At 45.6% G+C, this 57671-nt stretch carries 55 protein-coding genes (1 of these 55 running past the window's edge); 31 read left to right on the top strand and 24 right to left on the bottom strand.

Annotation, left to right across the window (positions count from 1 at the left end):
* The first annotated feature begins 44 nt into the window (after positions 1 to 44).
* The gene (locus ACO0K1_RS01590) at positions 45 to 665 is read left to right on the top strand and encodes a TetR/AcrR family transcriptional regulator (protein ID WP_423022063.1); all 621 of its coding nucleotides are present in this window, start codon (positions 45 to 47) and stop codon (positions 663 to 665) included.
* A gap of 107 nt (positions 666 to 772) precedes the next feature.
* Here the strand turns inward: ACO0K1_RS01590 and ACO0K1_RS01585 are convergent, their stop codons facing one another.
* On the bottom strand, positions 773 to 1411 hold the full coding sequence (locus tag ACO0K1_RS01585) for an NAD(P)-dependent oxidoreductase (RefSeq protein ID WP_423022062.1): 639 nt from the start codon (positions 1409 to 1411) through the stop codon (positions 773 to 775).
* Positions 1412 to 1616: 205 nt separating this feature from the next.
* Between ACO0K1_RS01585 and ACO0K1_RS01580 the strand changes: the two genes are divergently transcribed.
* From ACO0K1_RS01580 to ACO0K1_RS01570, 3 genes are all read left to right on the top strand, one after another.
* Positions 1617 to 2522: a LysR family transcriptional regulator gene (locus ACO0K1_RS01580; protein WP_423022061.1), complete on the top strand. Its 906-nt coding sequence runs from the start codon at positions 1617 to 1619 to the stop codon at positions 2520 to 2522.
* 548 nt (positions 2523 to 3070) lie between these two features.
* Positions 3071 to 3259, top strand: a complete 189-nt coding sequence (locus tag ACO0K1_RS01575; protein WP_423022060.1) for a hypothetical protein — start codon at positions 3071 to 3073, stop codon at positions 3257 to 3259.
* Positions 3246 to 3605, top strand: coding sequence for a hypothetical protein (locus tag ACO0K1_RS01570; protein WP_423022059.1), 360 nt, complete (start codon positions 3246 to 3248; stop codon positions 3603 to 3605). Before ACO0K1_RS01575 ends, ACO0K1_RS01570 begins: the two co-directional genes overlap by 14 nt.
* Positions 3606 to 3794: 189 nt before the next feature.
* On the opposite strand, the gene ACO0K1_RS01565 is transcribed toward ACO0K1_RS01570, so the two are convergent.
* The gene (locus tag ACO0K1_RS01565; protein WP_423022058.1) at positions 3795 to 4532 is read right to left on the bottom strand and encodes a tetratricopeptide repeat protein; all 738 of its coding nucleotides are present in this window, start codon (positions 4530 to 4532) and stop codon (positions 3795 to 3797) included.
* Between the two features lie 285 nt (positions 4533 to 4817).
* Between ACO0K1_RS01565 and ACO0K1_RS01560 the strand changes: the two genes are divergently transcribed.
* Positions 4818 to 6437 (top strand): mechanosensitive ion channel family protein, encoded by a 1620-nt coding sequence (locus ACO0K1_RS01560; RefSeq protein WP_423022057.1) that lies wholly within the window; start codon positions 4818 to 4820, stop codon positions 6435 to 6437.
* Between the two features lie 69 nt (positions 6438 to 6506).
* Here ACO0K1_RS01560 and ACO0K1_RS01555 read toward each other — a convergent pair whose 3' ends face one another.
* The 5 genes from ACO0K1_RS01555 to argF all read right to left on the bottom strand — a co-directional run bounded on the left by ACO0K1_RS01555 (position 6507) and on the right by argF (position 10641).
* Complete coding sequence (locus tag ACO0K1_RS01555; RefSeq protein WP_423022056.1) at positions 6507 to 7175, bottom strand: DUF4272 domain-containing protein; 669 nt, start codon at positions 7173 to 7175, stop codon at positions 6507 to 6509.
* A gap of 84 nt (positions 7176 to 7259) precedes the next feature.
* Complete coding sequence (locus ACO0K1_RS01550; RefSeq protein ID WP_423022055.1) at positions 7260 to 7646, bottom strand: hypothetical protein; 387 nt, start codon at positions 7644 to 7646, stop codon at positions 7260 to 7262.
* Between the two features lie 310 nt (positions 7647 to 7956).
* Positions 7957 to 8271 (bottom strand): pyrimidine/purine nucleoside phosphorylase, encoded by a 315-nt coding sequence (locus tag ACO0K1_RS01545; RefSeq protein WP_423022054.1) that lies wholly within the window; start codon positions 8269 to 8271, stop codon positions 7957 to 7959.
* 123 nt (positions 8272 to 8394) lie between these two features.
* Complete coding sequence (locus ACO0K1_RS01540) at positions 8395 to 9627, bottom strand: argininosuccinate synthase (RefSeq protein WP_423022053.1); 1233 nt, start codon at positions 9625 to 9627, stop codon at positions 8395 to 8397.
* A 99-nt stretch (positions 9628 to 9726) separates the two neighbouring features.
* Positions 9727 to 10641 carry an ornithine carbamoyltransferase gene (argF, locus tag ACO0K1_RS01535; protein ID WP_423022052.1) on the bottom strand — a complete coding sequence of 305 codons (915 nt, stop codon included), beginning with the start codon at positions 10639 to 10641 and terminating at the stop codon, positions 9727 to 9729.
* A 417-nt stretch (positions 10642 to 11058) separates the two neighbouring features.
* Here argF and ACO0K1_RS01530 point away from each other — a divergent pair, with 417 nt between their 5' ends.
* From ACO0K1_RS01530 to ACO0K1_RS01515, 4 genes are all read left to right on the top strand, one after another.
* A complete protein-coding gene (locus ACO0K1_RS01530; RefSeq protein WP_423022051.1) occupies positions 11059 to 11718 on the top strand; it encodes an SGNH/GDSL hydrolase family protein in 660 nt (219 codons plus the stop codon).
* Positions 11719 to 11908: 190 nt separating this feature from the next.
* On the top strand, positions 11909 to 12565 hold the full coding sequence (locus ACO0K1_RS01525; protein WP_422993531.1) for a cell division protein FtsQ: 657 nt from the start codon (positions 11909 to 11911) through the stop codon (positions 12563 to 12565).
* A gap of 20 nt (positions 12566 to 12585) precedes the next feature.
* Positions 12586 to 13983, top strand: a complete 1398-nt coding sequence (locus tag ACO0K1_RS01520) for an MBOAT family O-acyltransferase (protein WP_423022050.1) — start codon at positions 12586 to 12588, stop codon at positions 13981 to 13983.
* A 9-nt stretch (positions 13984 to 13992) separates the two neighbouring features.
* Positions 13993 to 15138 (top strand): alginate O-acetyltransferase AlgX-related protein, encoded by a 1146-nt coding sequence (locus tag ACO0K1_RS01515; RefSeq protein WP_423022049.1) that lies wholly within the window; start codon positions 13993 to 13995, stop codon positions 15136 to 15138.
* A 98-nt stretch (positions 15139 to 15236) separates the two neighbouring features.
* Here ACO0K1_RS01515 and rsgA read toward each other — a convergent pair whose 3' ends face one another.
* From rsgA to ACO0K1_RS01500, 3 genes are read right to left on the bottom strand one after another with little or no spacing between them, the layout of a single operon-like run.
* The gene (rsgA, locus tag ACO0K1_RS01510; protein ID WP_423022048.1) at positions 15237 to 16151 is read right to left on the bottom strand and encodes a ribosome small subunit-dependent GTPase A; all 915 of its coding nucleotides are present in this window, start codon (positions 16149 to 16151) and stop codon (positions 15237 to 15239) included.
* A complete protein-coding gene (locus ACO0K1_RS01505) occupies positions 16151 to 16501 on the bottom strand; it encodes a 4a-hydroxytetrahydrobiopterin dehydratase (protein ID WP_423022047.1) in 351 nt (116 codons plus the stop codon). Before ACO0K1_RS01505 ends, rsgA begins: the two co-directional genes overlap by 1 nt.
* A 47-nt stretch (positions 16502 to 16548) precedes the next feature.
* The gene (locus tag ACO0K1_RS01500) at positions 16549 to 17760 is read right to left on the bottom strand and encodes a M48 family metallopeptidase (RefSeq protein ID WP_423022046.1); all 1212 of its coding nucleotides are present in this window, start codon (positions 17758 to 17760) and stop codon (positions 16549 to 16551) included.
* Positions 17761 to 17914: 154 nt separating this feature from the next.
* On the opposite strand from ACO0K1_RS01500, the gene orn reads away from it, so the two are divergent.
* The gene (orn, locus tag ACO0K1_RS01495) at positions 17915 to 18502 is read left to right on the top strand and encodes an oligoribonuclease (RefSeq protein ID WP_423022045.1); all 588 of its coding nucleotides are present in this window, start codon (positions 17915 to 17917) and stop codon (positions 18500 to 18502) included.
* A gap of 233 nt (positions 18503 to 18735) precedes the next feature.
* Here orn and ACO0K1_RS01490 read toward each other — a convergent pair whose 3' ends face one another.
* Entirely contained in the window at positions 18736 to 19092 is a 357-nt protein-coding gene (locus tag ACO0K1_RS01490) for an FKBP-type peptidyl-prolyl cis-trans isomerase (RefSeq protein WP_423022044.1), read from the bottom strand.
* Between the two features lie 239 nt (positions 19093 to 19331).
* On the opposite strand from ACO0K1_RS01490, the gene ACO0K1_RS01485 reads away from it, so the two are divergent.
* From ACO0K1_RS01485 to ACO0K1_RS01460, 6 genes are all read left to right on the top strand, one after another.
* Positions 19332 to 20315, top strand: a complete 984-nt coding sequence (locus ACO0K1_RS01485) for a cytochrome D1 domain-containing protein (RefSeq protein ID WP_423022043.1) — start codon at positions 19332 to 19334, stop codon at positions 20313 to 20315.
* Positions 20316 to 20373: 58 nt separating this feature from the next.
* The gene (locus ACO0K1_RS01480; RefSeq protein WP_423022042.1) at positions 20374 to 21186 is read left to right on the top strand and encodes a polysaccharide deacetylase family protein; all 813 of its coding nucleotides are present in this window, start codon (positions 20374 to 20376) and stop codon (positions 21184 to 21186) included.
* Between the two features lie 82 nt (positions 21187 to 21268).
* On the top strand, positions 21269 to 22264 hold the full coding sequence (locus ACO0K1_RS01475; RefSeq protein WP_423022041.1) for a sterol desaturase family protein: 996 nt from the start codon (positions 21269 to 21271) through the stop codon (positions 22262 to 22264).
* Positions 22264 to 23073: an EI24 domain-containing protein gene (locus ACO0K1_RS01470; protein ID WP_423022040.1), complete on the top strand. Its 810-nt coding sequence runs from the start codon at positions 22264 to 22266 to the stop codon at positions 23071 to 23073. The genes ACO0K1_RS01475 and ACO0K1_RS01470 overlap by 1 nt, the downstream gene beginning before the upstream one ends.
* Positions 23074 to 23099: 26 nt before the next feature.
* The gene (locus ACO0K1_RS01465; RefSeq protein ID WP_423022039.1) at positions 23100 to 23894 is read left to right on the top strand and encodes a competence/damage-inducible protein A; all 795 of its coding nucleotides are present in this window, start codon (positions 23100 to 23102) and stop codon (positions 23892 to 23894) included.
* Between the two features lie 33 nt (positions 23895 to 23927).
* Complete coding sequence (locus tag ACO0K1_RS01460) at positions 23928 to 25265, top strand: TAXI family TRAP transporter solute-binding subunit (RefSeq protein WP_423022038.1); 1338 nt, start codon at positions 23928 to 23930, stop codon at positions 25263 to 25265.
* A gap of 184 nt (positions 25266 to 25449) precedes the next feature.
* On the opposite strand, the gene ACO0K1_RS01455 is transcribed toward ACO0K1_RS01460, so the two are convergent.
* A complete protein-coding gene (locus ACO0K1_RS01455) occupies positions 25450 to 26547 on the bottom strand; it encodes a threonine aldolase family protein (RefSeq protein WP_423022037.1) in 1098 nt (365 codons plus the stop codon).
* A 118-nt stretch (positions 26548 to 26665) separates the two neighbouring features.
* Between ACO0K1_RS01455 and ACO0K1_RS01450 the strand changes: the two genes are divergently transcribed.
* The 5 genes from ACO0K1_RS01450 to ACO0K1_RS01430 all read left to right on the top strand — a co-directional run bounded on the left by ACO0K1_RS01450 (position 26666) and on the right by ACO0K1_RS01430 (position 32044).
* On the top strand, positions 26666 to 28372 hold the full coding sequence (locus ACO0K1_RS01450; RefSeq protein ID WP_423022036.1) for a M14 family zinc carboxypeptidase: 1707 nt from the start codon (positions 26666 to 26668) through the stop codon (positions 28370 to 28372).
* 109 nt (positions 28373 to 28481) lie between these two features.
* Positions 28482 to 28697, top strand: a complete 216-nt coding sequence (locus ACO0K1_RS01445; protein WP_423022035.1) for a hypothetical protein — start codon at positions 28482 to 28484, stop codon at positions 28695 to 28697.
* Between the two features lie 80 nt (positions 28698 to 28777).
* Positions 28778 to 30475 (top strand): tetratricopeptide repeat-containing diguanylate cyclase, encoded by a 1698-nt coding sequence (locus tag ACO0K1_RS01440; protein WP_423022034.1) that lies wholly within the window; start codon positions 28778 to 28780, stop codon positions 30473 to 30475.
* 22 nt (positions 30476 to 30497) lie between these two features.
* Positions 30498 to 31325, top strand: a complete 828-nt coding sequence (locus ACO0K1_RS01435; RefSeq protein WP_423022033.1) for an SAM-dependent methyltransferase — start codon at positions 30498 to 30500, stop codon at positions 31323 to 31325.
* Between the two features lie 311 nt (positions 31326 to 31636).
* Complete coding sequence (locus ACO0K1_RS01430; RefSeq protein ID WP_423022032.1) at positions 31637 to 32044, top strand: hypothetical protein; 408 nt, start codon at positions 31637 to 31639, stop codon at positions 32042 to 32044.
* A gap of 71 nt (positions 32045 to 32115) precedes the next feature.
* Here the strand turns inward: ACO0K1_RS01430 and ACO0K1_RS01425 are convergent, their stop codons facing one another.
* The 4 genes from ACO0K1_RS01425 to hutC form a co-directional block, all read right to left on the bottom strand.
* On the bottom strand, positions 32116 to 32325 hold the full coding sequence (locus ACO0K1_RS01425; protein ID WP_423022075.1) for a DUF3820 family protein: 210 nt from the start codon (positions 32323 to 32325) through the stop codon (positions 32116 to 32118).
* 18 nt (positions 32326 to 32343) lie between these two features.
* Positions 32344 to 33039, bottom strand: a complete 696-nt coding sequence (locus tag ACO0K1_RS01420) for a DUF2242 domain-containing protein (protein ID WP_423022031.1) — start codon at positions 33037 to 33039, stop codon at positions 32344 to 32346.
* Between the two features lie 52 nt (positions 33040 to 33091).
* Positions 33092 to 33289 carry a hypothetical protein gene (locus ACO0K1_RS01415; RefSeq protein ID WP_423022030.1) on the bottom strand — a complete coding sequence of 66 codons (198 nt, stop codon included), beginning with the start codon at positions 33287 to 33289 and terminating at the stop codon, positions 33092 to 33094.
* Positions 33290 to 33424: 135 nt separating this feature from the next.
* A complete protein-coding gene (gene hutC, locus ACO0K1_RS01410) occupies positions 33425 to 34138 on the bottom strand; it encodes a histidine utilization repressor (RefSeq protein WP_423022074.1) in 714 nt (237 codons plus the stop codon).
* A gap of 222 nt (positions 34139 to 34360) precedes the next feature.
* Between hutC and hutU the strand changes: the two genes are divergently transcribed.
* From hutU to ACO0K1_RS01375, 7 genes are all read left to right on the top strand, one after another.
* Positions 34361 to 36064: a urocanate hydratase gene (hutU, locus tag ACO0K1_RS01405; RefSeq protein WP_423022029.1), complete on the top strand. Its 1704-nt coding sequence runs from the start codon at positions 34361 to 34363 to the stop codon at positions 36062 to 36064.
* Between the two features lie 82 nt (positions 36065 to 36146).
* The gene (gene hutH, locus ACO0K1_RS01400) at positions 36147 to 37688 is read left to right on the top strand and encodes a histidine ammonia-lyase (protein ID WP_423022028.1); all 1542 of its coding nucleotides are present in this window, start codon (positions 36147 to 36149) and stop codon (positions 37686 to 37688) included.
* 86 nt (positions 37689 to 37774) lie between these two features.
* Positions 37775 to 38386, top strand: coding sequence for a HutD family protein (locus ACO0K1_RS01395; protein WP_423022027.1), 612 nt, complete (start codon positions 37775 to 37777; stop codon positions 38384 to 38386).
* Positions 38386 to 39603, top strand: a complete 1218-nt coding sequence (gene hutI, locus ACO0K1_RS01390) for an imidazolonepropionase (RefSeq protein WP_423022026.1) — start codon at positions 38386 to 38388, stop codon at positions 39601 to 39603. Before ACO0K1_RS01395 ends, hutI begins: the two co-directional genes overlap by 1 nt.
* Positions 39604 to 39738: 135 nt before the next feature.
* Complete coding sequence (locus tag ACO0K1_RS01385; protein WP_423022025.1) at positions 39739 to 43500, top strand: DUF748 domain-containing protein; 3762 nt, start codon at positions 39739 to 39741, stop codon at positions 43498 to 43500.
* A 258-nt stretch (positions 43501 to 43758) separates the two neighbouring features.
* The gene (locus tag ACO0K1_RS01380; protein WP_423022024.1) at positions 43759 to 44151 is read left to right on the top strand and encodes a response regulator; all 393 of its coding nucleotides are present in this window, start codon (positions 43759 to 43761) and stop codon (positions 44149 to 44151) included.
* Complete coding sequence (locus ACO0K1_RS01375) at positions 44152 to 45804, top strand: diguanylate cyclase (protein ID WP_423022023.1); 1653 nt, start codon at positions 44152 to 44154, stop codon at positions 45802 to 45804.
* 109 nt (positions 45805 to 45913) lie between these two features.
* On the opposite strand, the gene parC is transcribed toward ACO0K1_RS01375, so the two are convergent.
* Both parC and ACO0K1_RS01365 read right to left on the bottom strand, forming a co-directional pair.
* The gene (parC, locus tag ACO0K1_RS01370; RefSeq protein WP_423022022.1) at positions 45914 to 48229 is read right to left on the bottom strand and encodes a DNA topoisomerase IV subunit A; all 2316 of its coding nucleotides are present in this window, start codon (positions 48227 to 48229) and stop codon (positions 45914 to 45916) included.
* Positions 48230 to 48382: 153 nt separating this feature from the next.
* Complete coding sequence (locus tag ACO0K1_RS01365) at positions 48383 to 50374, bottom strand: DNA topoisomerase IV subunit B (protein WP_423022021.1); 1992 nt, start codon at positions 50372 to 50374, stop codon at positions 48383 to 48385.
* Positions 50375 to 50507: 133 nt separating this feature from the next.
* Here ACO0K1_RS01365 and ACO0K1_RS01360 point away from each other — a divergent pair, with 133 nt between their 5' ends.
* Complete coding sequence (locus tag ACO0K1_RS01360; protein ID WP_423022020.1) at positions 50508 to 51338, top strand: response regulator; 831 nt, start codon at positions 50508 to 50510, stop codon at positions 51336 to 51338.
* Positions 51339 to 51441: 103 nt separating this feature from the next.
* Here the strand turns inward: ACO0K1_RS01360 and ACO0K1_RS01355 are convergent, their stop codons facing one another.
* The gene (locus tag ACO0K1_RS01355) at positions 51442 to 52611 is read right to left on the bottom strand and encodes a vWA domain-containing protein (protein ID WP_423022019.1); all 1170 of its coding nucleotides are present in this window, start codon (positions 52609 to 52611) and stop codon (positions 51442 to 51444) included.
* A 70-nt stretch (positions 52612 to 52681) separates the two neighbouring features.
* On the bottom strand, positions 52682 to 53275 hold the full coding sequence (locus tag ACO0K1_RS01350; protein ID WP_423022018.1) for a GNAT family N-acetyltransferase: 594 nt from the start codon (positions 53273 to 53275) through the stop codon (positions 52682 to 52684).
* Positions 53276 to 53596: 321 nt separating this feature from the next.
* Here ACO0K1_RS01350 and rpsT point away from each other — a divergent pair, with 321 nt between their 5' ends.
* Positions 53597 to 53860 carry a 30S ribosomal protein S20 gene (gene rpsT / locus ACO0K1_RS01345; protein WP_186883248.1) on the top strand — a complete coding sequence of 88 codons (264 nt, stop codon included), beginning with the start codon at positions 53597 to 53599 and terminating at the stop codon, positions 53858 to 53860.
* A 284-nt stretch (positions 53861 to 54144) separates the two neighbouring features.
* Here the strand turns inward: rpsT and ACO0K1_RS01340 are convergent, their stop codons facing one another.
* From ACO0K1_RS01340 to ACO0K1_RS01330, 3 genes are all read right to left on the bottom strand, one after another.
* On the bottom strand, positions 54145 to 54600 hold the full coding sequence (locus ACO0K1_RS01340; protein WP_423022017.1) for a DUF192 domain-containing protein: 456 nt from the start codon (positions 54598 to 54600) through the stop codon (positions 54145 to 54147).
* 97 nt (positions 54601 to 54697) lie between these two features.
* Positions 54698 to 54907, bottom strand: a complete 210-nt coding sequence (locus ACO0K1_RS01335) for a hypothetical protein (RefSeq protein WP_423022016.1) — start codon at positions 54905 to 54907, stop codon at positions 54698 to 54700.
* Positions 54908 to 55115: 208 nt separating this feature from the next.
* Positions 55116 to 55670: a pseudouridine synthase gene (locus ACO0K1_RS01330; RefSeq protein ID WP_423022015.1), complete on the bottom strand. Its 555-nt coding sequence runs from the start codon at positions 55668 to 55670 to the stop codon at positions 55116 to 55118.
* 263 nt (positions 55671 to 55933) lie between these two features.
* On the opposite strand from ACO0K1_RS01330, the gene icd reads away from it, so the two are divergent.
* Positions 55934 to 57187 (top strand): NADP-dependent isocitrate dehydrogenase, encoded by a 1254-nt coding sequence (gene icd, locus ACO0K1_RS01325; RefSeq protein WP_423022014.1) that lies wholly within the window; start codon positions 55934 to 55936, stop codon positions 57185 to 57187.
* Positions 57188 to 57316: 129 nt separating this feature from the next.
* Here icd and ACO0K1_RS01320 read toward each other — a convergent pair whose 3' ends face one another.
* Positions 57317 to 57671, bottom strand: the 3' portion of a protein-coding gene (locus ACO0K1_RS01320) for a response regulator transcription factor (RefSeq protein WP_423022013.1). Its footprint extends 287 nt past the window's final position; the window shows 355 of its 642 coding nt (coding positions 288-642); the start codon falls outside the window, past its right edge; the stop codon is at positions 57317 to 57319.

Genomic DNA, 57671 nt, shown 5'->3' with positions numbered 1-57671 from the left:
TAAAATATTTCCATTATGACTCTTTTACATATTGGCAAACCACAATGAACCAGCCGCAACGCCAGACCGATCGCAAACGAGAAGCGATATTGCAAGCTGCAATAGAAGAATTCCGTCAGCATGGTTTTGATGCGACTAGTATGGATAAAATAGCGGCGACAGCGGCGGTGTCTAAGCGTACTGTTTATAATCATTTTGCTAGTAAAGACGAATTGTTTTCAGCGATTTTGCTCCAGCTCTGGCAGAGTGCGGCGACGCATGAGGCTTTAACGTATGCGCCCGAAGTTCGTCTGCAGCAGCAATTAGAAGACTTTTTGTACCGCAAGATGGTCATGTTGTCCGATCCCAATTTTCTTGATTTATCACGAGTAGCCGTAGCAGCCACAATCCATACGCCAGACCGCGCGCGTGACATGGTGGAAAAACTAGGCAAAAATGAACCCACTATCGTTACCTGGATCAAAGCCGCCCAAAACGACGGTAAATTGATTGCTGCCGATCCCCTCTTAATGGCCGATATGCTTGTGGGACAGCTAAAAGCGATGGCGTTTTGGCCGCAAGTTGCGATGGGGCAGCCTATCCTGAATCAACAACAGCAACTTGCGCTGATTCAAACCGCCACACGCATGTTTTTGGGCTATTACGGCACGCCATCGACTTTGTAAAACCGCGCATTCCTGAAACTGTCTTTGCGACCTAAGGTATGGCGTGTGTCAGAAGATTTTACCTCCCTAAGGATCGTGCGGACGATTTTGAGTCAGCGTTTGAGCGATCAATAACCCACGGTAAATCGTTGCCGGGTATGCGCCGGTTGTTCTAATTCATTGATCATTGCAACTGCATAATCTTCGACTGAAATGTGGCTCTTGCCGTCAGCGGCAATCAATAGTTGGTCTTTTCCCAGCCGGAATTGATTGGTGCGTTGGCCTGGTGCGATCCAGGCAGATGGGCTTAACATTGTCCAATCTACGTTGGTTTCTTCACGCAATAAATTCAGGGCTTGACGTGCGCCTTCTGCGGATGCTCGATAGGCTTCTGGAAAGTCTGGCGTATCAATGACTTGTAAGCCGGGAGCCACTTCTAAGGAACCTGCGCCGCCGACAACCAACAGACGCTTGGCTTTTGCTTCCTTAGCAGCCTGAATAATATTCTTGATTCCAGACACGTAATAAGCAAGTACATCACCATTTGCGTGACCGCTAAATGCAGTAATGACAGCGTCAAACCCCTGTAATTGTGCACTCAGTTGTGCCAGATTTTGGACATCTGTTGCTAGTACTTTTAATTGTGTCGAGGCCGTGATTTTTTCTGGACGCGAGACGAGGGCAGTAACTTGATGGTGGCGTGATAAGGCTTCATTTAAGATTGCTGAACCAATAAAACCAGATGCGCCGATTAATGCGATATTCATAAAATTCTCCTTTGAGTGGCTGAATCCCGGGATTCATTGAGACGAAGTTTGACATCAAAGATTGACTAAATAAACGATAAAATTAATAATTCATTGTTCTTAAATTCTTATCAATTGACATGTGCTGAACATGTCGAATATGTTGACTATGTTGACTATGCAGTTGATTGTATGAATGCGGCGTTGATGCTGCGAATGGAAAACTATGTTTAATCCTGATCAAATCGATTTAAATGCGTTGAGTATATTTGAGGCGGTCGTAGATGCCGGGAGTTTTACTGCGGCAGCCAATAAGCTTGATGTGGCAAAGGCGAAGATCAGTATCAATATCAGCCGCCTCGAGCAACAACTGTCTTGTACTTTATTCACCAGGACTACACGCAAAATCGTGCTGACAGAGGCTGGACGACTCTTGCATGAGCAGTGCCAGCCTTTACTTTATGGGCTGCGTGAAGCGTTGACTCAAGCAGGTAGTGAACAGGTAAGTCTCGGCGAGTTAACTGGCGTGTTACGTTTATCTGCAACCGTTAATCAGGCAACACAATCATTGGCGCAGGCGGTTGCTCAATTTGCGGTATTGCATCCACGCTTGCGGATTGATTTACGCACAGGTGATCGTATTAGTGATTTGGTTGCCGATGGGATTGATCTATCTTTCCGTATGGGATGGCTACGTGATTCATCGCAGCGTGCGATCAAGCTGGGCGAGTTTAAACAAGTGATGGTTGCTGCCCCCGCGTATTTAAAAAAGCATGGTAAGCCCACGCAATTACAGGACTTGCGAACTCACGAATGGGTCGCCCTATCTTTGCTACCGACACCTCTGACTTGGAAGTTGACAAATATCGATGGACACGTTGAAACAATCCATATGAAATCGCGAATTCAGGTTGATGCACCGAATGCCTTATTGTCGTTGATATTGCATGGTGCTGGTGTTTCAGTCATGGATGAGAGAACAGTACAAGGCGTCATTGATAGTGGTGCATTGGTTCGTTTATTTCCTGAATGGAGTTTGCCAGTTGGAGGTATCTATGCCGTATTGCCACCTGGCCGTTTAGTGCCAGTGAAAGTAAGAGCATTCATCGATTTTTATCGCGATTTTATTTAAATTTTAATCAAATTCTGTGGAAATTCTATGTGCCAAAAAAATCACGGATTTTATTTTTCAGATTAGTTTTATGCGTGTACGTCATTTGAAGCACATAAAAAAAAAGATCTAAAAAAAGATCTAAAAAAAGATCAAAAACATTACCGTAAATGCTCGGCATGAGAAAGATTTCTTTTTGTGTTGACATCGCAAATTCAGGGCGCTTACAATTCGCGCATCTCATTTTATAGGGGTTTTATTGTGGACTGTAGTAGTTGTAGTTATCAAATCAATGGATGGGTAAGCCCGCACATTGACGCACACTCCCGATAGACATCTCTCTACTGTAGCGTGCGCAATGCAAGCTGTAGTGTCCCGACGAATCTCTCCGTCAAGTAGTACGCCCATCCATTCCCTAACTGTCAAAATTAGTTCGATTCATCGCGTCTGCGCCATGCCGTGTTGCAAACGTTGATGGTCGACGGTTTTGACCACATCGTTCCTGAAATCTCGACACGCGTGTAGGGCGTTTGCCTGCGTGTAAAGATTTTTTTACGGAGGAAAATGCAATGGAATGGCATTTACTTATCAATCACTTTGCTTATGTTTTTACATGCAGTCACGCTGGCAATGACTTTATGGCATTAACCGATTTATTAAAAAAAATTTGTCTGGCATTCTCTTCGCCAGTGGCCTTCAACAATCACTTGATGCATCGTTCTTATCCAAAAAGAGGAGGTCAGCATGATGCTCTTTGATTTAGTCTCATTTGTTTTTCATCAAATTTCTATCCCCACCAATTCGCCACGCGAGCGATTGGATGTGAAAAATAGTATGCAACGTTATCAAATTCGTGCTGCTTGTCGCTATGATGATATGCTGTACGTTGAATCACTGATACGACAATCACTTAGTTCAATATGCTGCACGATTGAAAAGTTAGACATTCCCACGCTGAAAGTCCAGGAAATGGGCATTTTTCACATTGAAGTGCGTTGTTCAGAAAATGCTCGTCAGCATCTGGTGCAAATGGTGGGCAGGCTTGGTCTCGAAGGCGGTGTGCGCAGCATTCGATGGAACGCTGTTGTTGAGCCGACCATTTAGTCGTTTTGATAAAAAGGTGATCCCAATCGCGGGTGTCAATTGGGTTCACCTTCTTTCAAGTTTTCTATTTTTTGAGTATGTAAAACGAGTTTTTATATGACGTCGCTGGTTGCACGCGTAGCAATCTGGACATTGTCGAATCTGTCTATCAATTTAATTCAAGCTAAAGTTCGTGACTCGACAAAGAAACTACTTGTCAGTTTTTTCCTGATTTTGTTCCGCCTCTTGCTTCCAATCATCCGCTAACGCAACGGCTTGGTCGATTTGTTCTTTATTCATTTTGAGTGCCACGTATTGGCGATAAATAGGTGCGTCGTCAAAGTCACCGGCAATCGTGAGCCATTTGTAGGCTTCGATCAGATTGACTGGCATTCCTTTGCCTTTAAAATTCATTAATCCAAGCTGATACTGGGCGCTGGCGTTGTTCTGATCTGCCGCACTGGCAAACAACTCCATTGCTTTTCGGTAATTAAGCGGCACGCCATTACCCGTGACGTACAGCACACCAAGACTATATTTCGCATCGGCGTAGCCTTGGGTAGCCGCTTTGTCAAACCATGAAACGGCAATCCGGTAATCCGGTACTAAACCGGCTTTACCTTTTGCATACATACGAGCAAGATTGACTTCACCACGGACGTCGCCCTGCGCGGCAGATTTTTCAAATAAACTTAAGGCAGTGTGTTCATTCTCTTCAACGCCTTCGCCTTTAAGATACATGAGTCCAAGACTGGTTTGTGCATCAGCATCACCATTATCAGCCGCAGCTTGGTAGGCTCCTGCCGCAGATTCATAATCGTTGTCAGCATACTTGCTGGCGGCATCTTCATTATCTTCAGCGCGGGCAAAATGCAGCGCTGCCCCCACCATCGTTAGCAAGGTCAGAGTTGAGAGGATAACTGGAGGTTTGAATGTGCGGGATTTCATAGAATGCTCCAAGAGCAGGACATCATTTAGTTTATTGTAGTCAATATTTTTCAAATATAGAAGGGTAGTTTACCTTTATTTTCGTTGGCATTGATTAACTTGCATGATATTTTTATTGAAACATTTTTTCAATCAAAACACCGTTGCATCCATCGATCTTGAAGCCTTAAAACTAAGTGTGTTGCCAATTGTTTTTTTCTTTATGCTTGTTGACCGTTCTATTTTAGATCGTTGATACTATGTTTCGAGACGCGACACGCCTTCAATGCACATGAAAAGAGAAAAATGAAATTATTCAAGTCAGTTTATGTATTCAGCTGTTTATTGATGCTGCTGTTGTTCGGAATGTCACAGGCGACAGAAGTTAAAGCACCCCCCGGCAATGAAAAAGCCGAGGAGGCGACGCTGGTTCTATTCAACCGGAATATCGTGGTACTCCGAAGCACCGTGTTGGGAATGGCCCCTAGCGAACGCGTGAAGCGTGCTCAAGCTCGAATCGATCAACAGCTTGAAGGTGTGGGAGGGCATCAGGCGACAGCGATTAGCGCTGCGCCAGGTATGTTGATTCAGATTGATGGCGCAGGCAGTTTTTATATTGCCCCTGAAGATATCGACCCATTTGAACAGGAGACATTGGCAGGCGTAGCTGAGCAGGCGGTGAGTGCCTTAAATCATTCCTTACAAGAAATTCAAGAAAGCCATAATGTGAGAGCCATTTTGCGTGCGGTAGCCTACGCTGGCCTCGCCACCCTGGTGTATGGCGGTCTGATTTGGTTATTGCTTAAATTGCGTCGGATCGCGATTCGCAAATTATTGAGTTTTGCGCATGAAAAAATGGCTGGACTGAATCATGTAGGCATTTTATTGATACGTCGTGAACGTATTCATTGGTTGATGCGTAAGGGATTTCAGTTGCTGACGTGGTTCATTGTCTTATTGCTGAGTTATCAATGGTTGGGTGTCATGATGTCGCAATTCCCGTTCACGCGGCCATGGAGTGAGCATTTGAATGGGTATTTGTTTGGCCTGATCGTCATGCTAGGTAGCTCTATTCTCAAAGCAATTCCTGATTTGTTTGTGGCCTGCGTGATTTTTATGCTGGCGAAACTGGTGGCCAAGGGGATGCACCATTTCTTTGACTTGGTGCAAAATCGTTCGATTGAAATTGCATGGCTCGACGCCGATCTGGTGGGGCCAACTCGCCGGATTGCAGCGATAGCTCTTTGGCTGTTTGCCTTGGCGATGGCTTATCCGTATTTACCCGGATCAGGGACGGAGGCATTTAAGGGCGTGTCAGTGCTGGTTGGCTTGATGCTCTCAATGGGGGCGTCCAGTCTTGTGGGACAGGCTGCGAGTGGCTTGATACTCACTTATTCACGTGTTTATCGCAAAGGTGAATTTATCCGAATTGGCGAACATGAAGGTACAATTACCGAATTAGGCATGTTTTCAACCAGGATACGCAACGGCATGGGTGTCGAGCTGACCTTGCCTAATTCCTATGTGCTCAGTAACGTCACTAAAAACTACTCTCGCGTGGTTTCTGGTGATGGTTTTGTAGTGGATACCAAGGTAACCATCGGCTACGATACACCTTGGCGCCAGGTACAGGCAATGTTGATTGAAGCAGCTCGCAGAACACCGGGCGTCTTAACGGAGCCAGCACCTAAAGTATTCCAAACAGCTTTGTCAGATTTCTATCCTGAATATTTATTAATTTGTCAGGCAATTCCGAGTGAACCACGCCCTCGGGCAGAAGTGATTAATTTGCTTCACGCCAATATCCAAGACGTTTTCAATGAATATGGCGTTCAAATCATGTCGCCACATTATTTGAGTGACCCTGAAAATGAAAAAATTGTCGGTCAAAATGACTGGTATAAAAAACCGGCTTCACCACCTTGAACTTAAAAAATGCGTATCAGGCCGGTTTTAGGTGATGGCACATGCAGTCATAGTTAAGCCGGTTTTTTCTTAACCGGCAGTTTCTGTACTGACTTTGTCCCAGTCATCTTCATCATCGAATCGAATCAGCCAGTTTACCGCTTTGTGCCATTCGTGAACGGCGTCAGCATTGAGTCTGCCCGGTGTTGGTTTGGCGGTGATGTGGGCGTGGCGCACCGCCCAATGCAAGCGATACAACAAATCAGCCCAATCAAGAATCTCAGATTTGGATCGTAGCTTGATGCGATCGCTGATCTGCGCAAGTGGGGGAGGCAGCTCAGCAATCAGCGTATCGATGTCCGACGGTGATCGTTGACCATCCGGCATGCCAATATTTTTTTGCAAACTGCTTGCCCACATCAAAAAACTCAATGCCTCACCACTGTAACTGCGTAAATCCAGAGGGCGTGCATCATCTTGGGCTGGCGTACTGAAAATGGTATTTAGTTCGTTTGCTGAAAAGCATGTCCGTAATTGATTGATGTTTATTACATCGCGGATCAGTGCTTTTTGTGTTTCGTCGGACATGACGAAGTCTCGGATGAGTCTCAATGCCGTTATACGTTCAGCAAGCTCATTGGGGCTACGCAAACTAATTTCGTCTTCGCTCTCAATGAGGGACAATTGCAGGTTAATGCGAATACCACGTTTGTGTAGCACCAGTTCTGATAATTCTTTGCGCAGTTCTGGGGATTTCATAATCAGCCGGAAGAAAAAAGGTCAGAGATTGTACCAGTGCTGACCGCTTACTTGTCGCAAGTTTTCTTCCGCTGCTCGATGTACCTAGTTGTGGGCAAGTTCTTCTTGATTGATGGTTTTACCTGTTTTACGGCGGGTAAAAAGCATCACAATGCCCACTAAAAACAACAGTGGCAAACATAAAGGCGCGACTGCCAAGGCCAATGTTACAGCCAGAATGGCGAAGATTAAAATCAATAGGGCTGACACGCCTGCCAGTATGGCGCTGGTGAATACAAACGCAAGCATACATGCTAAGCCCGCGATGAGAAAACCGATTACGGTTGCACCGAAGCCAGCGACGCCTACGATCTCTTGATCGCCAATATACACAGTTGGTGGCGAGTAAAAATAACTGATGCTCGTTGCAACAATCGAAATCAAAACCAATATTGCCAGCAAAATCGATACATTACGTGCTCTTGTTTTCATGATAATTTCTCCCTTGGACGATGTTCACTTGTTGTTGATGTGTGTATCGTATGCCTGCGCTCCGGCGCTAGCAATCTGCATGCGACAGGCGGTAAAAATGTCGGGATGAAAGGTGAAAACTGGGGGAGGAACTCAGCTACAACGTGGAATCCGCAAAAACTGACTTGTTATCAAAATAAGAGAAACGCGTATCCCCTGAATGCAAATGCAATGATTGGCTTGGATTAAAAGGTTCTGAGACAGGGCGAGTGATCAAAAGGAGAGCAATCGCCTCTGTTCTCCTTTTTAGATGAAAATTATGGTCAATAAATTAAACGAAATGACAGACGTAATCTAAGGTTTCCACTGTTTCTATTTCGAAACTCGAATTGGCTGGAATACTGAACTGCTGGCCGCCTTCATAGGTATTCCAGTTGATTTCGCCCTTGAGTCGAATTTGACATTTACCTGCGTTTAGTTCCATGACTTCAGCCGCTGCAGTATTGAACACCAGGCTGGAAGGGAAAATAACACCGATCGTTTTTTTACTACCGTCCGCAAACAAGACGGTGTGCGAAACGCATTTGCCATCAAAATAGATATTCGCTTTTTTGATAACGCTGACTTGATCAAATTGAGAATTCATCGTGTACTTTTACTTTAAAGAGTGAAAATTAAAATTCGGGACAATAATAAAAAAAGCCTGCAAATTACAAACACGCAGGCTTAAGAATATGCAGGAATATGGCTTTGTATTTACCGATCCGTTTTATTGTCCGCGTTTAGCGCGGGCATTCGCTGCAATGCGCATACGTAATGCGTTGAGCTTGATGAACCCACCGGCGTCGGCTTGGTTGTAAGCGCCACCGTCTTCATCAAAGGTTGCAATGTTCATGTCGAACAAGGAATCTGTTTTGGAATCACGAGAAACAGTGATGACGTTGCCCTTGTACAATTTCAGGCGTACCCAGCCGTTGACTGTTTGCTGGGTATGATCAATCAAGGTTTGCAGAGCCAGACGCTCTGGTGCCCACCAGTAACCGTTGTAGATCAGACTTGCGTAACGTGGCATCAGATCATCTTTCAGATGCGCTACTTCACGATCTAAGGTGATGGATTCGATGGCGCGATGCGCGCGCAGCATGATGGTGCCACCTGGTGTTTCATAGCAACCACGTGATTTCATACCCACATAGCGGTTTTCAACCAGATCGAGACGGCCAATACCATGCTTGCCGCCAAGGCGGTTCAATTCGGTCAATACGGTTGCTGGTGACATACGCACGCCGTTCAGTGCCACGATATCACCGTGTTCAAATTCAACGTCCAGATATTCGGCAGCGTCTGGTGCTTGTTCCGGGCTGCAAGTCCAACGCCACATGCTTTCTTCGGCCTCAGCACTTGGGTTTTCGAGATGACGACCTTCGAAGCTGATGTGCAATAAGTTGGCATCCATGGAATACGGAGCGCCACCATTTTTGTGTTTTTGATCGATTTCTATTCCTGCGTCTTCGGCATATTTCATTAATTTTTCACGCGACAGCAAATCCCATTCGCGCCATGGTGCGATGATCTTGACGCCTGGCATCAACGCGTAGGCACCGAGTTCAAAACGAACCTGGTCATTACCTTTGCCTGTCGCGCCGTGGGAGATGGCATCGGCGCCAGTCTCTTTGGCGATTTCGATCAAGCGTTTAGCGATTAATGGTCGCGCAATGGAGGTGCCGAGCAGGTATTCACCTTCATAAATCGTGTTGGCACGGAACATTGGGAAGACGAAGTCGCGTACGAATTCTTCACGCACGTCGTCAATGTAGATATTTTCTGGCTTGATACCAAATTTAATGGCTTTTGCGCGCGCTGGTTCTAATTCTTCACCTTGACCAAGATCCGCAGTGAACGTGACGATTTCGCACTGATAATTGTCTTGCAGCCATTTCAGAATGACGGAGGTGTCCAGACCGCCGGAATAGGCGAGGACGACTTTTTTAATATCGCTCATGATGTACTTTCGAAATAAATGCTATCAATCAAACTAAGGTATTTTTTGGTGTTTTATGCAATTCAAGCCGGTTCAAACAAGCTTGAAAAAAACAAAAAGTTAGCGAATTTCGCCAACGACCAGATATTCTAATAATGCTTTTTGTACGTGCAGACGATTTTCAGCCTCATCCCACACGACAGATTGCGGCCCATCAATCACGCCAGCTGAGACTTCCTCTCCACGATGCGCTGGCAGACAGTGCATGAATAAGGCGTCAGAATTAGCGCGTGCCATTTTCTCTTCATCGACGATCCAACCATCAAATGCTTTCAAACGCGCTTGATTTTCATCCTCATAACCCATGCTGGTCCACACGTCGGTATTGACCAGGTCAACGCCTTCGCAGGCGTCCGATGGATTTTCGAAAACGGTGTATTGCGAGGCATCCGCAGAGACTAGCGACATACCCATGTCGTAGCCCTTAGGGGTTGAAATATGCAAATGGAAATTGAATACTTGAGCCGCTTGCAGCCACGAATACAACATATTGTTGGCATCACCAACCCATGCCACTTTTTTGCCGGCAATTGAGCCACGATGCTCGATGTAGGTGAATACATCCGCCAGCACTTGGCAAGGATGATGTTGATTTGTTAAGCCATTGATGACCGGAACGCGAGAATTCGCTGCAAAACGTTCAATCATTTCTTGCTCGAACGTGCGGATCATGATGATATCGCACATACGAGACATCACTTGTCCCGCATCTTCGACGGGCTCACCGCGGCCAAGTTGACTATCGCGGGTGTTGAGATAAATCGCTGCGCCACCGAGCTGATGCATGCCTGCTTCAAAAGACAAGCGGGTACGAGTGGAGTTTTTTTCAAAAACCATCACCAGTGTTCTATCCAATAGAGGATGATAGGTCTGATAAGCTTTGAACCGTTGCTTAATGATGCGGGCACGCTGCATCACATATTCGAACTCAGTGAGCGTGAAATCGGAGAATTGCAGGAAGTGTTTGATAGCCATAAATAAAAACGGGCAGCCTATAAGCTCGCCGCCGCTGATCGTAACTGCTTAATTATAAGGGATTAAAATCACTTTCCCATATTTAATTCTGGGAATCAGCGATTTGAACGGTATTTCGCTTTGTTTGATGAAAAAAAACGCGGCGAAGTGACAAATGTAACACAAGGCATTTACCATAGCCTGTTTTGTTAATTATCGTCAATTAGTAAAAAAACGTAATTCTGCTTGATATTCTTGTTATTTTGTCAGTGTTTTCTTGCTCTATCGTATTTATAATGCCGATACCAAACTGACAAAATCAATCCAATTTGGTCGTGTGTCAAACCATGAAACACGAAGTAAAGACGATAATCAAAACAATATTTAAAACAATATTTAAAACAATATTTTTATAACTTTTTCGATTACATACACAATATGAGCGCACTCTTAGCCGGACTGACCGTCCTGATTATCGGCGATAGCCACATGTCTACACCAGATTATCTGATCACGACTTTGCATGACGATCTGATGAACAAAGGGGCGGTCGTTTATTCGTTTGGTGCTTGCGGCGTTGCTGCCGGTGAATGGATGGTAAAAACGCAGTCTTCTTGCGGCGGCGCTGAGCGCATCAAAGATGGCCCGGTAGAAGTAAAAAGTGGTCAGGATGCGATGACTCGTCCATTCAATGAGTTAGTTAAGACGTATAAACCAAATTTGGTTGTGGTGGTGAATGCTGACACGATGGCGTCCTACAACCAACCTGAATTGCAAAAGAACTGGATCTGGCAACAAGTTTCACGCTTGACTAAAGGGATTAAAAAGAACGAAGTCAGCTGTGTATGGGTTGGTCCGGCCTGGGGAACTGAGGGTGGTAAATTTGGTAAAACCTATGCACGTGCTAAAGAGATGTCTGGTTACCTGTCTGAAATCGTCGCACCTTGCACCTATGTTGACTCGCTGAGTTTTTCTCAACCTGGTGAATGGGGCACGATCGACGGTCAACATTTTGATGGTGCTGGTTACAAATCATGGGGTTCCGCGATTGGTAACTTTATTTCTTCCCCAACAGTGTTGAAAACAATTAAGCATTAATATCTGAATGACGCATCGGCTCTGATCCAGAGCTGATGCGTTTTAATTTTAATAGCCGTTCGACGCCTGAATTTATCGTTCACTTCATCGTTGTTTGCCTGGCATTAAGTAAAAAAATCTGGCCGTCATGCTGATCTGATGTGATAGCGACGACCGTGACGAAAACTACTCCAATTACTGATTCGAAAAAATGAAAAAACTGATACTGACCTGTATTGCGACTATGTGTTCAATGGCTGCTTATGCGGATAATCCTTTGTATGAAACGGGTCCAGGGCAGGATTCTTCTTTCGTCCGTTTTTTAAACGCTAGCGGCGATAAAGCGACGGTAGTAAATGGATCAGCTAAAGTAAATTTAGACGCTAAAACAGAAGGGCGTGTTTCACGTTTCTATCCTGTAAAAGCAGGTGAAAAATTAACAGCAACGGTGCAAGTTGGCGCAGTCAAAACGTCCGTCGAAGTTACGGCGAAACCTGGTGAATTCGTTACCGTTGCGATCGTGAATAAAGGCGCAGCATTGGAAAGTATGTTGGTACGCGAAACACCGACCGATTTCAATGCCATGCGTGCATCCATTTCTTTGATGAATGTCGATGCGAGTTGTGCTGCCGCTGGCCTGACTGGTGGCGCCAAAAATGCCATGATATTTGAAGCGGTTAAACCTGCGACCACAACGCGCCGCCTGGTCAATCCCGTAAGTCTGACTGTGCAGGCTAATTGCGGCGGCGAGGCGGCAGGTGCTGCGGTCGATATGTCGCAATTGCAGGCGGGAGAGCGTTACAGCGTGATTGTTATTCCTGCTAAAAAAGGTCGCCAAGCGTTCTTTGTACGCGATTCCACTTCCTAATCTGAGTCAGCGTATTTACCATGGTATTTGCATCTTTAGAGTTTCTGACGCTCTTTTTACCGCTTTTTTTTGCGTTTTATCTGATCACACCGCAGCGATTTCGTAACCATACCTTACTGATCGGTAGCTGGTTATTTTATGCTTGGTGGACGCCGAAATTTTTGCTGCTGATCATTGCCTTGACTATCCTGGCATGGGGCGCGGCGATATTGATTGATAAAGCACATGACGAGCGTTTAAAAACTCGCCTGATGGTGGCGACCATCGTATTAAATCTGGCATCGCTGGTTTGGTATAAGTACACCAATATGGTCATTGCCTCTCTCAATACGATATTGACCGGACATGATTTGCCCGAGATACCATGGGTCAAGCTGATGTTACCAATTGGCTTGTCGTTCACAGTGTTGCATGCGATTTCTTATGTCGTCGATGTCCGTCGTAAAACGGTACCGGCGCAATACAGCATCGTTTCTTTTAGTGCATACATGGCGATGTTCCCGCATTTGATTGCAGGACCTATCGTACGTTATAAAATCATCGACAAAGAACTACGCGAACGCGTCTTTTCTTTAGACAAATTCAGCATGGGGGTGCGACGTTTTATGATCGGCTTTTCTATGAAAGTGCTGATCGCTGATACGCTGGTACCGGTGGTGACTTTGGTTTTTGGATTGAAGAATCCGAGTTTCCAGGATGCATGGGTCGGTTGCATTGCCTACACTTTTCAGCTTTACTTTGATTTTGCTGGTTATAGTGCGATGGCGATTGGTTTGGGGCTGATGCTAGGGTTTGATTTTGCAGAGAACTTTAATCATCCTTATCTTGCCGTGTCGATTCAGGATTTCTGGCGTCGTTGGCATATGACTTTATCATCTTGGTTGCGCGACTATTTGTATATTAGTCTGGGTGGTAATCGTCATGGGGCGGGCCGTACCTATGTGAATCTGATGTTAACCATGGCGATTGGTGGCCTGTGGCATGGTGGCGATAACTGGAATTATCTGATCTGGGGTTTTATCCAGGGCGCTGCTTTGTGTTGTGATCGTGCGTTCACACAGCGTGGATTGTCGATGCCCAATTATGCTTCGCGCACCTTGACCATGTTGACGGTCATGTTTGCCTGGACGGTATTCCGTGCGTCTGGTTTTGATCATGCGCTGGATATGTGGGCTGGTCAGTTAGGTTTGCACGGCATGGCGATGGCGGACGAAGTAATTTTGGCTTTACGACCAAGTATTTTACTCACCTTTGCGATTGGCCTGATCTGCGTAATTTATCCAGCAACGCCTATCGGTAAACGTGGCGGATTAGGCATCATGAGCTGGAGCATGGTGTGGCCAGTCATCGCATTCGCGTATGCGATTGTCGTGCTGGCAGGACAAAAAGCCATTCCGTTTTTATACTTTCAGTTTTAAGGAAAAAAAATGAGCGAATCTTTTTCCTTTGATGCCAAAAAAGCGGGTGCGTGGCGCTATGTTCCGGCCGTATCCTTTGCTGCCATCATGCTGACCGGTCTGGTTGTCAGTGTTTCTTCTTTAATGAATGTGTCGCAAAAAACATGGCAAGAGATGGCACCTGTACAACGTATTGTGCAAGGTGAGTCGACTCGTCGCTTCACCACGCAGTTAAATGAGCATTTTTTGTGGAGTAAGCCATTCGCCAAAATTCAGCGTGCAGTAGATTGGAACATTGCACGTGATACGGGCGCCGCGGTCAGTGTCGGATGCACAGATTGGTTTTTTCTGAATGACGAGTTGAACACCTTTGATGGTGGTTCGCAAAATGCGAACGCACGCGCTTATATGGTGGAGCAAGTTGCACATCTGCTCAAACAACGTGGCGTGAGTCTGATGGTTGCAGTTGTACCTGACAAAACCCGCATAGAGCAAGAACATCTGTGTGGGGTTCATCGACCAGCAGCATTTGCACAGCGCGCCGAAATGTGGATCAATACCCTTAGAAAGAATCAGGTTGAAGTCATCGACCTGCGCGAAGCACTGGAGTCAGTCAAAACAGAGCGTTATTACCGTACCGATTCACATTGGAATGAAACCGGTGCTGATGCCGCAGCACTGGCGATCGCGCGTCGATTGCAAGATTTACAGTTGGCAGATAAAACCGATTTAAAACCAGCACCTGGTGCGATTAAAACCGTTACCGAAGAACGCCCTGGTGATTTGTTCCGAGTTTCAAATCTGGAAGGCGTGCCGCTATGGTTGCGTCCACCAGTTGAAAAAGTCGCCAGCAGCACCGTGGCACCAGTCGCTAACAAGAGCGATGATTTGTTTGGCGATGGTGGTTTGCCGTCGATCGCCTTGGTTGGAACCTCATTTAGCCTGCGCGGTAATTTTGTGCCGTTTATGAGCCAACATCTGGGCGTACCAGTCGCTAATCTGGCAAAAGACGGCGGCGACTTTGACGGCGCGGCGATGACTTATTTGCAAAGTAAAGCGTTTCAGCAGGAACCACCTAAAGTTGTGATTTGGGAAGTGCCAGAACGTATGCTGCAAAAACCGTTTAAAGAGACTGAACGGCAATGGTTGGAGAAGTTGAAACAGGGACAGCTTTGAAGCATATCGACGCTTTCTGAGAGGTTCTGTAGGGCGGGTGTAGACCGCCAGCCAACGCAATGGCAGGAGAGGCATCCACCCTACGAGTCTCTACGACATCAATGCGGCTTGTATCCCATTGTCTGTTGAGATTCATGCACCAACTGTTCAAACATCTGGTGCCGCATCGGCGAGATTGCGCCGCTTTTTACAGCCTCTAAAATCGCACAATTTGGTTCGGCATGATGGTGGCAATTATAGAATTTGCAGTTTCCCAGATACGGCAAAAATTCTGGAAATGCGCGTTCCAGCATGCCCTCGCTTAAGTGATGCAAACCAAATTCCTGAAAGCCGGGTGAATCAATTACATACGAATTCTCGTCCATGTGATACAGACGCGTAAATGTGGTTGTATGTTTTCCGGTGTCTAATGCCGCAGAGATCTCGCGTGTTGCGATTTCTGCGTCGGGTATCAGCAAATTGATCAGAGAAGATTTACCCATCCCCGATTGACCAATCAGAATAGTGCTTTGGCCTTGCATTAGTTTGGTCAGGAGCGAGCGGGTGCCTTCCGGATCGCCTTTAGCTGAAACCTCATGCACCGGATAGCCCAGTTTGGCGTACAAACCAACGCGCTGACGGGCTTTTTCCAGCGATTCAGTCACGTCGACTTTGTTCAGAATTAAATGCGGCTTAATGCCTGACGATTCAGCAGCTACTAAGGCACGTGATACCAGATCATCGGTAAAGCTAGGTTCGGTGGCGACCACAATCAAGAGTTGCGTCAAGTTTGCCGCCAGCATTTTAGATTTATACTGGTCAGAGCGGTACAGCAAAGTTTTGCGGTCGGTGATCGCTTCGATGACGCCTTGATTTTTGGACGTGAGGGCAAACTCCACAATATCACCAACGGAGACATCGCTTTTTTTTCCGCGTGTGACGCAATGTAGTTTTTGCTGGCTGCCGTCAATCTCGGCCTGAATCAGATAATGACGGCCATGCGCAGCAATGACCAGACCTTGCAGGCGCGCCATCAGGAAAAGCTTTGCTCAAAAACGGCATCAATTTTAGCCGCGCAGATAAAGTCATTGACTGAAATGCCGCCTTTGCCGTCATTTACCGTATGTGTATCGAATTTGATCACGCAACGGTTATAGGTAACCACTAATTCAGGGTGATGATCTTCAGCGTGAATGACGTAGGCAATCGCGTTGATAAACGACAGCGTTTCGTAATAGTTTTTGAAGTTGTATGTTTTAACGATGCGTGGGCCATCTTGCTCCCAACCTGGTGTCGCTCCGAAATAGGCCGCCAGCTTGGAATCAGCCAGGCCAGTTTCTGTATGCTGAGACTTAATCGCAAGTAAATCTGTGGTCTTAATCATGGTGTCTTCCTTTATTTGCTTATTTCTTATTTATTTTAAAACTCGTTTCAGGCTGTCAGCAATTTGCTGATACGAACGCTCGCTGGTGGGTGAGAATCGTAAAATGCTGAGTGCAGCGGGTCTGGCGTCAATGTCGATGCATTCTCTTCATACAGTTTGACCAGCGCTGCAACCAGGTCATTTGCATTGGTGTGTTGGGCAGCAAATGCATCGGCTTCAAATTCGTGTTTACGGGAACTGATCGAGGTCAGTGGCGAAAACAAAAAGGTAAAGACAGGCAAACTCAGCATAAACAAGATCAGTGCCATCGCATCATTTTTTGCCAGTAACATAGGATCAACACCCAGTCCAGTATAAAACCAGACTTGCTGCTTCAGATAACCAAGCAATGCTAAAAATGCCAGCGACACACCAAAAATCACCACCATGCGTTTGACGATGTGTTTGAGCTTAAAGTGCCCCAGTTCATGCGCCAGTACAGCTTCGATTTCTTCTGGTGCCAGGCGGGCAATCAGCGTATCAAAAAATACAATGCGCTTCGCTGCGCCAAAACCTGAAAAATAGGCATTGCCATGCGCGCTACGCTTGGAGCCATCCATCACAAACAAGCCTTTGGAGGCAAACCCCACGCGTTGCATCAAACCCTCAATGCGGCTACGCAGACTGTCGTCTTCTAATGGTGTAAATTTATTAAAAATCGGTGCAATCACACTAGGGTAAATCAACATCATCAACAGTTGAAAACCACTCCAGACTACCCAAGCGTACAGCCACCATAGCGCACCGGATTTATCCATCAGAGTCAATACCACCCAGATCAAAGGCAAACCAATCACGGCTCCCAAGGCGGTGCTTTTCAGCATATCACCGAAAAACAGGGCAGGAGTCATCTTATTAAAGCCAAACTTTTGTTCCAGCACAAATTGTGAGTAATACGAGAATGGCAAATCCAGTAATCCGCTGACAACAGCAAATGCCGCCAACAAGCCAATTTGATACAGCATACCTGGGCCAGTCAGATTGAGTACCAGCACCGACAAGAGTTGCAGTCCACCAAACAAAGTAAAACCCATCAGCACCACAGCGTTAAAAAGCAGCGAAACCAAGCCGAATTTAGTCTTGGCGATGCTGTAATCAGCCGCCTTCTGATGCGCTTCCAGGGGGATTTTAGACGCGAATTCTGGCGGTACGGCAGATCTATGTAAGTGTATGTGACGAATCTGGCGCGAGCCCAGCCAGAACTGCACAATAAGGGTCATCAGCAGAAAGCCGATGAAGAAAACCGAAAAGGTAGTTGAGTTCCACCAGTCAAACCATTGGGCGAACGTTTTAAAGTCACAGTGGAAGAAAACCGAAAAAGTAACTGAATTCATGGGAAAATATGGCATTCGTAAAAAAAGCTAAGGAAGAATTATGTCACAAGCTACCGACATTCAAGCAAACACTAACACTACAATCCGCCCAAATGAGATGAATTTGATCTGGGTTGACATGGAAATGACCGGTTTAGAGCCAGATAATGACAAAATCATTGAAGTGGCGGTCGTGGTCACAGACTCACAATTGAATGTATTGGCAGAAGGTCCGGTGTTTGTTATCCATCAATCTGACGAAACGCTGGATAAAATGGATGCCTGGAACAAAGGCACCCACGGTCGTTCCGGTTTAATCGATAAAGTGAAGGCATCCACAGTCACTGAAGCGGAAGCTGAGCAAGCACTGATAGAGTTTTTAAAACCTTACGTGCCAGCCGGTAAATCACCAATGTGCGGAAATACCATCGGTCAGGACCGCCGTTTCATGGTACGCGGCATGCCAAAACTGGAAGCGTATTTCCATTATCGCAATCTCGACGTATCGACGCTCAAAGAGCTTTGCCGCCGCTGGAAGCCGGAACTGTTGGCGGGTTTCAAAAAGCAGCAAAAGCACACTGCCTTGGCTGATATTATTGAATCGATCGAAGAATTAAAATACTACCGTCAGCATTTTATTAAAGAATAAGGTAAATTTTTTGTGTTCACAATTCAACGAACCCTTTTCCCGTGAACGGAAGTCATATGATGGGACAGGGATGAGGAGAGTTGAGGCGTCCTATATCAGATTGTAAAAAAGCGCCGACATCGGCGCTTTTTTACTGGTAGGGAGTATTTAAATTCATGCTCTTGTGAAGCTTATTTCATCAAGGCATTGAGAAAAAACTGAAGGATACTCCCCTGTATCAGCTTAAAACCTAATTAAACGCCTAACAATTCAACTTCAAAAATCAATGTGGCATTTGGTGGAATAACGCCGCCTGCGCCACGTGGGCCGTAGCCTAAGCTTGACGGAATCGTCAGGATGCGTGTGCCGCCGATTTTCATGCCTTGAACGCCTTCATCCCAGCCTTTGATCACATGACCAGCGCCCAATGGGAAAGAAAACGGGTCATTGCGGTCTTTGCTGGAATCAAATTTTTTGCCAGCGCTACCGTCGGCATTTTGCAACCAGCCTGTATAGTGCACAACGACGTGATTGCCAGCTTGCGCTTCTGCGCCTTCGCCAACAACTTTATCTTCATATTGCAAACCGCTTACTGTCGTGATTGAGCTCATAAAATTCCTTATTTTTGAAAAAAACTGTGGCGCAATTGTAGTGCAAAAAAGCATTTTATCGGGCTAAATTACAATTTATCCAGACTTGCTTTGATTTATTTTTCTTTTGGGAAAGTTTTTATTTGTCTGATTGATATTGAAACGTGAATAAACATAAGAAAACAGCAAGTCAGAACCAACCTCCCTTGCTGATGCACGGTAAAATGCTCCCTCATTTATTTTAATAGCGGTCTTTGTTCATGCGTAGTCGTTCTCTGTTGGCATCTTTATTCGTTGGTATCGTTGGTTCAGTAAGCGCCTTTTCAGCCCCCGTTGCACAGGCAAATGTGGTTGTGGTGTTGAATTCTCGCGATGCGACGGTCTCCTTGTTGGATCAAGAGAGCTACAAAGAAATCAGTACTTTTCCAATTGGTAAAGAACCACACCATTTGATGGCAACGCCGGACAATAAATCTTTAATTGTCGCCAATGCCGTCGGGAACGAATTGGTATTTCTTGACCCAGTCAGCGGCCAGATACAACGCCGTGTCAAAGACGTGGCAGATCCGTATCAGATTGGTTTTTCGCCTGATCAAAAATGGTTTGTGTCTAATTCTTTACGTTTAGATCGCGTCGATTTATACCGTTACGATGGTAAAGACTTCAAATTGGCCAACCGTGTTCCTTTAGCGAAACTGCCAAGTCATATGGCTTTCGATAAAGCGAGCTCGACCGTATTTATTACTCAACAGGGCAGTGATCAGATATCCGCGATTGATTTGGCGACGCAAAAAATAAAATGGACAATTCCTGTCGGTAAGCTACCTGCGGGTATCGCGATGACCCCTGATGATAAATATTTATTAGTTGGCATCATGGGCAGTAACTATGTTGAGGTGATTGATTGGCGTACACAAAAAACGGTAAAAAAAATCACCGCTGGTGTTGGTACGCATAATTTCCGTGCTTTAGGTGATAAACGTCATATCTTCGTTTCAAATCGTACTTCTAATGAAATTAATATCATCGACCAGCAGACCTTAGAAAACGTTGGCAGCATTCCTGTACCCGGTGGGCCAGATTGCATGGAGGTGAGTGCCGATGGTAAAACCTTATGGACTACCCTGCGGTGGATAAAAAAAGTCGCAGTGATTGATATTCCTTCCAGGAAAGTCATCAAATTGATCCCTGTCGGACGATCACCTCATGGAGTATTCTTTGCCAATCGTGCCCCAGATATGTAAGTTAACCAGGGGCTCAATGGTGCACTATTCACTGCGCAGTTCATTATGGTTGAGGGCGATGATCAAATTCTTAATCACTGCACCATTCATTGTGTCGGCTGCATTGGTGAATGCAAACGCATATGCGACTGCAAATTCAAATCCAAATCCAAATCCAAATCTAAATGATCAGGCGACTTGCAAAGCGACTGTCTATCTAACGTTTGACACCGGTAGCCAATCGCAAGCGATGTTGGTGGCGCAAACACTGCGCCAACATCACATCAAAGCTAGTTTTTTTCTGGCGAATGAAAAAACGATCAATGGCGACTATTCGTTAGCCCCAACCTGGGCGCCGTACTGGAAAAGTTTAGTCAACGATGGTCATGTGTTTGGTACACATACCTTTGATCACGTGTACGTCGCCAGAGATTTACCTGACGGCAGGATCGTTGTCAAACCGCAATTTGGTCCGCAGGCAGGTAAGGAGTTGGCATGGACGCCGCAACAATATTGCGAAGAATTACATCGTGTTGATGAACGTTTTTTGCAGTTAACCGGTCATAAGCCAGATCCGTTCTGGCGCGCGCCTGGTGGAAAGCTCACACCGAACTTACTGAAAGCAGGAGAAGCCTGCGGTTACCGCCATGTAGGCTGGGCGCCGGCAGGATTTTCTGGTGATGAGTTATCGAGTGAAAAGTTCAGTAACCCAATGTTGTTAAAAAGTGTACTTGCGCAATTACGAGATGGAGATATTTTTATGGCGCACTTGGGCATTTGGTCACGCAAACAAGCCTGGATGCCAGAGAACCTGGAACCTTTAATTACGGGCCTGGAAAAAAAAGGATATTGTTTTGCGACCTTGCGCGAACATCCCGCTTATCGAAAATAAACTAAAAAGTTCGACTAAAAAGGTCGACTAAAAAGTTACACTAAAAAGTTACGCGAGTTAAACTAAAAAGTTAAACTACATTATGAATTTTTCTGAAGTAATGACAACGCTGCAAGCGTGGATTTTTGAAACGATTGTACAGCCAGCCATGTTTTACCTTGGGTTAGGCGAGTTTGTCGAAGATTCCTTTGAGGGCGTTGAATGGTTTGTTTTCGGCGTGCTGCAATTGACACTTTTGTTTATCGTCTTGCGCCCGCTAGAGTCACTGATACCAGTGCAAAATATTGAAAATCGCTACGCCCGCTGGAATGATTTTATTTACACCGCTTTGCATCGACTGGGCGCATTTTCGATTGTGGTGTTTTTTGTACTCAATCCCATATTGGATAAATTGACAGCCTTATTGCATTTCGAAGGCGTTAATCCACTCAATCTGGAAAATATGTGGTCGGGCTTTTTAAGCTATCCGGCGTTATTGTTTTTGGCTTATTTAGTCGTGCTGGATTTTTTTGACTATTGGTATCATCGCGCTGAACATCAATTTGATTGGTGGTGGGGGTTGCATAGTCTGCACCATAGCCAACGCGAGATGAATTTGTGGACCGATAACCGCAACCATCTGTTGGATGATTTTTTACGCAGTGTGTATATGGGTGGAATTGCCATTGTGATCGGCGTCGAACCAGGCCAATATGTGCTATTGGTGATGGCGACGCAAATGCTACAAAGTCTGCAACATGCGAATATCCGTTTGCACTTTGGAAAGATAGGCGAATTTCTTGTTGTATCCCCGCGCTTTCATCGTACTCACCATGCAATAGGAATTGGGCATGAAACTGCAGGTAAGGGTACCTTGGGCGGACACAATTTTGCGGTCCTGTTGCCGATTTGGGATGTGATTTTTGGCACCGCGTGCTTTAGCAAAGATTATGCAATCACAGGTATCCGAGACCAATTACCAGCGCCTGAGGGTTGCTCGCGTGATTATGGTGGCGGATTTTGGTCACAACAATGGCTGGGTTTACGACGGATGTGTGGTTTTGAACGAAATGTCAAAGACATAAAGGAATTGCACTGATGAGTATTACTAAGCTAGGTGTTTCGTGGGGGCGGGCAGTTGCTTCACAATTGCATATCCGTATGTTACTCCTCACGTTTTGGCCATTTTTAGTGGCATTGTTACTTTGGTGTGTGGTGATGTGGCTTGGGATGCAAGCCTTGTTCGACTATGTGCAACAATGGTTTAACACACACAATAGCTTTCAAACTGCCGGCGACGTGCTGGCGATGTTGGGATTATTGACTTTTAAAGTGATGGTGGTACCGCTGGTGGCCATGTGGTTGCTCTTACCCATTATGGTTTTTACCGCATTGTTATGCATAGGCATGTTTGCAATGCCGGCAATCAGTAAGCATGTAGGTCATCGTCACTACCCGGCTTTGGAAAAAAAACGTGGCGGCTCGGTATTCGGTAGTTTGTGGTTTTCATTCTCATCGTTTGTGATCTTTGCTTTTATTTGGATACTGACTTTACCGTTGACGTTGTTCCCCATCTTCAGTCTGGTCTTGCAGCCCTTGCTATGGGGCTGGCTGACCTATCGCGTGATTGTCTATGACGCGCTCGCTGCACATGCCGACGTTGATGAGCGAAAAGCCCTAATACAACAACACCGATGGCCATTGCTGTTTATTGGCACGATTGCGGGATTGTTTGGTGCGGCGCCTGGTTTGTTGTGGCTAGGAGGTGTCGTTTCGATGACTCTTTTACCGTTGATCTCTGGCGTTGCAATTTGGTTGTATGTATTGGTATTTGTATTTACTGGTTTGTGGTTCCAACACTATTGTCTGGCAGCGCTGGAACAGCATCGTCAAGCGCCTTCAGCTTAGCGATAAACAGATAACAAGGACGTATTATGGCAATTGGCATCATAATTATTGGCGATGAAATTTTGTCTGGAAAACGTGAGGACAAGCATTTATCCAAATTCATTCAAATATTATCTGAGCGTGGCTTGCAATTAGATTGGGCGGAGTACGTCGGCGACAATCGCGAGCGTATCATTGCAACATTACAGCGTAGTTTTGCGTCGGGCGATATCGTATTCTCGACGGGCGGGATTGGCGCGACGCCAGATGACCATACACGCCAATGCGCTGCGTTAGCATTAAACGTCGATATTGCATTACATTCAGAAGCAAAGCGTCTGATTCAGGAGCGCATTTTAGATATGGCCGCAGATACAGGTAAAGCCGTTGATTTGAATGCGCCTGATAATTTGCATCGACTTAAAATGGGCGAGTTTCCAGTCGGTGCCGATCTGATCCCCAACCCATTTAATAAAATTCCCGGTTTCACTATCAAGCAGCATTATTTTGTTCCTGGTTTTCCAGTGATGGCGTGGCCAATGATGGAGTGGGTGCTTGATACGCAATATGCACATTTGTTTCACCAGCAAGCCCGCGCTGAAAAGGCCGTGATCGTCTACGAGGCAATCGAGTCCGTATTGACGCCGCTCATGGAGCAACTGGAAGCGGAATTCCCGTTAATTAAGGTCTTTAGCTTACCGAGTGTCGGTACGGAAACTCAACGCCGGCATATTGAATTGGGTGTCAAAGGTGATCCACAGCAGGTAGAAGTCGCATTCGAAAAAATGTGCGCAGGCTTGGATCAATTTCAAGCTGAATATGTGTCCGTTGCACAAAAGTAATCGACATGGAAATTACAACAGGCACCAGGCCAAATGAAAAAAATTAAGTTCACGTTGTTTTCTTTACGCGACTTGTTGGTTGCATTTGGCCCTATGCTGTTGGTACTGGTCATCATTATTGGCGCAGCATATTATCTGGTCGATCCGGCGCCTGATCGCGTCATTGAAATTTCTACTGGTTCTGTTGATAGTTCATATCAGCGTTTTGCGAAACAATATGCCGCTGAATTAGCAAAAAATAAGGTAACGTTGCACATCAATCCGTCGCAAGGGTCGCAAGAAAATTTGCAAAAAATTAGCGACCCCGAGTCTGCAATTCAGGTAGGCTTCGTGCGTAGTGGTTCCGCTGATCCACAAACAGGAGAAGATAAAGGATTGGTATCACTAGGTAGTTTGTTCTATGAACCAATCTGGATTTTCTACCGCAGCAAAAAAGAATTCAATACAATCAGCGAGTTTAAAGGTAAGCGCATCAATCTTGGGGCAGAAGGCAACGGCATGCATCGCATGTTTTCGCAGATACTCAGTGTCAACAATATGCAGGAAGCGGATGTACAAATTCAACGTTTAGATGATGCTGAGGCAACTAAAGCATTTTTAAATAATAAGATGGATGCCTTGGTTTTTAGCTCTGCCAGCGACTCGCCGCTAGTACAGCAATTATTGCTAACGCCCGATGTACGCTTGTTTGATTTTGTACAGTCCGAAGCCTATACACGTCGTTTTCCATTTCTATCCAGCGTCGTTTTGCCGCGCGGTATTGTCGATATTGGTCGTGATATTCCATCCCGTGATTACCACTTGATTTCACCGACGGCGACCTTGGTTGCCCACGAGAGTTTGCATCCAGCGTTGATAGGATTGTTATTGCAAGCAGCGCATAAAATTCATGGCAAGGCCGATTGGTTCAGTGATCAAGGTGAATTTCCATCGGATAAATACACCGAGATTCCTGTTGCAACTGAAGCGCAGAAATTTTATAAAAACGGACCACCGATGTTGCAACGGTATATGAGTTTTTGGATCGCTAATTTTTTTGATCGCATGTGGGTTGTGCTGATTACTGCTGGCGCTTTGTTGTTGCCGTTGTCGAAAATTATTCCGCCATTGTATGTTTGGCGCATCCGGTCACGGATTTATCGCTGGTACGGACAGTTGAGAATCGTTGAGCAAATAATTGATGCGAGCGACACAAATTCGCCGGCTCAACGATTGCATAAACAATTGCAGCTCCTGGATGATATCGAAGAAAAAGTAAACAATACGAGTCTCCCTTTGTCTTACATGGAAGAACTTTATCATCTACGCAGCCACATTCATTTTGTCCGTGACCGCCTGCAGGAACGATTACGAGCAGCAGAAGCCGCATAGCCGTCGTCGTTAATCGGTAAACTCCTCAAATTTAATGATTCTTTGTTCCGGGAGAAAATAGCTGATTCCAGTCTTCGCTGAGGAAAGACGCTCAATTTTGCTTGACGGTCGCAAGCTGCCAATTACTGTTTAACGTGATCACTGTGCGCGTTGCACCACTCCCAATAAAAAAACCCCGAGCTGCTTATTCACTACGCATCTCCGCAGCAAATAAATTTAACGCACGACGCAGACTTTGGTCATCCAGGTTCAACAATTGATCACCGACATACCATTCAAACATACTGCTATTCGGTAGTGCTGCAGAAACGGCGTTATTAAATAGCCAGATACCGTGCGCCTGCGCGATGTGATTTCGAATGGCAATGGCCTTTTCCGGCGCAACCGGCAAATGTACGTGCAGCATATTTGCCTGCGGCTGCGATGGGTTCGTGCGAAACTGAGGATAGACTTGCAAGTGTTCAAATAACTGCTGGGTGCGAGCAAAATAGGCAGGCATTGCCGCCAGTCGCTCATCAAATTGCATTGCCGCTGAAACGACGTACGGCGTGCGACGGAATATATTGCCCCCTAAACGATGTATCCACACCTTGGCCTTCGCGAGAAAATCGGGTTTGCCCAATAGCATGGCTCCACCTAATCCTGCCATGCCTTTGTAAAAAGAGACGTAGACTGTGTCAAATCCAAGGGCAATTTCTTGCCAGCTTTTACCATAGTAGGCTGCCGCTTCCCATAAGCGTGCACCATCCATATGCAAATGAATATCATGTTCATGACAATGCGTTTTGATCGCCTCAAGTTCGTCCCACGCAGGCAATTGACCACCAATTTCGCGCATCGGCAATTCTATTTGTAATGCCGCTAAAGGTTCTGCTTGCGTTTTAATATCGTTGTACGTCCAAGGTCGGTGTGCTTGTCCTAAAGTGAGCGACTGGAAATGCTGCAGTGTTTGAAAGTTACTGCGTTCGTGAATCAGAATGTGGGAGGTGGCGTGTAGTCCGACTAACGGATTTTTTCTTTCCAGACATGCTAACCGCAACACTGTGGCTTGCGTCATCGTACCAGTAACGCAAAATAACCCAGCTTCCATTCCCAATAGCTGGGCAACTTTTTGTTCGAACATTTGAACTGAGGCGCCTTCACCGTACACATCATGCTCAATTTGATGCTGTTGACACCAGTCAGCCATGCGGGAAAAAGTTTCTGCTGGAGAAAGTAATTTATGGCCTGCCAGATTTGTATGACAAGAATTTTTTAATTTTGATAATTCAGCATCAGTCAAGATTCTCTCCAAAAAGGGAAGTCGTCATTAAATTTTTAGTTGCAGTATGCCACGAGACCAAAATCCAAAGGAATGTGAGCTAAAATCGATACTTTCCAGATTCCTTCTTCGCCAGACTATGACAACTACACGGCCATTTGCTCCTGATTTTATTACGCCTTATGAAAGTGGCAATCGCAATCAGACGACACAGTGGGGCGATTGCATACGGTTTTACCAGGAATTGGCACAACATTTTCCGCGGATTTTGAATTTCTTTGAAATCGGGCAATCTGATGCGGGTAGGCCTTTATATGCTGGTGTGATTACCTCTGATGGTGAATTTGATCGCGACCAATTACAGGCACAAGGGCGTCCGGTCTTTTTTAATAATAACGGCATCCATCCGGGAGAACCAGAAGGTGTTGATGGCTGTATGGCGTTGGTCAGGGATTTTTGCTTTGAACCTGAGCGTCTTGCTGCGTTAGGGAAAACGGTATTTTTGTTTATTCCTATGTACAACGTCGACGGCAGTTTGAATCGTCAAAATACATCGCGCGTCAATCAGGATGGTCCCGAGAGCTTTGGTTTCCGCGGAAATAGCCTTCATCTTGACCTGAACCGTGATTTCATAAAATGCGACAGCCTTAATGCGCAAGCTTTCAATCGCTTTTTTAGCGCATGGAGTCCAGATGTGATGGTCGATACCCACACATCAAATGGCGCCGATTATCATTACACCATGACCTTGATTCAGACGCAGACGGATAAGCTTGGTAACGGTCTTGGCCCGTTTTTGAAAGATCATATGGTTCCGGCAATCTATGCCGAAATGGCGCAGCGTGGTTGGCCAACGTGCCCCTATGTGAACCCGATCAAAGATATTCCAGATCATGGAATCGAAGATTTTTTAGAAACGCCGCGTTTTTCTACAGGATACGCAACTCTGCATCATACAATCGGGTTCATGCCAGAGACGCATATGCTCAAACCCTTTGCCGATCGCTATGAATCGATGCGCGCATTGGTTGAAACGGTATTGAACTTCACTATCGCTCATGCGGCGACAATTCAGACGCTTCGCGCGGAAGCAAGGGGGGCTGTAAGCAAGAACCAACAAGCGGCAGTTCATTGGGTTGCCGATCACTCCCAGGCGTCGAGTTTCGTATTTAAGGGCTTTCAGGCACGGTATCAACCGAGCATTATTGGCAACTATACTCGTCTCTCCTATGATCGGCGTCAGCCGTGGGAAAAGCCGATTCCTTATTTTAATCACTTTGTTGCAGATATTAGTGTCCAGCGACCTAAAGCGTATCTTGTACCTCGATCCTGGCGCGCCGTGGTTGAACGTTTGCAATGGAATGGTGTCGTAATGCAACAACTGAGTAATGATCAGTTAATGGATGTAGAGATCTACAGAATAACCTCACTGAAAAGTCGCTCACATGCTTACGAAGGACACATGTTTCATGATGAAGTGACTATCCAAAGCCATCAAGAACGGGTTGCGGTGCAGGCAGGGGATTTCCTGATTAATCTTGATCAGCCTCAGGCACGCTATGCGATCGAAACCTTAGAGCCCCAAGGGCACGACAGTTTTTTCCGTTGGGGTTTCTTCAATAGCTGTCTGGAGAAAAAAGAAGCTTTTTCGGATTATGTATTTGAGGATACTGCTGCGGAAATCTTACGTGATGAACCAGCTACTCGTGCCGCATTTGACGCATGGAAACAAGAAAATCCAGCATCGCTTAATGATCAGGCTGCTGTGCTCGACTTTATTTTTACGCACTGTGAGCGTTTTATAGAGCCAGAATGGAATCGCTATCCAGTGTTGCGGATCATTTAACGTCGGTAATTGTCACACGCGATGGTCTCATCTTGTTACAATTTCAGTGAAAACATAATAGAATTCGTCGTCGCATTAATCTTATCAACCATTTTTGAATAGGTCGTTTATGGCAAAGTTATTGGATTATCTGAATCAGCTCGATCAAAATGCAGACGTACGTGCAGAACATGCAAAGGACCCGACTGCTTCAATGAAAAAATTTGGTCTTTCAGAAGAAGAACAAGCGGCAATAAAATCTGGCGATAAACATCATATTGCGAAAGTCGCAGGGATTAATCCTGCGGAAGTGGGTGCAGTTCAGATTCCAGAAGCAACTCACTAAAAAATTAAAATCATTTCGGCTCGTACACACCCATGTGTCTCTTATTTGTTAAAAATATTCGGTGTGTACTCGCATTTTTTTTGTGTTTTTTTACTTGCGCCGTATCCGCTGAAAATATCGATGATGCAGACCAGCTGCTCTCACAGACTAGCTCCTATTTAAGAAGTACACCAGAAAAAGCAGAAAAAAATATCCAAAAGCTGGATGAGATTTTCAATTCGCTGAGTCAGGCACAACAAGAAAAATTTTATGTGCAAAAAGCTGCTTTCTTTGGTGCTGTCGGTAGACAAAAAGAGCGTGTTGAGTTGGCAGAGAAAGCAATTCAACATATTCAAAGTATTGAAATACAAGTCAAACTTCTCTATCAGTTATCAGATGGGTATACCAATATTGGTATGTTTGAAAAAGCATTGAATGCAATGAATCAAAGCGTTGCTTTGCTCCCGAAGTTGACTGACGTTAATACAAAACTCTATACGCTGCAATCTGCAGTTTCGCTATTAAATACCCTTAAAGCCTACGATCAGGCTGCGATTTATACTGAACAAATACTAGCGCTCGATGATAAGAAAAATTCAATTGCCAGCTGCGTAGGTTTAGCAAACAAAGTTGAAATTGGATTTTTACGCGGAAACGTTCAAGCGGCCAGGCGTGTTTTGCCTGAAGCGATTCAGGACTGCAAAGTTGGTAATAACGAATATATTGTGAAACTCCTGAGTGCGATGGATGCCCTTGATCGTATTCAATCAGCTGACTACAAACTTGGTATTCCGTTTGCTAAGACCCTGCTGGAAAAGACAGACGATAATTTCAAGAGAATCAATTATTTCGTTGAATTAGAAAACGCACTGGCGCGGGTTTATCTGACTATGGGTGATCTGAGTCAAGCCGAATTTTATGCAAATCAAGCCTATTCTTACTCAAAAGAATCTAAAGTTTATTTGCTCATTGAGCAAGCGAACGAAACGATGTCGAAGCTCAAGCGAGCTCAGGGGCAATATCTTGCGGCTTTTGAATTTAATGATGCCGCTTTAGAGCTAAAAAACAAATTATTAGACGAGCAATTACAAAAAAATATTGCATACCAGCGCGTTAAATTCGATATGCAGGATAAAGCAAATCAAGTACGTTTGCTTGAACAAAAAAATAAATTGCTTTCAATTGAACGGCAACTTGAGAAGAAAAACAACCAAAACCTTTTGTTGTTAATTGGCCTGGTGCTGAGCTTGCTATTGATGTCTGGCGTGTGGTTATGGAAGGTGATTCAGCAGAAAAATATCTTCAAGCGACACGCGCAAACAGATGGTCTCACGCAGATCAGTAATCGCAGTCATTTCATGACAGTCAGTGCCGCAGCGGTTGCCGGGCGCACTGACGCCATTAGTCTGATTTTGTTTGATATGGATTTCTTTAAACGCATTAACGATAATTTCGGACATCCGACGGGTGATTGGGTATTGCGTAACGTCTGTTTGGCGGTGAAAGAAGTTTTGCGAAAAGGTGATACTTTCGGGCGTCTTGGCGGTGAAGAATTTGCGATCTGCATGCCCGCTGCAGACACTCACGTTGCATTTCAACTGGCAGAACGGTGCCGCCTGGCGATCGCTGCGATCGATACTGAATCTAGCGGTTTTCGTTTCCCCCTCACTGCCAGTTTTGGCATTGCAACCATCGATACCCAAAGTAATAGCACTTTTGAGGTGCTGATGGAGTGTGCGGATAAAGCGCTGTATAAATCCAAATCAGAGGGCCGAAATTGTGTTTCGGTATTTGAATAGCTTGCTGAAATCGCCATCTCTTATGAATAATCAACCATCTGGACAGTTAGTATGTGTCGGTACAGGCCTGCGCATGGCGGGACAATTGACACCGATCAGCAAAAGTTACATCGAGTCATTTGACATCGTCATTGCCGCGGTGCCCAACATCTTTACCCGTCAATGGTTGAAAGAGATTGCAAAAGAATATATCTGCCTCAACGATCATTACGAAGACTCTAAAGTCGATGGCAAAACCCGTCGCGATACCTATCGACGGATGGCTGACACTATCCTCAGAGAAGTTCGCGCAGGTAAGCGTGTTTGTGCAGCATTCTATGGTCATCCAGGAATATTTGCCTGCATCTCCCATATGGCAATCGCCGATGCGCGCAGCGAAGGCTTCGAGGCTCATATGGAGCCAGGTATTTCAGCATTAGATTGTCTGGTTGCCGATTTGGGCATTGATCCTGGCGCATGCGGCATGCAGTCAATGGAAGCGACGCAGTTTATGATTTATCAGCGAGTGATTGATCCCACTTCCTTATTCGTGGTGTGGCAAATCGGGATTGCCGGCGATCTGACCTTAAAGCGATATGACACGGAGCCTGCCCATTTACAGATTATTACGGATAAATTGGCACAAACCTATTCGCTTGATCATGAAGTAATCTTATATGAAGCGGCGACTCATCCATTTGAACAGACACGCGCAGACAAGATCCGCCTTCGAGATTTACCTTACGCGTCATTAAAACAAATTACGACTTTAGTGATCCCAGCGGCGCAGGCGTTGCAAATCGACCATAAAGTGCTGGCGCAGTTAGAAGCATTGGGGCAGGTGCTTGCTCCTAAGAAAGTTATGGTTTAATTTTTTAAGCGGATATGGATTGGGCTGCGCTGCGCTTTAGGAACTCGATTGCATCAAAAGCGGTTGAAGAGGATATTAAAAACGGATCAAAAACGAAGCAAAATTGAAGCAAAAAATAAAACACAAAGCGAACAGATTTTAAAGTTGTTCTGGAGTAATTTATTGCAAGAAAGCATCAAATAATTGCCTCACGGAAATTGCTATGATTTATTTCTTTTTAATTGTAAAACTGTGCTTTCTATTTACACCAGTCTTCATTAAAATAAATTACTTAGGGCAAGACAATTTTGTCGATATGTTGAGGAGACACCATGAATAAATTTTTAAAAAGTGCAATCGTAGGTTTGGCTTTAGTTGGCGGTATTTCTGCTGCATCGGCTGAAGGTGTTGATACATCCGTTGATGGCATTTTTAATGCGTTGACTACCAGTGCGAATTTGCAAGCAACCGTCGACAACCTGGTCGCTAGCGGTGCTAACCCACAATCGATCGTTTCCGTTGCTGCAGCTGCTGGTATTCCGCTCGATGCAGTGAAAGAGTTACAGGTTTGTGTCAATTCTTCGGCTGCTGACGCAACTGTTCTGAGTGCATCTTGCTTACGCAAACGTAGCGTGGTGACTGCCTATGCCGCTGGTATTAACGATCCTATGAAATTCTTGCCAGCATCCGCTGCGGGATCGAAGGCTAAAAATGCTGCAGCTACAACAGAACTGAAGTAATTCTTATCGTCGTTGTTGCTTGGATTTAAAAAAGCAGCGTTCTCTCTTGAGGCGCTGCTTTTTTGTTTCTGCTATTTTCTTAAGGGTTGGAGCAGATCGCGTAAGTTGTTATGATCGATTTCGTACATCAACTCTAGTAAGCGACCAATTTCACCTTTGGGGAAGCCTTCCCGGGCAAACCAGCCAAGGTAATGTCCGGGCAGGTCGCCGATTAGTCTGTCCTTATATTTGCCGTAGGGCATCTTAAGGGTCAATAAGCGTTGTAAGTCATCAGCTTGCATAGTCTTTTCGAACATTGCTTAATTGCTACTTTCAGTTTTTTTTTGCGCAGCCAGTTTAGGATCGATGTTTCCCATCGCATCGTTAGTTTCAGAGGGTTCGCTGGCGTTCCCGCTTGTTGTGCGCTGCTTACCGGTAGTCACCTGTTTATTGGCGTCCTCTTTTTTATCGCTTTCGGGTTCATTCGGATATTTCGTTGCATCCAGATAGCGTTCGACTAAATCAAAAAATTGATTATAAAATTGTCCCGTAGCGATCGTTTCACTGGCAACTTTTACCAATGAATCGTCGGTTGAACCAAATGGTAATGAGACCGAGCCTATGGCACTGACACCGATGCTGGCTGAGGTGTTGCTCTTTTTGAGTGAATAGCGGTCGCGAATCGCATTGGCAAACATGGTGGTGCTATTGCTGCCTTTGCTGTCCGCAACACAAACGACGTTAAATTCGATTTCTGCGTGGGTGTCGGCATCGTGTTGGTATTTACGACGCCCTTTGATATTGGTTGGCTTCCACTCACTGATGACGTAGCCTTGACTCAGTAGTGCGCGTCTCGATGCTTCACAGGCAGATTGTTCCGGGCCCGGAAAGCTGCGCGTGAAGACACCTGTTTCACCAAATTCTTCATGCTGGAGCCCTGCTGAACGGTTGCTGGAGCACGCGCACAGGCTGGACAAAAGTAGGGCAAGGGGAACAAATAAAAAGCGACGAACCATGTTGTAATTTAAACCAAGTGGTGAAAAGGGCAGATATGCCCGAAGTATTTTTTTAAGCCAAAGCTTCTTTAGCGGCTTCTTCTGGCGTAAGGCCATCAAAAAACAAGTCAGTAAACCATTCGATTTGTTCTTCAATGTGGTCTTGCGCTTGCGCTACGGTGGCGCCGCCCGCGACGAGAAAACCTTCTACTTCAATACACCAGGCGATCAGTGTTTCTGCTTCCGGATCGAGGTCATTTTTCTTTGCCATGGTGATATTCCTTCTTGTTTAATGAATCAATGTAGCCAACGAGACCTGACTTGCCTATTTTAACGTGTTGGCGGTATTTCGATTGTTACCAGTTGTTGATGTTCCGTGACCTTGCGTGGCAATCTCACTATTCCCTTAAAAACTTCCTGCAAACTGATAGCGTTGTCCGGGGTGCCACATAGTGACAATCGTGGCGATTTTCCCTTGAGATCGGGTTTTTCTATGTAAAACCAGACATGCTTCTTTGCTTGTAATACGCAGCATCTCTGCGACATGTTTGGTCGGCATTAAGGCTTCAATACTGTAATCCACGCCCTGCAATGGTGCTACCGCCACCAGATATTCATTAGGGGTCATGCTGCTGAAATCCTGTAATAAATACTCTGGCGTGACGCTGGAATTTACCCATCGATCTTCGACTTGAATTGCCATTTCGTTTTCGAAATGCACAATGACCGAATGAAATAAACGATGTCCTGCTTTGACATTAAATTCTTGTGCAAGTTGCTCAGAAGCGGGAATTTCTTTTAATAAGTGCAATTCACTGCGGTGAATATGGCCGCGTAACCGAATTTCTTCGGCAATACTTTTAATTTCAACCAAGGTTGCTTGATACTTTTGTTGGGCAACATAGGTACCTGAACCTTGTATACGGTTCAAAATCTGCTCGCTGGTCAATTCACGTACCGCACGGTTGACCGTCATACGGGACACACTAAATTGCTCAGCAAGCATCGCTTCCGAAGGAATGGCATCGCCTTCTTTCCAGGTGCCAGCCTGAATCTCCTTGAGCAGATAGTCTTTAATAGTCTGGAAGGCGGGTGAGGGTGATTGAACTTTTGACACGATTATCCTATTGAAATAGCCGGCATATTGTCTCATTAAAAATCCGCTTGCAAAAGTTGTATATACAACTTAAAATTTCTTCCCATAGGTTGGCAGTGCTGACGACACGATGTGTTCAAGAAAAAGGCAAGTTCCATTGGTTCCTTTAATCTCCTTGATCGCTTAGTTTGGCCCTGCATTTGATTTCGATCGTAGTTATTGACGTAAGACCAGGAGAGAGACAACATGACAAATAATCTTCAAAACGATGCTCGCTGGGATGCCAGTCGCGTAATTCATGCACCAACCGGCGCTGACAAAGTGTGCAAAACCTGGGTTGCCGAAGCGGCTTACCGGATGATTCAAAATAATCTTGATCCAGCCGTCGCTGAAAATCCTAAACATCTGGTCGTCTATGGTGGCATCGGCCGGGCGGCACGTAATTGGGAATGTTTTGATCAGATTCTGGCATCGTTGAAAGAATTGGGCGAAGATGAAACCTTGCTTATTCAGTCAGGTAAACCTGTTGGTGTGTTTAAAACCCACGAAGATGCACCACGCGTGTTGATCGCCAATTCAAACTTAGTACCAAAATGGGCGAATTGGGAACATTTTAATGAACTCGACCGCAAAGGTTTGTTCATGTATGGCCAAATGACTGCAGGTAGCTGGATTTATATCGGCACCCAAGGCATTGTTCAAGGTACCTATGAAACTTTCGCAGAAGCCGGTCGTCAGCACTTCAACGGTGATTGGGGCGGTCGCTGGATTCTGACTGCTGGTTTAGGTGGTATGGGCGGCGCACAGCCGTTAGCAGCGAGTTTTGCAGGTGCTGTTTCATTGAATATCGAATGCCAACAAAGCAGCATTGATTTCCGTCTGCGTACCCGCTATGTCGATAAACAAGCCCAAGATCTGGATGACGCACTCGCATTGATCAAGCATCATTGTGATCGCAAAGAAGCGGTCTCGATTGCATTGCTTGGCAACGCCGCAGAAATTTTGCCGGAACTGGTCAAACGTGCGAAAGCGGGTGGTATGAAGCCAGATCTGGTCACCGACCAGACTTCCGCTCATGACTTAATCAACGGTTATCTGCCGATTGGTTGGAGCGTTGAGCAATGGAAAGCAGCGCAACATGACGCCAGTCAACATGCCAAATTGACTGCGGATGCCGCACAGGCTTGCGCGGTGCATGTGCAAGCACTGTTGGATTTCCATGCAATGGGCATTCCAACGGTAGATTATGGTAATAACATCCGTCAGGTTGCGTTTGATACTGGCGTCAAAAATGCGTTTGATTTTCCAGGTTTCGTACCGGCCTATATTCGTCCGTTGTTTTGTGATGGTAAAGGCCCATTCCGCTGGGTCGCGTTATCTGGTGATCCGGAAGATATTCGTAAAACCGATGCCAAAATCAAAGAACTGTTTCCGCACAATAAAGGTGTCCACAAATGGTTGGACATGGCCAGCGAACGGATTGCGTTCCAAGGTTTGCCAGCGCGTATTTGCTGGTTAGGTTTAGGCGAGCGCCATATCGCTGGACTGGCATTTAACGAAATGGTTAAAAATGGCGAACTTAAAGCCCCAATCGTGATTGGTCGCGATCATCTGGATACCGGCTCTGTAGCAAGCCCAAATCGCGAAACAGAAGGTATGAAAGATGGTACCGATGCTGTGTCCGATTGGCCATTGTTGAATGCACTCCTGAACACGGCGGGTGGTGCGAGCTGGGTATCATTACACCACGGTGGTGGCGTTGGCATGGGGTATTCACAGCATTCAGGTATGGTGATTGTCGCTGATGGTACTGACGCTGCAGCCAAACGTTTGGCGCGAGTGTTAGTTAATGACTGCGGTTCTGGTGTTATGCGTCATGCCGATGCGGGCTACGAGCAAGCGGTGGCTTGCGCGAAGCGTGAAGGCTTACAATTGCCGATGATTAAATAAATTGCCTCAACGGAAATTGGGTGCATTTCGTATCGAAAGACATCTTCATCGTTGACAATAGAAAAACAAAGAGAGAAATAGAATGACAAACCATTTTGACATTAAACCTGGTGAATTTAGCTTATCTGATCTGCGAGCGATCTGGCAGTATCCACAGCCTTTAAAGCTGATTTCGTCTGCATATGACGGTATCAATGCTGCCGCAGATACCATCCATAAAATCGTTGCCAAAGGTGATGCCGCTTACGGTATTAACACTGGATTTGGTAAGTTAGCCAAGACGAGAATCCCTGACGAGCAATTAGAGCTGTTGCAGCGTAATCTCATTTTGTCGCATTCAGTCGGTTCCGGTGAATTGATTTCAGATGAGGTGGTACGCCTGATTTTGGCCATGAAAATCGCCAGCCTGGCGCGTGGTTTTTCTGGTATCCGAGCTTCGGTCATCGACAGCATGATCGCCATGTACAATGCCGGCATCATGCCAGCCATCCCTGTCAAAGGCTCTGTCGGCGCATCCGGCGATCTGGCGCCATTGTCACACATGACGTTGGCGTTATTGGGGGAGGGCGAGGTACGTGTTGATGGTCAGCTGGTACCAGCGAAAGAGGCACTTGCCAAAGCCGGTATCACACCTGTGGTACTGGCTGCAAAAGAAGGATTGGCGCTGATTAACGGTACTCAAGTATCAACGGCACTTGCATTGAATGGATTGTTTTTAGCAGAGCGCCTACTCGAAGCTGCAACCATCACGGGCGCTTTATCAGTCGACGCTGCAAAGGGTAGTGATGCACCGTTTGATGCCCGCATTCACGCTAGCCGCGGTCAACCAGGTCAAATCGCGACAGCAGCGATTTATCGTGATTTGCTGAAGGGCAGCGAAATTCGCTTGTCACATTTGGTCAACGACGAGCGCGTACAAGATCCATATTGCTTACGTTGCCAGCCACAAGTAATGGGTGCTTGTCTCGACATCATCAACAACGCGGCGCGCACTTTGTTAATTGAAGCAAATGCCGTGACCGATAATCCATTGGTGTTCGTTGAAACGGGTGAAGTGATATCAGGGGGTAATTTCCACGCTGAACCTGTAGCCTTTGCGGCTGACACACTGGCATTGGCTATCGCAGAAATCGGCTCGATTTCTGAACGTCGTATTGCGTTGTTGATCGATGCTTCTATCTCTGGTTTGCCACCGTTTCTGGTGCCATCGTCAGGTTTGAATTCCGGCTTCATGATTGCTCACGTGACTGCCGCAGCATTGGCGTCGGAAAATAAATCCCATGCTCACCCGTCGAGCGTTGACACCATTCCGACATCGGCAAATCAGGAAGATCACGTCAGTATGGCGACTTTTGGTGCACGTCGTTTACATGAAATGGCGCACAATACTGCCACCATCGTCGGGATTGAATTGTTGGCTGCGGCACAGGGTGTTGATTTCCATGCACCACTCAAAACGTCAGCAATGCTGACTCAGGTGCATCAAGTCCTGCGTGGAAAAGTCGCGTTTTATGATAAAGACCGCTTCTTTGCCCCTGATATAGAGGCAGCAAAGGACCTCGTCGTATCAGGCGTATTGAGCGCACAATGTCAGCACTTGTATCAACACTTGTATCTAGCTTAAGTAGCTAGCTTAAGTATTTATCTTAAGTATCTAGCTTAAGTAGCTGACATAACCCCGGGTTTTAAATTTCTCTGATGACGGTGAATATGCGTAAATGGACTCAGCAAGACTATCAAACCATGCCGTGGAAAAATGGCGGTGGCAGTACGACTGAGCTGGCAATCTTTCCTGCAGGAGCACTGCTGGATAGTTTTATCTGGCGCCTGAGTACTGCTGAGGTGAAGCAGGATGGTCCATTTTCGCATTTTCCCCGGATAGATAGAACCTTATCAATCTTATCGGGTGCAGGATTAATTTTACATACTGACGATGGTGAACAAACGCCAATGGCAAGTGTGCAATTAACGCAGACGTCGCCGCCTTATAGTTTTTCGGGTGAGGTAGCAATTAACGCCGAATTAATTGACGATACTGTACTTGACCTGAACATGATGACTCGCCGTGATGTCTGCACGCATTATGTCCAAAGATTAACGGCCGGCGTACATTTTTTTGATGCCAAAGATGCACAACAATTGCTGCTCTATTGCGCCAAGGGCACCGCTCGTCTGGCAACAGATGAGCAGGTGTTGGCTGGTGATCTTTGTCTGTTTGAAGAGCGCCATGAACACGAAGGGATCGCCTTAGAGTTTAATGCCGACGAAGATGCTATTTTGTATTTGATTCGCGTTCATTTTTTGAATAGGGGACAAAGCTGATGCTGCATTTTGATAGCGTATGGAAAAACCTGCATCTGGCAACAATGGTCGATGGATACGGCGAGATACGCGATGCCATTATTGCCGTTCGTGACGGTAAAATTGCCTGGATGGGTACCGCAATTGATTTCCCCGCATCCTTCACAGCGGATGCAGTGCACGATGGTGAAGGTTGTTGGATGACACCAGGTTTGATTGATTGTCATACACATTTAGTCTATGCCGGTAATCGGAGTAACGAATTTGAAGCGCGCTTAAATGGCGTTGCGTATGAAGAAATCGCACGACAAGGCGGTGGGATTATTTCAACGGTAACTGCGACACGTGCAGCGAACGAAGAAGAACTTCTACATGCTTGCTTGCCTCGTTTGCAGAATCTTCTTGCAGAGGGCGTGACGACGCTAGAGATTAAATCTGGCTACGGCCTCGATCTGGAAACTGAAGCAAGAATTTTACGTGTCGCACGTCGTATCGGACGTGAATTTCCGGTACGGATTAAAACCACATTTTTAGGGGCGCATGCATTGCCGCCAGAGTATGCGGGCCGTGCAGACGACTACATCACCCTGGTATGTGAGGTGATGATGCCAGCCTTGGTTGCCGAAGGATTGGTCGATGCTGTGGACGTTTTCTGTGAAAAAATCGGCTTTACGCCAGCACAAACTGAACGTGTTTTTCAAGCTGCACATGCATTGGGGTTGCCAGTTAAATTACACGCAGAGCAATTGTCGGATCAAGGCGGTGCAGCGTTGACTGCCCGCTATCAAGGCTTGTCAGCTGATCACCTGGAGTATCTGTCCGATGATGGTATTGCAGCGATGGCGGAGCATGGTACCGTTGCCGTGTTATTGCCAGGAGCATTTTACTTTTTGCGTGAAACCAAATATCCACCGCTTGTTGCACTGAGAGCGGCTGGCGTACCGATTGCATTGGCAACAGACTGCAATCCGGGAACCTCACCCATGACATCTCTTTTATTGACCATGAATATGGCTTGTACAATTTTTCGCATGACGCCATTGGAAGCTTTGCAAGGAACAACTTGTCATGCGGCAAGGGCTTTGGGCATCGCAAAAGAAGTAGGTACGTTGGAATTGGGTAAGGCTGCTGATTTTGTTTTGTGGAAAATCGACCGCCCCGCTGATCTCGCATATTTTATTGGTGGTAACCCTGCACAGATGAAAATTGTTGGAGGGAAATTTTTCAAGTCTGTGTGATCGTGAACATGCTACTTCGTTTCACATTTATTAACCCCGCTGTTGCGGGGTTAGTTTTTTTTATGTTGAGTTGAGACGTATAATTAGGATGTTAGTAAATTTAAAATACGCTTTGACCAAGCAACGAGGTACATTGTGACTGCGACAACATCCATATCTGAAAAAAATATTCTCACCTCATTTTGGCGACGTTGGCATCTTTCGCGATGGGTGAGCGGATTTGTTGCGTTAGTCTTGCTACTTGCAGTGACTAGTTGGGCTTTTTTACCGGGTTACGTCAAACGTGTCGCTGCGGAGCAAACGCAGGCACAAATTGGCCGTAAATTAGAAATCGACGAGATCCATTTTTCGCCATTTCAACTCGCGTTGACGGTAGATGGTTTGCGCTTGTTTGAAGCAGATCAAAAATCGGTTGCCTTGAGTGTGAAACAATTGCGCATCAACGTGTCGTTGAGTTCGATTTTCCATCAGGCTTTAGTGCTCAATGAACTCGAGCTTACCGCTGCAGATTTACACCTTGCCCGTCTCAGTGCCAATGGTAAGGGCACTTATAATTTTTCAGATGTCCTCGACAAAATTGCGGCGATGCCTAAAAGCGATTCGCCGTTTCGATTTGCGATGGCGAACATTCAGCTCAAAGACAGCGCTATTACTTTGGACGACAGTGTTTTAGCAAAAAACTTTAAAGTCACTGAGTTGCAACTAGGTGTTCCGTTTATTTCTAATTTTCCTAAGGCCATTAATAGCTTTGTTGATCCTAAACTTTCGGGTCGTATTAATGGTGCAAGTTTTGCGCTCAATGCGCGCGCTAAACCTTTTTCGCAAAGCCTGGACACGGCGTTGGCGCTCGATTTGGAGCAACTCGATCTGGCGCAATATGTCGCCTATCTACCAGCAGCTCTGCCTATTCAAATCGCACGCGCCAATTTAAGTACCAAACTTGATTTGAACTTTAAACGCGAACCGCAAGCACAAATTTTGTTGAGCGGTGATTTTCATTTGCAAAATGTTGATATTAAGGATGGTCATGCGTCTGATTTATTGAAATTTGCTGATTTGCATGCGCAAATTAAGCAAATGAATGTCATGACTGCAGCCACTGAACTGACGCAATTAAGTTTGACTTCACCTCAGGTATGGGTCGATTTTTCGAAAAATAATGGCTTTAATTGGGCCAATTTAAGTACACCGGAACAGAAAAAAACGAATCAAAAAAATGCCGTGATAGCGTCGTCTGAAAATAAGCAAACGGCTCCTCGTACCGACTCTTTTCCGCTGATAAACATTCACAATTTGCAAATTCAGCAAGGCGCAATCCACGTATCTGATGCATTGCATGCAGCGCCTGAGCAGACTTTGGAATTGCAAAATTTTGAATTGCAAGTACATGAAATTAGCAGCGCTAAAGATGCACCAGCTGCGCCAGTCAAATTAAGCTTAGTGACCAACGTCGATGAAGGTGTCAATTTTGAAGGCGATCTTCAAGCCTTAACTGGTACCTTGCAAGGCAAGCTGATTTTGAATGACATTGATTTATCGCACTATCAAAATTTTGTTTCACCTTTTTTACACGCCAATCTGACGGGCAAACTCAATGCCAATACGCATCTGAATTTTAGTCCGGCGCAGTTACTATTGAGTGAATTGTCGCTCGATGTCAATCATGGTCGACTTCAAGGCAAATCTGACGACGGTAGTGTCAGTATCGAGACGCTGAAAATCGATCAAGTGGCAATCGATACTCAAAATCGTGTGGTGACATTGCCAAGTGTAATTTTTAGCGGTATGAATGCCGATATACGCCGCGATAAACAGGCAATTTTTGGATTGCAACATTGGATGTCGTCTGGTTCGCAACCAACGACCAATGCAGTTAATCAACCGGTAGGTCAAACAAAAGAGGCTCCATGGACGATCAAAGTTGGTCAATTTGATCTTAAAGACAGCGCATTGGCATTTGGCGATGCCTCCGTGAGCCCGGCCGTTAAACTCAATGTGAATGCAATTAATTTCAATATCAGCCAATTGAATAGTGACCTGTCTCAGCCTTTCAATATGAGTTTGAAATCGCATTTTGGTCGTAAAGGGCAATTCAATTTTACCGCACAGGCGACACCGAAATTGAAGCAACTCAGTGTGGCGCTAGATACGCAGAATGTGCCGGTTGCAGCGTTTTACCCTTATTTTTCACGTTTCTTAAATGTTGAAATTACGAAAGGTAATGTGAGCGCTAAGGGGAAACTCGCGATCAACAATGTGTTAGAAAATGAGAGGCAGGTGGCTTATAACGGTAACTTTAATCTCAATGATTTTAAAATTTATCAAAATGGTAGTGATGAAGATTTTCTTGAATGGAAGGCCATTGCTCTCGACGGTATCAGTACCAAGATAGGTGGAGCACAGGACGTATTCGACTTAAAAAAATTGAGTTTGAATGATTTCTTCGCACGACTGGTTTTATCAGACAAAGCTAAACTGAACTTGCAAGATATTGTTGTAAAAGATACACCGCAGTCAGTTACTACTAATGGACCCGCCGTGGCCTCCACTGGTGCCATCGCTGGTACCACCGTTGGTGCCACTGCGATCATCGCGACTAATCCGGTTATCGAACATGTGACGACAAGCGTTCCTGTTGCCGTGGTTCAGGCGACGTCGGCATCGACGGCGAGTACTTCTCCTCGTGTTCCCAAAGATGCGCCGCCGATGATTATCCGCATCGCTCAGACAGAGCTGCATGGCGGTAACATCAACTTTACCGATAACTTTATCAAGCCAAATTATCATGCGAATTTGACCAACATCAGCGGAAATATTGGTTTGATCGCATCAGATAATTCGCAAGCCGCGAATCTGGAATTACATGGTACGGTGGATAATGATGCCCCCTTGTTAATCTCCGGTGTGGTCAATCCTCTTGCATCGCCTATCTACCTGGATATTACTGGTAGTACGAATGGTTTAGAGCTGACTCGCTTGACACCCTATTCAGCGAAATATGCGGGCTATCCGATTGAAAAAGGAAAGCTGTCGATGCAGGTGAGCTATCACGTCGAGAATCAACACTTGAAGGCGGATAATTCCGTCACCCTCGATCAGCTTACATTTGGTGAGCATGTCGACGGTCCCAATGTGACCAAACTGCCAGTCATGCTTGCGGTTGCCTTACTCCGCGATAACCAGGGACGAATTGCGATTAATTTGCCTATCTCCGGGTCGCTGAGTGATCCGCAATTCTCAGTGGGCGGTATTATCTTCAAGGTTTTTGTTAATCTGATCACGAAAGCTGTGACTTCACCCTTTGCATTAATTGGTTCCATGTTTGGTGGCAGTGAACAATTAGCCTATGTTGAATTTAATCCTGGTCTCGCCGTATTGCCGTCCGCTGCGACTGAGAAATTAGATAATCTGGCAAAAGCACTAAATAATCGATCTGGATTAAAGTTAGATATTATTGGCCGTGTTGATCCAGAAAGCGATAGTGACGGTGTCCGGAGAAACCTCCTGGAGACCAAAATGCGTGAGGCAAAATGGCGAGAAGTGCGTCAGAAGGACAGAAGCATTAAGTCTGCAGATGTTGAATTGTCTGCTGAAGACAGAAATAGATATTTGCAAATCGTCTATCAATCTGAAAAATTTGATAAACCTCGAAATTTCATTGGTATTGCAAAAACTTTACCTGCAGCAGAGGCGGAAGCCTTGATTCTTAAAAATTTGCCGGTATCTGCGGATGATTTACGTGTGCTAGCCCAAAAGCGAGAAGACGTCGTACGTGATTATCTTGAAAATACCGGAAAAGTAGACCGAGACAGACTATTTTTGATTGCCCCCAAGCTCGATAGCAGTGGTATCAAAGATCAAGGCAAGCCAAACCGTGTTGACTTTTCATTGAAGTGACCGCGGTCAATTGAAATACGTCAGCAACACTTTTTTTGCTGGCGCTATCGCAATTTGATTTGCACGTTGATTTGCACGTTGATTTGTACGTCGATTCACAAGCTGATTCACAAGCTGATTCACAAGCTGAATTCATGCGTGCAAATTTGACGTTTTACGGTAATTTTTTGACTGTAGCTGTAGGTTTTCGGTTGTTTTGGGATCAGTCTTGATTTATCCTGACCAGATCAATTCGACATTTATGTTTGGGGAGTAACAATGACATCAGCAAACTTAGCCAATATTTTGTATGTTGAGGATGATCCAGATATTCAAACTGTGGCGCAGATTGCTTTAGAGGTTGTTGGTGGATTCTCTTTGAAAACATGCAGCTCAGGAGCACTTGCTCTGGCAGAAATACAATCTGGCTTCGTCCCGGATTTATTATTGCTCGATGTCATGATGCCAAATATGGACGGACCCACCACACTAGCCGAATTACGCAAACTTCCAACAACCGCAACGACCCCGGTGGTATTCATGACAGCAAAAGTGCAGTCGTCAGAGTTGGATTATTACAAATCTTTGGGCGCGGTAGGTGTTATCGCCAAACCATTTGATCCTATGGAGTTGTCAACACAAGTGTTGAAACTTTGGCAGGAAAGGATATAGATGTCTGAGAAAAATGACAGTTTGCAAGAAAAATTACGCGCTCTTGAGGCCGTTTTTTTGCAAAAATTACCCTCGAAATTCGATGAAATTATTGATGCATTAGCTGCTTTTCAGCATGATCCCGCAAATAAAGAAGCATTAAATGTTCTGCACCGGCATCTGCACACCATGGCCGGATCTGCAGGGACATTTGGATTTATCGAGTTAGGGGAGCAGGCCCGGGTGTTTGAGCAGCAACTCAAACCTTGGTTGACGGCGGCTTCGCCGACGGCCGAAGATCTGAAGAAGTTCGCCAATGACCTTCGTGTGTATTTTATTTCAACTCGTGGCCGATTGGCTAAAATGGCAACACACGAGGCGGAAGAACCGGAAGACGACCCTGAGTTTGAATCAATCAACCACACTACAAGTCTCATTTACCTCGTTGATGAGGACAATGAACAACAGCAAGCGATTACAACCCAGTTGGAGCATTTTGGTTACGAAGTGAGGCGGATTCCGCAACTGAAAGAGTTGGCGGTTGCCGTAGCTACGCGCAGACCAGACGTGATCGTGATCGAATTGAGTTTTCCTGAAGGAAAAATTGCTGGTGTCGACGAAATAAAGAAAATTGAACAACTACAACGTCTGCGTATTCCGACTATTTTTGTTTCAAAATCAAGTAGTTTTGAATCTCGTTTGCTCGCCGTCCGTGCGAAAGGCGATGGATACTTTACTAAACCTCTGGATGTTGTTGCCGTCACTGAACGAATCGACAATATCTTGCATCGGGGTGAATACAAAGGCTATCGGATTTTGATTGTTGACGACGATACCGTAACGTCAAAATTTTACGGCGCGATTTTGCGCGATGCTGGCATGAACGTGCGTTTGCTGGATGATCCATCGCAAATTTTATCGGTGATGACCGATTTCCGCCCTGAGTTATTGCTGCTCGATGTGTATATGCCGGTATGTAGTGGTGTCGAATTGTCGCATTTAATACGTCAGGACAATTCGTATGTGGATGTACCTATCGTTTTTCTGTCAAGTGAAGCTGATTTAACGAAGCAACTTGATGCAGTTCGTGCAGGTGCTGATGACTTCATTACCAAACCAGTTGCACCAGAATATTTGATCTCGTCGTTGTCGACGCGCGCAGAACGTTATCGTTCTTTACGAGCACTGATCATGCGTGATGGCTTGACTGGGTTATATAACCATACCGCCATCAAAGAACAGTTGGCTTCTGAAATCTTACAGGCTGGGCGCAATGGGGCACATCTTGCTTTAGCCATGATTGATTTGGATAACTTCAAGCAAATCAACGATAGCTATGGTCATGCGACCGGTGATCAGGTGTTAAGAACACTGGCACGTCTGTTGCGCCAACGTTTGCGAAGAAGTGATATTGTTGGTCGCTATGGTGGTGAAGAATTTGCGATTATTTTCCCGGATACGACGGCAACTACCGCCCGCAGAGTGCTTGACCAGGTGCGCTTAGCATTTGCCAAGATTCGTCAGCACTCGGACGATATTGAATTCTCAGTGACATTTTCTGGCGGTGTTGCGGATATTGAAGCGACGACAGATGCCGACGAGTTGTTTGAAGTCGCCGATGCTGCGATGTATGTTTCTAAGCAAAGTGGAAGAAATCGAATTACTTTGGCTTAATGCATGGGAATGGGAATGGGGATGTGAATGTAAAAAAAGCCTGAAATTAATTTCAGGCTTTTTTATGAGACAAAAGAACAAGAATGGACAATTGATATTGGCTAAATGCTTAATTTGTCTTCTGTAAACCAGATGCTTTAATTTTTGCTTCCAAGGCCTTACCCTTACGTGCTCGCTTATTGATGTGAAAACTTAAGGCATTAGCACTCAGGTTGATTTCTTGCGGTTTTCCACCTCGCCCTATACCCGACACTTTGACACCTTTTTGACTGATTGCCTGGGCTGCAAGCAGGCTTTCTTTATCTTCAAGTTCCATCAAAATAACGCCGCGTCCGCCGCTCGATAATTGTTTGATTTCTGCCAAGCCAAAAACTAGCAAGCGGCCTTTTTCAGATAAGCATGCGATCGCACTTGCATCATCACTAATCACGGCCGGCGGCAATGGCAAGTCAGTCTCGTCCAACGTCATGAAGGCTTTACCTGCCTTCATACGTCCTACCATATCGCCAACTTTTGCAGTAAAGCCATAACCCGCAGTCGATGCCAACAATAAGCCAATATCGTTGTTGCCAGCGAAGTAGTGCAAAATCTTGGATCCAGTGGCTAAGTCGATGAGTGTGGTGATCGGCACCCCATCTCCACGCGCGCCCGGGAGGGCAGAAACGGCGACAGAGTAAACTCTGCCGTTGGAGCCAAATACCAGCAAATTATCGACTGTACGGCACTCAAATGTGCCATACAAACTATCGCCAGCTTTGAAGGTAAATTGCGCTGCTTCGTGACCATGACCAGTACGTGCGCGTACCCAACCCTTTTCTGAGATGACAACGGTAACTGGTTCATCAATAACTTTCTGCTCAACAGATGCACGTGCAGCTTCTTCGATGACTGTACGACGAGCATCACCAAATTGTTTCGCATCAGCATCGATCTCTTTGATCAGCATTTTTTTCATCGATGCCGGGTTATCGAGCAAATCATGCAAGGTCGCTTTTTCTTTACGTAACTCAGCCAGTTCCTGTTGAATCTTAATTGTTTCCAGACGGGCCAATTGACGCAGACGTATCTCTAAGATGTCCTCAGCCTGGCGATCAGAAAGTTTAAACGCTTGTATCAACGCTGGTTTCGGTTCGTCTGATTCGCGAATGATACGGATGACCTCATCGATATTGAGTAATATCGCTTCCCGACCTTCTAAAATATGAATCCGGTCATCGACTTTTTTCAGGCGGAATTGCGTACGACGGGTGACCGTTGTAAAGCGGAAAGCAATCCATTCATTCAGGATATCTAACAGGCCTTTTTGGCGAGGACGTCCATCGCCACCTATCATCACCAGGTTGATGGATGCTGATGTTTCTAGTGAGGTATGTGCCAGTAACATTTGCATGAACTCGGCCTGATCCTGGTTTTTGGATTTTGGCTCCAAGACCAGGCGCACTGGCGCATCTTTACCTGATTCATCACGGACGGTATCAAGTACAGATAGAATCACTTGTTTTAAAGAGATCTGTTCAGGCGACAATGTTTTTTTACCAGCCTTAATTTTAGGGTTGGTCAGCTCTTCAATTTCTTCCAGTACTTTTTGTGACGACGTACCTGGCGGTAGTTCCGTCACGACAGCTTGCCACTGACCGCGTGCCATTTCTTCGATTTTCCAGCGCGCGCGTACCTTCATACTGCCGCGGCCTGCCGCATACATGTCAGCAATTGCCGCGGCGGGAGTGATAATCTGACCGCCACCGGGGAAATCCGGGCCCGGAATCATTTCCATCAACTCAGCATGTTTTAAAGCCGGGTTACGGATTAAGGCAACGGCCGCTTTGGCAACCTCGGTTAAATTATGGGATGGAATTTCTGTGGCCAAACCTACCGCAATGCCTGATGCGCCATTTAATAATACAAATGGCAGGCGGCTAGGTAACAATTTTGGTTCTTCGGTGGTGCCATCGTAATTAGGCTGGAAATCAACGGTACCCTGATCAATTTCATCCATCAACAATCTAGAAATCGGCGTCAGGCGTGCTTCGGTATATCGCATTGCTGCCGCACCATCACCGTCACGTGAGCCGAAGTTACCCTGGCCATCAATCAGTGGATAACGTAAAGAAAAATCCTGCGCCATCCTCACCAGTGCGTCATACACCGACTGATCGCCATGTGGATGTAGCTTACCAAGTACATCACCAACAACCGCCGCTGATTTGCGTGGTTTAGCGCTAGAATTCAAACCGAGTTCATTCATCGCATACAGGATACGGCGTTGTACTGGTTTCTGGCCATCGCAGACATCGGGCAGGGCACGCCCTTTGACGACTGATATCGCGTAGTCCAAATATGCTCGCTCGGCAAAAGTCGCCAGCGTCAGCGCTTCACCATCATTGGGTGGTGGCACTTGTTCAAATAAATTCGCTTGTTCGCTCATAGTGTTTAATTTTTTAAAACTTAATTCAGTGGACTTGAATGATCGTCAAAGATAGTCAAAAATCGTCAAAGTTCTTCAATGGTTTTGCGTGCATGAAGTTCAATGTCGTGCACTCTTGATAGAAATATCGCGAAATGTCACGATTATTCACGATCAGATATCGGCTTCAACCGCATTTCCGTGTTCTTCTATCCATGATCGTCGTGCCGCAGCTTCGCCTTTACCCATCAGCATATTGAAGCGTGCTTCAGAGAAATCCTGGTCGAACTCACCGAGTGATACTGGCAGCAACCGTCGGGTATCTGGATTCATGGTGGTTTCCCACAATTGGGACGCATTCATTTCGCCCAAACCTTTAAAGCGGGATATTGCCCACGCACCATCTTTAACGCCATCTTTACGCAATTTATCTTCAATGGCAGCCAGTTCGCCGGCATCGAGTGCATAGATTTTTTGTGCAGGTTTTTTGCCACGTGCTGGGGCGTCAACGCGGAACAATGGTGGACGGGCAACACAAATGTGACCGCGAGCGATCAGTTGCGGGAAATGTTTGAAAAACAGTGTTAATAACAGTACCTGAATATGGGAACCATCAACGTCAGCATCTGACAGGATGCAAATTTTGCCGTAACGCAAGTTACTGAGATCAGGGCTATCTTTCGGGCCGTGTGGATCGACACCGATTGCCACTGCAATGTCATGAATTTCGTTATTGGCAAATAGGCGGTCTCTTTCGGACTCCCAGGAATTCAATACCTTGCCGCGTAATGGCAAAATGGCCTGAAATTCTTTATCGCGTCCCATTTTTGCCGATCCACCCGCTGAGTCACCTTCCACCAGGAAAATTTCATTGCGTGTGATATCGCTGGATTCACAATCAGTGAGTTTTCCAGGCAAAACTGCGACACCAGATGATTTTTTCTTTTCAACTTTTTGCGCTGAGCGCAGCCGCGATTGCGCTTGCTTGATGACCAGTTCTGCCAGTTTTTTACCGTATTCAACGTGCGAGTTTAGCCACAATTCCAATGGTGGTTTTGTAAACGAAGAAACCAATCGGACCGCATCGCGTGAATTAAGACGCTCTTTGATTTGCCCTTGGAACTGTGGGTCCAGCACTTTGGCCGACAGAACAAAAGAAACGCGTGCAAAGACGTCTTCGGGCAATAGTTTGACGCCTTTAGGCAAAAGTGAGTGCATTTCTGCAAAACTCTTTACCGCACCAAATAAACCCTCACGTAAGCCGGATTCATGGGTGCCACCAGCAGGCGTTGGAATCAGGTTCACATAGGACTCTCGGACGACATTGCCTTCTTCAGTCCAGGCAACTACCCAGGAAGCGCCTTCGCCCTCAGCAAAACCATCGCTGTCCGAGTTGGCGAACTGTTCACCTTCAAATAAAGGGATCAGCGGTTCACCATGGGAGGAATGTGCCAGCGCTTCTGTCAGGTAGCCACGCAAGCCTTGATCATATTGCCAGGTTTGACTTTCGCCAGTTTTGGCATTGCTCAATGTGACCTTGACGCCTGGCAATAAAACGGCTTTCGATCGTAACAGGCGTTGTAATTCTGCGAATGGAATGTTCGCTGAATCAAAATATTTCGCGTCTGGCCAAATAGTGACGCGGGTACCGTTCTTTTTGTCACCGCGGCCTAAAGCTTGACTACGCAAAGGCTCAATCACATCACCATCAGAAAATGTGAGTTGATGCATACCTGCTTCACGCCAAACCGTAATTTCCAAGCGTTTGGAAAGCGCATTAGTTACCGATACGCCCACGCCGTGTAGACCGCCAGAGAAAGCGTAGGCGCCACCTGAACCCTTGTCAAATTTACCCCCGGCATGTAAGCGGGTAAACACGATCTCGACAGTTGGCACCCCTTCTTCCGGATGTAAGCCGACCGGAATGCCGCGGCCGTCATCTTCGACTGTGACGCTGCTGTCGGCATTAAGTGTGACCAGAATGTTCTTACAATGGCCACCCAAGGCCTCATCTGAGGCATTATCGATCACCTCTTGAATAATATGTAAGGGGTTTTCGGTTCGGGTATACATGCCCGGTCTTTGTTTGACCGGTTCCAGGCCCTTTAAGACGCGGATAGACGATTCGCTATAGTCGGATGGGGAAGTATTTTTTTTAGTGGCCATGCAAATAGAAATCTGTTGTTTTGGTTGAAATGTAATGGTATTTTGCAATTATTTCGTCAGGCGTACATAATTTCAATGTATTCTTCCGTACGTTTGACAGCTATTGTAGCTGTAATAAGTAGATGGATAAACGATGTCACAAAAAACTCCAACGATCGCGATCCGACTGCTTGGATTTTCCCCCAAAGAGGAAGAGACTTTTTTCGCTGTGCTTGCAGTAGCACGAGAGAAAGGGTATAGCTATTCGTGCTTGAAACCAGGGTCTGTACAGGATCCCGATCTATTTATTGTTAATGCAGAGCAATTATCTGCTTTGGCGACTCTATCAGATTTAAATCCAGGTGATGTACAGCCAGTGTTGTTAATTGGTAAAACTGACGTGGAACTGCCTTATCAGACCATGTCTAAACCTATCCGGTGGCGCAAAATTTTCAACGTTCTCGATGACCTGGTAAGTCGCCGCGAGTTATTGCTGACGACTCTGGGTGCGAATACGCCACTGTCTGTCCAAGAGCGCCGACGTGCTAAACGCCTTGATTTTGACCTGACTGACCCTGGGGTTTATGAGCGCATGCGTAAACAACCGGTGGCCAAGGGAGGCATTCTGGTGATCGACAAAGATACGCAGTTTCGTGAATATGTCGCAGCTGTGATGGATCCGTACGGTTATACAGTCACACTGGCCTCGGACGAACGCAGCGCATTGTTGCTAGATAGAAATAATCAGCATGCGTTGACGTTAATTAACACCTCAACACCAAATATCGACCCTTATCGTCTATGTGATGCGCTCAAAAAGCAAAACGATGGTCTGAAGACTTCGGTGATCATGTTGATTGATAAGTCTTTTGAATACCAGTCAGGTCTCGCAGAACGCGTGAAATGTGCAGGATTTTTGGTAAAACCATTGTCGAGACGGGTCTTGGTGCGTACGCTTAAAAAATATTTATTACTGGCGAATTAGCAGCCACTGCTCATGATGATTGTGAAGAGTGATTACTTATGTGTGACTGCTAATCGCTAGCGCTGGACCTGGCGCCTGAGTTTAACCGGAAGTGCCAGCAGGGTCATTTACTGAGCAAGCGCATGCCTCTTTCTAAGCCTTCAATAGTGACTGGAAACATGCGATTACTCATGACTTGGCGGATGACTGAAATAGATTGACGGTATTGCCATAGACCCTCCGGTTCTGGATTGAGCCAGATATATTTTGGGAAGGTGCTTGCAAATCGTTGCAGCCAAACCGCACCGGCCTCTTCATTGTTGTATTCAACTGAGCCACCGGGTTGCAGGATTTCATAGGGGCTCATGGTTGCATCGCCCACAAAAATTAACTTGGTATCGGCTGGATATTTTCGCAAAATATCCCACGTTGGGAATTTTTCTGCGTGGCGACGGCGATTGTTTTTCCATAAATAGTCGTACACGCAATTATGGAAATAAAAGAATTCCATGTTTTTGAATTCTGTTTTTGCCGCAGAAAAAAGTTCTTCAGTCTGAGCAATGTGATCGTCCATCGTCCCACCCACATCAAGCAGCATCAGCACTTTAATGTTGTTTTTGCGTTCGGGTTGCATCTTAATATCAAGATAACCAGCATTATTCGCCGTGGCTTTGATGGTTGCGTCGAGTGCCAATTCCTCTTCTGCACCCTGACGTGCAAATTTACGCAAACGTCGCAATGCAACTTTAATATTTCGTGTGCCGAGTTCACGTTCGGCATCATAATCTTTGAATGCGCGCTCTTCCCACACCTTCACGGCGCTGCGATTGCCACCTTTGCCGCCAATACGAATCCCTTCTGGATTAGAACCGCCATTACCGAAAGGCGAAGTGCCACCGGTACCAATCCATTTGCTCCCACCTTCGTGACGTTCTTTTTGTTCTTTTAATAGTTCTTTCAGGCGATCCATCAGTTTGTCATAGCCAAACTTTTCAATTGCTGCCTTCTGCTCATCCGTTAATTCGCGTTCAAGACGTTTGGTGAGCCAATCAAGCGGAATGTCAGGATGTTTTTCAAATATCGTATCAATGCCTTTAAAGTAGAGGCCGAATGCTTTGTCGAATTTGTCGTAATGCGCCTCGTCCTTCACCATGATGGTGCGTGACAAAAAGTAAAAGTCATCTAATGACATACTGATCAGGCCTTTTTCTAAGGCTTCCAGCAGCATCAAAAATTCCTTGATGGAAACAGGGATTTTGGCATCTTTAAGGGTAAAGAAAAAATCGATCAGCACTTGGTTTACTCTCCACGCATAAAATTTAGTCCGAGGCGGCGAACTTTTTTGGCGTATTTATCTTGTGTATTTATCTTGCGTATTTATTTTGTAAATATTGCAAATTCTTTTTAACACCTGGCCACTCATGCGCCAGAATACTATAAACAACAGTATCACGTATGCGCCCGTCTGGCATGATGACGTGGTTGCGTAGAATCCCTTCGCGCTTGGCGCCCAATCGCTCGATTGCTGCCTGAGATTTATGGTTGAAGTAATCAGTGCGAAATTCGACTGCAATACAATTAAACACTTCAAATGCATGGGTGAGCAGCAATAATTTGCAATCAGTGTTAACGCCTGACCGTTGTACTGATTGCGAATACCAGGTGTGACCGATCTCCAGGCGTCTATTCTGGGGTTCCATTTTAAAGTAGCGGGTCGAACCGACGATTTTCCCGCTTGCATTGTCGCGTATGACAAAGGGAATCGCCGTTTCTTGTTTTTGCATATCCAATGCAATGTCTAGCCATTGCCGGGTATTTTCAGGAGCGGGAACGGAAGTGAAGAACAGGTTCCACAATTCCCCATCTGCTGCGGCTTGTTGTATGTCGGATAAGTGATCCTGCGTGAGTGGCTCGAGAGAAGCATAAGTACCAGATAGGTGGATCGGCGTGCATTGCATTGCAAGTTCCTTCGTAGGAGTTAAATTTGATTGGAATTCAAAAAATAGTCATGCCAGAGATGAGCTAGCCTCGATAACAATGTGATAAATATGACTTTCTCATAAAATGCCCAACTTGTTCAGTAACAGTTGCAAAAAAATGATGAAAACAGTTGGATAGACGGTTATTAGGGAGTTATAATCTTCTATTCACTCAGAACAACAGTAATGCTTGCTAACGAAAGTAAAAGCCGTTATACTGCAAAGCTGTATAGAATTTTGCGGCGTGGCATTTAATCAAATGTTTTGACCTCGTCGCTTTGACCACGTTTAGGAAATCTCATGGCAAATACCGCACAAGCACGCAAACGTGCTCGTCAAGCAGTTAAACAAAATGCACATAACTCCAGCCAACGCTCGACTCTGCGCACAGCAATCAAAGCTGTTCGTAAAGCAATCGAAGCTGGTGATAAAGCTGCTGCTGCAACAATTTTTCAAGCATCTGTATCGACTATCGATCGTATCGCTGACAAAAAAATCATTCACAAAAACAAAGCAGCTCGTCATAAGAGCCGTTTGGCTTCCGCTCTGAAAGCATTGGCTTAAACCAATCTCTTGCTCATCGGTCTGTTTTAGGTCGATGTAGCGGGTAAATTCAGATGTGAATAAAAAAACCGCAATTTATTGCGGTTTTTTTGCGTTCATTCAGCCTAAAAGGGATATCTCTACTGAATACGAGATTTGCTCTGCGCCTATTGGTCCTAATGGTATTTGGTGGAGAGGTGAGGTCGGTAGCAATGTCTAACGTAGTCATTCGTCAATCTGCCAACCGTGTAGATTTGATTTAATAAAAAAAAGAAAACTAAGGCTCTTTTTTTGCGCGGTAGACATTACTTCAGCGGTAAACCTTCAATTTTCATTCCTGGCTTGATATTTTTTTGTTTGAACCAGCCCAGGTTCATTTCCAAAGCGTAATTTACCGTTCGTTTTGCGCAATGGGAATCCAAGGTTTCAGGTTGCATATCTTCAATATTGACGATTCTGCCATCAATATCAATAAAGGCAACAGATAATGGGATTAAAGTATTTTTCATCCACATGCACACACCAGCCGGGGCGCCAAAGTCAAACACCATCCCTTCATTGCCGCCCATCTTGGTGCGCAACATCAGGCCTTGCTCGCGTTCGGCTGGTGTCGAGGCTACTTCTGCCTGGATTACGTAAATCCCAACGGACAACTGCTTGACAGGCATTTTCCCTTGCAATTGAGCCTGCGAGGTTGAGGAGATCAATGCCAGGCTGGCAGCAGCCAGTAATTGCATGGTGATAGAAGTAATTTTTGTCATAGCCAGTGAATGGTATTTAAGTATAAAAGCGCTATCCTACAGCAAAAAAAAAAAGGCGGGAAAAGCTCCCGCCCCTTTTTCTAAACTTAATTCGCTTTTATTTTGACGCTGCTGGTGCTGCGGCAGATGCAGATGAGTCTGCTGCCTTTTTGGCTTTCTTGGCTTTCTTAGCTTTTTTGGCTGGCTTAGATGCATCAGCGGACGCTGCAGCTGCAGCTGCAGGAGCAGATGCGGCAGGGGCAGGAGCTTGTGCGAATACAGCTGAAGCAAACAGACCTGCAACTAAAGCGGCGATCAATTTTTTCATTTTAAGTCCTTCAAAAAAGTTTTTGTTAAGAAGTGCTACTGGTCAATGTGGTGCGATTCCGTTGAATCACACCTAAAAACGCCGCAAATCTTTAACGGTTGACACACTTTTTTCAAATAAATTTAAATAATTATTTGAATTAATTATTTGAATTAATTATTTGAATTAATTATTTGAAGTAATTATTTGAAGTACTTATTTGCCGTAATTATGTCGCAGGCAAATCAACTTCTTGCCATTCTCCCGGCATGAGAGGGTGGCTTTCTAACGAAAATCCCCCTATACCAGACCTAATCAAGCGCAAGGTAGGCAATCCAACAGCGGCGGTCATGCGTCGCACTTGGCGGTTTTTGCCCTCAGATAAGATGATACATAACCAACTGGTGGGAATGTTTGCACGGTCCCTAATCGGTGGATGTCGTTCCCAGATCCAGTTTGGCGGATGTATGTGCTTGGCAATGCAAGCTTGCGTGACGAAATCACCTAAGTTTAAAGGTTCAGAGAGATTTTTCAGTTTTTCACTCGTCGCCGTCCCCTCAACTTGCACTAAATAGGTCTTTGCCTGCTTATGATCGGGGTGACTAATGCGATTTTGTAGCTTGCCATCGTCGGTGAGTAAAATTAATCCCTCACTATCTGCATCAAGACGCCCGGCGGGGTATGTATTAGGAATGTCAATGTAATCCGCCAGAGTTTCCCGCGTAGGGTGGGGGGAAAATTGACACATTACGTTAAAGGGCTTATTGAGTAAAATCAGTTTCATGGCAATATGGTAACCGCAATTCAGTAAACTGATGGCATCTAGTAAAATTCTAGTGCATAATACGAAATTACAGTCTTGTGTCTTATATAAGAGTTAATTACGTAGATGATGCAGAGTCAACTACGGGGTAAATTGCAAAGTGCAATAGTTAGTGATTTAACGACGATTTAATGAGTTAATATCGCTACCGACGTTTGCATGAGCAAGCAAGGCATAATTGAGAATAGCGCAATTCGCATATTCATCCAACTACGGAGAAAACGATGTATCAACATATTCAAGTTCCTGCTGAAGGTAAAAAAATTACCGTCAATGCTGATTTCTCGCTGAACGTTCCTGACAATCCGATTATCCCGTTTATCGAGGGTGACGGAACTGGCGTGGATATCAGCCCTGTCATGATCAAAGTAGTCGATGCTGCGGTTGCAAAAGCATACGCTGGTAAACGTAAAATCAGCTGGATGGAAATCTATGCAGGTGAAAAATCAACTAAAGTGTATGGGCCAGATGTCTGGTTGCCAGAAGAAACACTGAAAGTGTTGAAAGAATACGTTGTTTCTATCAAAGGTCCTTTGACAACACCAGTTGGCGGCGGCATTCGCTCCCTGAACGTTGCATTGCGCCAAGAGCTTGATCTGTACGTTTGCCTGCGCCCAGTGCGTTATTTCAAAGGCGTGCCATCGCCGGTACGTGAGCCAGAAAAAACTGACATGGTGATCTTCCGCGAAAACTCTGAAGATATCTACGCTGGTATTGAATTCGCAGAAGGCTCCGATCAAGTTAAAAAATTGATCAAGTTCCTGCAAGATGAAATGGGCGTGAAAAAAATCCGCTTCCCAGAAACTTCTGGTATTGGTATCAAACCCGTATCTATCGAAGGTACAGAGCGCCTGGTACGTAAAGCAATCCAGTATGCAATCGACAATGACAAGCCATCGGTGACCATCGTTCACAAAGGCAACATCATGAAGTACACCGAAGGTGGCTTCCGTGACTGGGCATATGCATTGGCACAAAAAGAATTCGGTGCAGAGTTGATCGATGGCGGCCCATGGTGCAAATTCAAGAATCCAAAAACAGGTAAAGATATCGTTGTTAAGGATTCGATTGCTGATGCGTTCTTGCAACAAATTTTGTTGCGTCCAGCAGAATACAGCGTTATTGCTACATTGAATCTGAACGGCGATTACATTTCTGACGCGCTGGCTGCACAGGTTGGTGGTATCGGTATTGCGCCAGGTGCAAACTTGTCTGACTCTATCGCGATGTTCGAGGCAACTCACGGTACAGCACCTAAGTACGCTGGAAAAGATTATGTGAACCCAGGTTCATTGATCTTGTCCGCAGAAATGATGTTGCGTCACATGGGCTGGACTGAAGCCGCTGATTTGTTAATTTCTTCAACTGAAAAAGCGATTACTGCGAAGAAAGTAACCTACGATTTCGCACGTTTGATGGAAGGTGCTACTCAAGTATCTTGCTCAGGCTTCGGCGAAGTCATGATCCAAAACATGTAATATCGGTTTTGGTCAAAAAAAAGCCGGCGCGAGCCGGCTTTTTTACGTCTGAGCTCGATGTAAAAACACCATTCGGTGATTTTAGGTGCCCTCAGTTCATTCAGTTCGCTTTAGTTCCCTTCAGTTCCATCAAGTACCCGTGATATCAGACTGATTCAAACTATTGATGGCGTAGCGAATCAAATCCGCTTGGCCTTCGATATTCAATTTACGTTTGATATTGAGCCTATGCGTTTCTACGGTACGAACGCTTAAACCAAGTTCAAGTGCGATATGCTTATTCGATCTGCCTGTTGCTATGCTCTGTAAAATACATTGCTCACGCTGAGTCAGTACTTGCGATGAGTTGCGTGTCGATTCTTGGGTGCGAATACCAGAACTGAAGTAGCTGCCTCCAGCTCTGACCGTTTCAATGGCATTGATAATGTCTTCGGCCGGAGCATCCTTCAGCACGTAACCACGCGCCCCGGCTTGTACAGATTGC

Origin of the sequence: Undibacterium sp. SXout20W (assembly GCF_049340285.1) — a bacterium.
GTDB lineage: Bacteria > Pseudomonadota > Gammaproteobacteria > Burkholderiales > Burkholderiaceae_D > Undibacterium.
Note: the sequence above shows the minus strand (reverse complement) of the source record. Positions and strands in the feature narration are given on the sequence as shown.

Excerpts from the sequence above, each read along its gene's own strand:
- ACO0K1_RS01540 (WP_423022053.1), bottom strand. The coding sequence starts at position 9,627 with ATGAGCGATATTAAAAAAGTCGTCCTCGCCTATTCCGGCGGTCTGGAC.
- ACO0K1_RS01465 (WP_423022039.1), top strand. The coding sequence starts at position 23,100 with ATGGCAATTGGCATCATAATTATTGGCGATGAAATTTTGTCTGGAAAA.
- ACO0K1_RS01575 (WP_423022060.1), top strand. The coding sequence starts at position 3,071 with ATGGAATGGCATTTACTTATCAATCACTTTGCTTATGTTTTTACATGC.
- ACO0K1_RS01470 (WP_423022040.1), top strand. The coding sequence starts at position 22,264 with ATGAGTATTACTAAGCTAGGTGTTTCGTGGGGGCGGGCAGTTGCTTCA.
- ACO0K1_RS01550 (WP_423022055.1), bottom strand. The coding sequence starts at position 7,646 with ATGAAAACAAGAGCACGTAATGTATCGATTTTGCTGGCAATATTGGTT.
- hutH (WP_423022028.1), top strand. The coding sequence starts at position 36,147 with ATGACAAACCATTTTGACATTAAACCTGGTGAATTTAGCTTATCTGAT.
- ACO0K1_RS01450 (WP_423022036.1), top strand. The coding sequence starts at position 26,666 with ATGACAACTACACGGCCATTTGCTCCTGATTTTATTACGCCTTATGAA.
- ACO0K1_RS01545 (WP_423022054.1), bottom strand. The coding sequence starts at position 8,271 with ATGAATTCTCAATTTGATCAAGTCAGCGTTATCAAAAAAGCGAATATC.
- ACO0K1_RS01430 (WP_423022032.1), top strand. The coding sequence starts at position 31,637 with ATGAATAAATTTTTAAAAAGTGCAATCGTAGGTTTGGCTTTAGTTGGC.
- ACO0K1_RS01415 (WP_423022030.1), bottom strand. The coding sequence starts at position 33,289 with ATGGCAAAGAAAAATGACCTCGATCCGGAAGCAGAAACACTGATCGCC.
- ACO0K1_RS01460 (WP_423022038.1), top strand. The coding sequence starts at position 23,928 with ATGAAAAAAATTAAGTTCACGTTGTTTTCTTTACGCGACTTGTTGGTT.
- ACO0K1_RS01505 (WP_423022047.1), bottom strand. The coding sequence starts at position 16,501 with ATGATTAAGACCACAGATTTACTTGCGATTAAGTCTCAGCATACAGAA.
- ACO0K1_RS01555 (WP_423022056.1), bottom strand. The coding sequence starts at position 7,175 with ATGAAATCCCCAGAACTGCGCAAAGAATTATCAGAACTGGTGCTACAC.
- ACO0K1_RS01570 (WP_423022059.1), top strand. The coding sequence starts at position 3,246 with ATGATGCTCTTTGATTTAGTCTCATTTGTTTTTCATCAAATTTCTATC.
- ACO0K1_RS01445 (WP_423022035.1), top strand. The coding sequence starts at position 28,482 with ATGGCAAAGTTATTGGATTATCTGAATCAGCTCGATCAAAATGCAGAC.
- ACO0K1_RS01480 (WP_423022042.1), top strand. The coding sequence starts at position 20,374 with ATGATCAAATTCTTAATCACTGCACCATTCATTGTGTCGGCTGCATTG.
- ACO0K1_RS01380 (WP_423022024.1), top strand. The coding sequence starts at position 43,759 with ATGACATCAGCAAACTTAGCCAATATTTTGTATGTTGAGGATGATCCA.
- parC (WP_423022022.1), bottom strand. The coding sequence starts at position 48,229 with ATGAGCGAACAAGCGAATTTATTTGAACAAGTGCCACCACCCAATGAT.
- ACO0K1_RS01395 (WP_423022027.1), top strand. The coding sequence starts at position 37,775 with ATGCGTAAATGGACTCAGCAAGACTATCAAACCATGCCGTGGAAAAAT.
- ACO0K1_RS01515 (WP_423022049.1), top strand. The coding sequence starts at position 13,993 with ATGAGCGAATCTTTTTCCTTTGATGCCAAAAAAGCGGGTGCGTGGCGC.
- ACO0K1_RS01475 (WP_423022041.1), top strand. The coding sequence starts at position 21,269 with ATGAATTTTTCTGAAGTAATGACAACGCTGCAAGCGTGGATTTTTGAA.
- hutU (WP_423022029.1), top strand. The coding sequence starts at position 34,361 with ATGACAAATAATCTTCAAAACGATGCTCGCTGGGATGCCAGTCGCGTA.
- ACO0K1_RS01585 (WP_423022062.1), bottom strand. The coding sequence starts at position 1,411 with ATGAATATCGCATTAATCGGCGCATCTGGTTTTATTGGTTCAGCAATC.
- icd (WP_423022014.1), top strand. The coding sequence starts at position 55,934 with ATGTATCAACATATTCAAGTTCCTGCTGAAGGTAAAAAAATTACCGTC.
- ACO0K1_RS01425 (WP_423022075.1), bottom strand. The coding sequence starts at position 32,325 with ATGCAAGCTGATGACTTACAACGCTTATTGACCCTTAAGATGCCCTAC.
- ACO0K1_RS01500 (WP_423022046.1), bottom strand. The coding sequence starts at position 17,760 with ATGACCCTTATTGTGCAGTTCTGGCTGGGCTCGCGCCAGATTCGTCAC.
- ACO0K1_RS01565 (WP_423022058.1), bottom strand. The coding sequence starts at position 4,532 with ATGAAATCCCGCACATTCAAACCTCCAGTTATCCTCTCAACTCTGACC.
- ACO0K1_RS01340 (WP_423022017.1), bottom strand. The coding sequence starts at position 54,600 with ATGACAAAAATTACTTCTATCACCATGCAATTACTGGCTGCTGCCAGC.
- ACO0K1_RS01525 (WP_422993531.1), top strand. The coding sequence starts at position 11,909 with ATGAAAAAACTGATACTGACCTGTATTGCGACTATGTGTTCAATGGCT.
- ACO0K1_RS01420 (WP_423022031.1), bottom strand. The coding sequence starts at position 33,039 with ATGGTTCGTCGCTTTTTATTTGTTCCCCTTGCCCTACTTTTGTCCAGC.
- ACO0K1_RS01350 (WP_423022018.1), bottom strand. The coding sequence starts at position 53,275 with ATGCAATGCACGCCGATCCACCTATCTGGTACTTATGCTTCTCTCGAG.
- ACO0K1_RS01360 (WP_423022020.1), top strand. The coding sequence starts at position 50,508 with ATGTCACAAAAAACTCCAACGATCGCGATCCGACTGCTTGGATTTTCC.
- ACO0K1_RS01330 (WP_423022015.1), bottom strand. The coding sequence starts at position 55,670 with ATGAAACTGATTTTACTCAATAAGCCCTTTAACGTAATGTGTCAATTT.
- ACO0K1_RS01435 (WP_423022033.1), top strand. The coding sequence starts at position 30,498 with ATGAATAATCAACCATCTGGACAGTTAGTATGTGTCGGTACAGGCCTG.
- ACO0K1_RS01375 (WP_423022023.1), top strand. The coding sequence starts at position 44,152 with ATGTCTGAGAAAAATGACAGTTTGCAAGAAAAATTACGCGCTCTTGAG.
- ACO0K1_RS01335 (WP_423022016.1), bottom strand. The coding sequence starts at position 54,907 with ATGAAAAAATTGATCGCCGCTTTAGTTGCAGGTCTGTTTGCTTCAGCT.
- ACO0K1_RS01560 (WP_423022057.1), top strand. The coding sequence starts at position 4,818 with ATGAAATTATTCAAGTCAGTTTATGTATTCAGCTGTTTATTGATGCTG.
- ACO0K1_RS01520 (WP_423022050.1), top strand. The coding sequence starts at position 12,586 with ATGGTATTTGCATCTTTAGAGTTTCTGACGCTCTTTTTACCGCTTTTT.
- ACO0K1_RS01580 (WP_423022061.1), top strand. The coding sequence starts at position 1,617 with ATGTTTAATCCTGATCAAATCGATTTAAATGCGTTGAGTATATTTGAG.
- rsgA (WP_423022048.1), bottom strand. The coding sequence starts at position 16,151 with ATGGCGCGCCTGCAAGGTCTGGTCATTGCTGCGCATGGCCGTCATTAT.
- ACO0K1_RS01365 (WP_423022021.1), bottom strand. The coding sequence starts at position 50,374 with ATGGCCACTAAAAAAAATACTTCCCCATCCGACTATAGCGAATCGTCT.
- argF (WP_423022052.1), bottom strand. The coding sequence starts at position 10,641 with ATGGCTATCAAACACTTCCTGCAATTCTCCGATTTCACGCTCACTGAG.
- ACO0K1_RS01490 (WP_423022044.1), bottom strand. The coding sequence starts at position 19,092 with ATGAGCTCAATCACGACAGTAAGCGGTTTGCAATATGAAGATAAAGTT.
- hutI (WP_423022026.1), top strand. The coding sequence starts at position 38,386 with ATGCTGCATTTTGATAGCGTATGGAAAAACCTGCATCTGGCAACAATG.
- rpsT (WP_186883248.1), top strand. The coding sequence starts at position 53,597 with ATGGCAAATACCGCACAAGCACGCAAACGTGCTCGTCAAGCAGTTAAA.
- ACO0K1_RS01530 (WP_423022051.1), top strand. The coding sequence starts at position 11,059 with ATGAGCGCACTCTTAGCCGGACTGACCGTCCTGATTATCGGCGATAGC.
- ACO0K1_RS01485 (WP_423022043.1), top strand. The coding sequence starts at position 19,332 with ATGCGTAGTCGTTCTCTGTTGGCATCTTTATTCGTTGGTATCGTTGGT.
- orn (WP_423022045.1), top strand. The coding sequence starts at position 17,915 with ATGTCACAAGCTACCGACATTCAAGCAAACACTAACACTACAATCCGC.
- ACO0K1_RS01590 (WP_423022063.1), top strand. The coding sequence starts at position 45 with ATGAACCAGCCGCAACGCCAGACCGATCGCAAACGAGAAGCGATATTG.